This window comes from Nocardia sp. JW2 (genome assembly GCF_051843015.1).
GTDB classification, from domain to species: Bacteria; Actinomycetota; Actinomycetes; order Mycobacteriales; family Mycobacteriaceae; genus Nocardia; species Nocardia coubleae.
On record NZ_JBPXLK010000018.1, the window covers coordinates 56874 to 112668 of the forward strand.

A 55795-nucleotide genomic window follows, 5' to 3' on the forward strand; every position below is an offset into this window, starting at 1 on the left:
CTTCCTGCCGACCACGATGGCCGGGTTGCCGGTGCGGTTCCCGATCCGGTGTGTCACCGCGACGGGGGTCGTGACGTTCGGGGTACCGCTGCTGTTCGTCGCCGAGATCGACCTGGGTACCGGCACCTCGCTCACCGATCCCGGTCTCGCGCAACGGCTTCGTGACGACTACGGCACCGTCTCGGTGTCGATCGCACCGACACCGCTGGATCTGGCCGGGGCCGGTGGCCGTGGTCGCGGCGACATCCACGAGGTGCACGGCCTGACCCTCGCAGGCCTGGCCGAGCATTCCCCGGCCGCCGGGTACCGCGCCGGGCTCACCCAGCTCGACATCGCCCTACCCGCACTGCGCGTGCTGCGCGGCGACGACCGCCTCACCTCGGTGCGACTGTCGGAGAACTACTTACGCGACGGCGCGGCCGACATACTGCTGGAAATGCTGCCCGACCAGGCCCGCGATATCGACTTCGCCGGCGACGCCGCCCGGTCGGGTGGTCTGCTCACGCCGAAGTACGTCACCGACGCCATCTCGCGCACGCTCGGTCCGGTGAACCTGCGGGCCCTGCCCGATCCGGCGACCGGACTCATCGACCCCGCCACCCTGTTCCCGTCGGATCAGGCCGCGCTGCTCGGCTTTCCGCTGCGCACGCTGGTGACCCAGTTGCGGTTACCACCCGAGATCACCGCCGTACCCAGGGTCGGCGCGCCACCGGAAGTCCACATGAACTGGCGCGATATCGCCCTGCGATCGGTCGGCACGTTCGTCGCCGGACCCGGCACCAGGCTCGACCTGACTGTCGTCGCCACACCCGATCGCAACGAAACACGCTGCACAGTCAAGGAATTCGCCCTCGAACTACCACCGGGTCCCAAGCGGGTGCTGCGCCTGAGCTTCGCGGCACTGACCTTCACCCAGCGCGGCGGCGCCGCACCCGAGGTCGCCGTCGACGGCCTCCGGGTCGAGTTCGTCGGCGCCCTGAATCTGCTGAAGGAACTCCAGGATCTGGTACAGCTCGGTGACACCGGCAAGATGCTCGACGTCAGCGCTCGTGGCATCACCGTCCGCTACGCCCTGCCGTTGCCACCGGTCACCGCCGGGGCATTCGTGATGCGCAATATCGCGCTCACCTCGGCCGTCGACATCCCGTTCGACGGCAGACCGGTGGGGTTCACCTTCGGGTTCGCCAGCCGGGCGAACCCCTTCCAGCTCGCGGTGATGATGTTCGGTGGCGGCGGCTACCTCGAGATGCAGCTCGATCGCGACGGTTTGCGCCGGTTCGAGGCGGCGCTGGAATTCGGGGCGTTCGTCGCCGTCGACTTCGTCGTCGCCTCCGGTGAGGTGCACGCGATCGGCGGCGTGCGGTTCACCCTCGAGTCCGACGGCGCGGTCACTCTGTGCGGGTACCTGCGCATCGGCGGCTGTGTCGAGGTCCTCGGGCTGATCAGCGTCTCGATCGAACTGTGCCTGTCGCTGACCTACCGATCCGAACGCAACGCCCTCGTCGGCCGAGCGACCCTGGTGATCGAGGTCGACCTGACCCTCTGGTCCGACAGCGTGGAAATCGACAGCGGCGAATGGGTGCTCGCGGGCGGGGCGGCTCGCAGGCCTGCGTTGCGCGACCGTGACACCGCACTGGCTCAGTGGCTCGAATACCGGGCCGCGTTCGCAGGAGTAGGGCAATGAACGAAGCCGAACACTTCCGGATCGTCGCCGATGTGGCACTGACCCACGCGGTGAGCCGGGTCGCGGTGAGTCGCGACGGCCGGCGGGTATTCGCGGGCACCGGGTGGTCGCTGTTCGGGAACGACGGCGGCGGCACACCGGGATCGAGCATGGTCGACGGAACCACGGGGCAGGTGCTCTGGAGCAATGCCGGCGCCAGGTGCTTCGATGTGGTCTTCACCCCCGACGGCGAGTCCTTCGTGTTCACGGGCGTGAACGACGCCGAGGAGCGGTGGGTGTCGCTGTTGCGCACCGCGAGCGGCGAGGAAGTGTGGTCGCACCGCGGTGGCGGGTTCCTCGAACTCAGTCCGGACGGCACCCGGCTCGCCCTCATCGGGATACTCGACGACGGTGCGGACGGCGAGTACGCACAGAACATCGTGTTCGACGTGGCGAGCGGCGCGGTGCTGTACCGGCAGGGAGGTTCCATGACCCGGCCCCGATTCCGGTCCGATTCGACGCTGCTGTGCACGGGCTGCCCGTCGCTGGTCGATCTCGCGACGGCAACGCCGCGCTGGCAGCTGGCTGACCACACGAACATTCCGTCGGCCGCCGAATTCACCCCAGGTGGTGACGGCGTGATCTTCGCGAGCACTACCTGGGGCACCATCACCACCTACGAGCTCGACGTCGACGCGACCGGTGCGGCTGTCGCGCGCGGCGCCGTCGACGCACCGGACCTGGCGAACATCAACGCTTGGTTCGAGAGCCTGTTCTTCAGCCCCGGCCGCGAAACCCTTGTGCGCGTGGGCAACAACGACGTCGCTCTGCTGTCGGTCGTCGACGGTGGCGTGCGCAGGACACTGCCGGTTCCAGGGAACGGTCCGTTCGCCGGTGCCTTCCTGCCGCATCAGGAGCGGCTCGCGGTGAACGTCGCGATCCCACCCGAGACGGACCCGGCCGGGGTGAGCGTCATCGAGACCACCGGCCAGTCGGTCGTCTGGTCGGATCCGGGGCACACCGTATGGCACCTCGCGGTCACCGGTGACGGCGCCGGGCTGGTCACCGGCGGTGAAAACGCCCTCCGGGTCTACGAATTGGGCACCCCGGCGCGGTCACGACGTGACTGCGGCGCACGCATCGGCGCGGTCGCCGCCAGTGCGGGCGCGGCCGGGATCGTCGCCGCCGCGGCCGACGCGAAACTCGTCGTCTTCCGTGCCGCGACCGGTGAGCTGATGCTCGAACGGGTGCACCCCGGTCCGATCGGCGCCGTAGCGGTGAGCCCCGACGGACACGGCGTGGTCACCGGCAGCAGCGACGGCCGGTGCAGGCACTTCGACACGCTGACCGGTGCCCGGTGGACCGCACGCCACAACGGGGCGGTCAACGCGGTGGCCTTCAGCGACAACGGAACCCGGATCGCCACCGCGAGCGCCGACCGCACCGCCCGCTTGTTCGATCGGGTACCGGGTGCCGATCCGGAGAATGTCACCGAGCTGTGGTCGCATCAGCATCCACTCGCCGTCACCCACGTGGTGATCGGTCCGGCGGCCGCCTGGGTCGCCACGGTGGCACTGGATCGTAAAGTGCGCATCCTGGCAGGGGCGACCGGCACCGAAGCACATCCACCGTTCGAACACGACGCCAAGATCCGGGGACTGTGTGCCCGCGCGAACACGCTCGTCACCGCGAGCGAGGACGGCAGCACCCTGATGATCGATGCGTCGACCGGGGTGCGGCGCCTGCGGATCGAGCATCCGGGCCCGGTGACGGTGCTCGCGCTCGCACCCGATGCCGATCTGCTCGCCACGGCACGCGGGCAGGTCGTAGACCTGTGGCGTGTCGACGGTGAGCGGGAAGTTCTCGTGCACCGGCTCACCGCGCGGGCCACCGTCAACGACCTGGTCTTCGCGGCGAACGGGACCCTGATCGTCTCCGCCGACGACCCGGTCGTCGCGGTGCTCGACCCGGGCACCGGACGGGAGATCGACCGGTTCCTACAGCCCATGCCGATGAGCCGGCTGGCCGCGGGCGCCGACGGCCGGGTGGTCGTCGGCGCGTGCACCGACAACGTCGCGCGCGTATACGAGGTGGACGATGAGTGAAATGCTCTGGGTGGCAGTGCCGTCCGGTCGGGACGGCGCCGAACTGTCGTTGCGGGTGCTGGTCGTCCCCAGGCTCGCCGAAGGCACCCTCGTCGACTTCGGGCTCGCGGACTGGCCGTCGCTGCTGAACGACCAGACGGGTTTCGAACTGCGCGTGCGCACCGACGCGGGGGAGCGGGTCGTCGCCACGACGCCGCGCCTGGTCGCGCGGGCGCGTTCGGAGCTGTGGCACGAATTCTTCGGCGGCGACGCGGGTTTCGTGCGCCAGTGGGAGGACCGCACGGTGCGCCCGCCCCAGGTGTCCGATACGGCGGCGACCGCGACGAAGGTCGCCGCGACCTTGCGCACCGTCACCCGCACCGGCGCCGAACGCCCACCGGAGGAGACCGAGGCGGCGGTGCGCGAGCAACTCGCCACCTGGGACGGCACCGCCACCCCGCCTGTCCCCGACGACAACGAACCACCCCCGCCGGTGGTCGCCGACTTCCACCGCACGGTCGCCAATCTGCGCGAACATCCGGCGGTGCTGCTCGAACTCGGCCTCGTCTTCGAACTTCGCTGTTCCGCGACCGACCTGGTCGAGGGCACCGCGCTGTTGAGTGCGCGCTGTGTCGATCCGCCGTTCCTGCGCAACCTGGTCACCGCACCGTGGACCCGTTACGAACTCACCACGACCGGCTTCCGGCCCGCACCCGATCCCGCGGCGTCCTCCGGCATCCGCGCGGGCATGCTCGACCTGTCCGACTCGGTCTCGCTCACCGACCCCGCCGCACCCGCCGCGCAGCGTGCCTGGGTCATCGCGACTTTCGACATCGACGGTGGCGCAGACGGTTTCCGCCAGGCCGCCCACGACTTCGCCGCCAACGCCCCGGCGAATCCGGTGCTGCCCCCGATCCGCTCCTGCGGCATCACCCTGCTCCAGCCCGGCCGCGGCCGTGAGTACCGAACTCGTAGCGGCGCCGGTGCGCGACGATCACGCGAACTCGGTGACGCCGTGTTCACCGCCGAGGACCTCGTGCTCGGTTACCGCGTCGACATCCGGCGCGAGGGCGCCCCATGGCTGTCGGTGTGTGCCCGCGACGCCGACTACCGCGTGAACGGTGTCGACATCGTCGCGGGCCGGGAAGAGGGGCACGTGAAACCGTTCGCCGCCGTTCGCGGCGCCGACGGGCAGCTGCGTGCCGACGAGGTGGTGTTGCGCTGGGACGGATGGAGCCTCGCGCTGCCGTCGCCGAACCTGCGCGGCGACACGAGCGGCCCTGCGCGTAACCCCGCGCAGCCCTTGCCTTTCGACTTCACCTGGAGCTACTCGGTGCCGCCGCGCAGCATGCCCGCGCTGCGTTTCGCCGACCTGTATCAGGTGCGGGTGCGCATCGCCGATATGGCCGGTGGCGGGCTCGCTGCCGCCGAACCGGACGACGCAACCGTGGCGAGCACGGCGGTGAGCTATCTGCGGCACGACCCGGTACCGCCGCCACAGGTGCACGGTCCCGCCGCGCTCGCGCCTGGTGCGGCGGTCACCCGGCTCGTCATCCGCAGCGATGTGGACCGCGGCGTCGCCGACCTGCACGCCGAAAACCCGGACTACCCGGTTCGCGATACGCGAGTCCTGCGCGCACCCACCGCCGCGCTGTCGCTGATCGAACAGCATCGCATGCTCGACGAACGCACCGACGAGGAGTCCTTCCAGCTCGCCCAGCGGGCCATGGACACCGACGGCAGCGGCGCGGGCCTGCCTGATCCGGTCGCCAGCGGGGTGCGTGCCCAGGTGCGGGCAGGCGAGGCGGGGCTCGTCGCACCCATCGGCGACCACAGCGCCTGGTCGCCCGATTGGCCACAGTACGCGCCCAAAACCGTTGAACTGCGGGATAATCCGGGTGCCGAACCGATCACGGTCCGCTGGAACGGTGATGTGCTGAGTGTGGGTCTCGCGAAGGGCAAACAGGCCAGGATCGAGCTGAGCTCCACCCTGGACGGGGAACTGTCCAACCACTTGGCCATCAGCGACGCGCTCGCCGGCGGTGCGGGAGAATCGACGATCTCGCCCGACAGCACCAAGCTCGGGCGCAATCCCGCCGTCACGCCCCCGGTGCGGGTCGAAGTGGTCCACGCGGTGAAACATCCACTGCGCGAACCTGTCTGGGAGCTGCCGGAAGGCGCCGTCCATCGGGAACCCAACGACCCGACCGCGTTGCTCACCCCGCTGTTCACCGACGCGGGTCTCGATCCGCACAGCACCGGCCGGCTCGGGTTCTCCGCCGCCTGGACCGATGTCACCGACACCGGAACCCTCGCCACCGCCGAGCACACCCCGAGGACGCACACCGACCTGCACAGTCAGGCCATCGAGCCCGGCGAGATGCCGTCGGTGCGGTTCCGGCACGAATTCGGCGACACCCGCCACCGCACCATCACCTACACACTCGAGGCGGCGAGCCGCTACCGGCAGTACTTCGCGGCCACCGATCCCGAATCCGACTTCGCCGTCGCCCGCACGCAGGCCCCGGTCGTCATCGTCTCCAGCGCCCGACCCACGGCACCGACGGTGCTCGGGGTCGTACCCGCCTTCGCGACGCGCGTCGCCAGGACCGGAGCGGACCGACTCGAATTCAGCCGCGACAGTGGCCGCATTCGGGTCGAGGTCGCACGCCCCTGGTACGAAACGGGCGAGGGGGAGCAGTTGGCGGTGGTGCTCGCGCCGACCGCCGATCCGACCCCGACGGTGGCCGCCACCGTGAGCCGGGCCGGACGCGACCCGCTGTTCGGTACACCGGATCTCCCGTCGTTCCCGCAGACCTCTTGGTTCCCGTCGGCCGTCGAGCCGGGGGAGGTGATCGTCCCCGAGCTCGGTGAGTTCATCGCCGTCGCACCGCATTCGGTGTCACCCGGAGGCGACCGGTGGTTCGCCGACGTGGAGGTCGCTGTGCCACAGGAACATCAGTCCTATCACCCCTTCGTCCGGCTCGCGGTCGCCCGCTACCAGCGACACAGCCTCGACGGCATGAGCTTGTCGCCGATCGTGGTCGCCGACGCGGTGCCGTTGCTGCCCGACCGGCATGTGGTCGTCGATCGGTGGGGGAATGAACTGCGCGTGGGTGTCGCGGGTACGTCACCGAATCCGCTGAACCGGCTGGAGCTGCGCCTGGAGTCCTGCCCGGCAGGCCTCACACCAGAGTCCGTCGACCTCGTCGTCGATGATCCGGCCGAACAGCAGGGCCTCGCGGTATGGCGGCCGGCCGGCGCGGCGGTCGAACGGGCCGAGGACGGCGGCATCGCGCCACTGACGATGCCCGCGACCCCCGATCATCTGCGCCTCCGCCTGTGGGAAACCGAGAACCTCGCGGGACCAGAGGCTGCGGAACTGCCCGGTGAATTGCGGACGCGCACGGTCTTCGTCGCCACGATGATGATTCCCCCGGAGTGGTACCGAGTGTGAGAGGGGTGCGGGCAATACCCGCACCCCTCGATCTTCACGGTGTGAACGGACGCTGTTCGAGGAAATCGGCACCCGCGTTGAGCGGGTACAGATTCGGCACCTGATCCGGCGGCATGATGTTCATGATCTGCCGATGGAACTGGGTGTACCCGCCCGCGAAAGCACCGTTGGCCCACACCTCGAGCAGCGACCCGGTGAACTGGCCGTTGACCGGCCCGTCGTAGGACAACTGCGAATCCTGGCAGCCCGACAACAGCACCACGCTCGCGCGCAGATCCGAGCGCGACTGCGGGCCGCTCAAGCGCTGCACGAACGAGTACAGCTGTCTGCGCCGCTTGTTGTCCTCGGACTGCACCTCCCGCGGCATCGCCTTCGGGCTGCCCTGCACCACCGTTGGCGCCGCCGGTGCGTCGGCGTACGCGCTCTCGGCCACGGTCGCGATGGCCGCGCGGCTGTCACGGGTGAAGGCGTCACGCACCACGGTGCCGCTGTGACAGCTGTCCGAGCACACCACCACCCGCACGCCCGCCGCGAACTGACGCCACATCTGGAACAGTTCGTCATCGACGATCTGGCGGTCGAACGCCACCCAGGTCTCGTCCTGATTGTCGTCCTCCTCGCCGTCGACGTCCCACGCCTGACCGCCGTGCCCGGAATAGGTGATGAGCACGAGATCGCCCGGCTGCGCGTTGGTCGCGAGCTGACCGATCTCGCCGATGATCGCGAACGAGGTGGCCGCGCTGTCGAGCAAGGTCACCGAGGTGGCGAAACCTTGCGCGGCGGCCAGCGCCGCCATGGAATTCGCGTCGTTCACGCAACCCGCGAGTGCGCCGTCCCAACCGCCGTAGGCGCCGGGATCGACCCGATTCAAACCGATGTGCAACGAATATCCGCTCACTGCCGTTCCTCCATCCGAGCCGGAATTGTCGAAAGTCGCCGAATTGTTCGGCACTTCCCATCCTCGGGATGCGGCGCCGACGCCGATAGCGTGGCCGACTACCCGAATACGGCGGTGCGCAATGGGGTAGTGGATTACGCATTCGGTGGACCGGGTCCGCGCGCAACCATTGAGGGACAGAGATTCTCCCGCCGAGAAAGGGCAGAGAAATGTTGCAGGCAGACAGCAGTGACGCGGTCGTAGCGGCGAGCGCGGACACCGTGGAAGAAGCGGATTTCGATTCGACCAAAGCGGGATACTCCGCCGTCGAGGCGATGGGCACCCGCGCCATCGGGGAAACGAATATCACCTCGATCTTCTGGGCGCAGAAGGGTTTGCTCACCCACGGCACCGGCGCCTGGGTATTCGGTTTCCCGAATGCGACGGTCCGCGCCGACAGCCAGGTGTCGGTGAGCCTGACCGAGCGGGACAACAACGGCACCCCGTTTCTCGGGTTGGCGACCACACAGGTGCTCAATGTGGTCCCGCACGCCGACGGCACCATTTCAGTGCGATATCACGTCGGCTGGAGCAGCAATATCAGGGTGCTGTTCAACTTCATCATCGTGAATTGAACGCCCGGCAGTGTCGCGGTACACCGGGCCCGGCCGACAGCGTGGTCGGTTCCGGTCGCCGGTGTTCTGCGGCAGTCGCGGTAGCGCTTGGCGACGACAACGAGGTCGATCGCGAGCGGGCCACGACGTCCTGCCGGCTAGGATCCCGGTCGTGTTCGGGCCGATGCGGCGAGCACCCGCTCGGTCTTGGTGGAGCCGGCCGCGATCGCCAGGCCGAGCCCACGCACGGCGTCCTCGAGGGCCTGTTGCGCGGCGGCGGCGCGCAGATGCAGGTCGACGGGTGAATCGCCGGGTGCCGCAGCGATTTTCATCGCGAGCTCGAGCAGGTCGAGCTCGCCCGTTCGCCAACGCTCGACATCGGCGTGCAGGGCGCCGAGCGCGACACCGGTCCAGCGCAGGGCGGTCACCGGACCCCGCGCGCGCAGTCGGTCGACCGCGACGCCCGGTGGCGTGCAACTGACAAGGAACTGTCGCTGCGCGGAGGCGAGGGCCTCGGTGACATCGACGCCGCGGTCCACGAACGCCCCGAGGGAACCGGCAGGCCACCCACTGATCGCCGACGCCGACAACATGCGCCGGGAACCGCACCAATCGCGTTCGATGCGGTACCGCACCCCGTCGTCGAGGAACGGGCGTGCCCAGCGGCCGGTCAACTGGGCGGGCGTACACGGTCGCAGCTTCACGGTGAGGTCGTCGTCGGCGCCGCTGCGCAACCGGATGACCATCCGGCCCGCCAGCAGGTCCGGTGAGCCGGCCAGGGTGGGTTCGGCGAACCAGATGTCGCGGACAGCGGCCGCCGCCGGGTCGCAGCCGAGGTGCCGCAGCGCAACCGCGACGTCGGTGTCGAGGTTGACCTTGATTTCGATCGGCGTGATCACCCGGAGCCCCTTCGGTCGCTGGTAGCGGACACGGCGCGATGTCCACGGATCAGCGTCGCCCACCCCGGGCCGGTCGCGCGCGCGTAGTCCGCTACCTCATCGCGGCGCGCTCCGCTCACCCGTGGCGCTGAAGTAGTCGACTACTCGTGACAGCCGGGGACGTGCGGCGGAAACTGGGTCGATCCGGTCCCGTACGCGTGGAGTTCGTGGAGGTTCCCGATGATCGACGCCACTCACCAGACCAGCGCGCGTAACACCGCGCCCGGCCGATCTCGCATCACGAATGCCCTGGTCACGGCGGCGGAGGTCCTCGACCGCCGGATCGGTTGGTTCCGTTTGCCGACGCCACTGGGCCTGGTCGTGCTCGTCGGGTTGCGGGCGAGACTGCGGGCGCGGAACCTCTTCGACACCGGTCGGCACCCCGACGGCCCGCTCCCACCCGGCCGCCCCGGCGAGCACCGCACGCGCACTCTGGACGGCACCTACAACACTCCTGGCGACCCGCGCGCGGGTTCGATCGGCTGCCGATTCGGACGCAACATTCCCCTCGACCACACCCGCCCCGAGGACAGCACCCGCATCCTCGACCCCAATCCACGCACCGTCAGCACCACACTGCTCGCCCGCGACGAGTTCCGGCCCGCGACCACCTTGAATCTGCTTGCCGCGGCGTGGATCCAGTTCGAGGTACACGACTGGTTCAGCCACCGGCCTGCCGATGCCGAACCGTTCACGGTCACGGTGGCCGACGGCGCGTGGCCCGAACCCACGATGACGATCCCGCGCACGGCAACCGTGCCCGCACCCGATCCCGCCGACCCGCCGACGTTCGTCACCGGCGAATCGCACTGGTGGGACGCCTCCCAGATCTACGGCGGCACAGCCGAAGCGGCGGGCCGTCTGCGCTCGGGCAAACTCGGTCAGGTCGTCATCGACGAACTCGGACTGCCACCGCTGGAGGCCGAGGACCTGGTCGCCAGGTCGCCTGCCGCCGCCAACGCCTGGGTAGGGCTCGCGCTGCTGCATTCGCTGTTCCTGCGCGAGCACAACGCGATCTGTGAGCGCCTGGTCGCCCGCTATCCGGACCGCCGCGACGACCAGTGGCTCTACGACACCGCCCGCCTGATCAATGCCGCCCTGATCGCCAAGATCCACACCGTCGACTGGACACCGGCCGTGATCGCCCACCCCACCACCGTCGCCGCCCTGCGCGCCAACTGGTTCGGGTTGCTCGGTGAACGGGTGGCGCGCCGCTTCGGCAGGCTCATCGACAACGAAGTCCTCTGTGGCATACCGGGTTCCGCACGTGAGGACCATGGTGTCCCGTACTCGCTGACCGAGGAATTCGTCGCCGTGTACCGGATGCATCCGCTGATCCCCGACGAACTTGCCGTGCGCAGCCCCGCCGACGACAGGGTGCTCGCCCGCTACCCCTTCCCGGAGCTCGGGGTGCGCCACATCCGTCGGCGTCTGGCGGAAAATCCGATGGACACGCTGCTGTATTCCTTCGGCCGGGCCAACCCGGGCGCACTCACCCTGCACAACTACCCCGAACACCTGCGCCGCCTCGACCGGGGCGAGGACCAGCCACTGGACCTGGCGACCATCGACATCCTCCGCGTCCGGGAACGAGGTGTGCCGCGCTACAACGAGTTCCGGCGGCAACTGCGGCTGACGCCCGCGCGTTCGTTCGGCGATCTCACCGCCGACCCGCGCTGGGCGCGTGAACTCGCGCAGGTGTACGACACCGTCGAGGACGTCGACCTGCTGATCGGCCTCTACGCCGAGCCCAAACCACCCGGCTTCGGCTTCGGCGACACCGCTTTCCGGATCTTCGTGCTGATGGCCTCGCGCAGACTTTCGGCCGACCGGTTCTTCACCACCGACTTCCGGTCCGAGATCTACACCGAGGCGGGTATGGCCTGGGTGCGTGACAACACGATGCGCACCGTGCTGCTCCGCCATTTCCCCACCCTCGCCCCTGCCCTGACCGGCGTCGCGAACCCCTTCGCCCCGTGGAGGTCCCGATGACGACGTACCTGCGCTACCGCGACGATCTCGAACAACCACGTGCCGACGAGGAACGCGATATCGACCGGATCATCGCGGTACTGCGCACCAACAACGAACGTGCTTTCCGCAAGTACAAGCGGGGCCTGCGCGACGCACATGCGAAAAGCCACGGGATCCTGCGCGGCGAACTCACCGTCCACGCCGGCCTGCGACCCGAACTCGCCCAGGGCATGTTCGCCCGGCCCGCGACCTATCCGGTGATCGCCCGGTTGTCGAGCACCTCCGGGGCCATCCGCAGTGACCAGTTGCGCGGCGTGCGTGGGCTCGGCATCAAGGTGCTCGGTGTGCACGGCCCACGCGCGCTGCCCGACGACGACGCGACCACTCAGGACTTCATCATGGTCACCCATCGGGAGTTCCTGTTCGCCGACGCACATGCCTACCTCACCAAGGGGATGCCGACGGCCTGGGTGCTCGCCCGGCTGCCCGATACCGCTCTGCGGGTTGGTAGCGACCTGATGGCCGCGCTCGACACCCACGTCCTGCGTCGCCTCGGCAAGGGCGTGCCACCCAATCTCGCCGTCTTCGTCGCCCCGAACACCCATATCCTCGGCGAGACGTTCTACACCTCGGCGCCGCTGCGCCACGGCGACTACGTCGCCAAACTGCTCTACGCTCCGGTCTCCCCGGAAGTCGTTGCGCTGCAAGGCCGCCCGATCCCGACATCGGCGGGTGTGAATGCCCACCAGAACTCGGTGATCGACTTCTTCGCCAACCACGGCGCCACCTACGAACTACGCGCCCAGCTGTGTACGAACGTCACGAGCATGCCCATCGAAGACGCCACCGTCGACTGGCCCGAAACCGAGTCCGCGCACCAGACGGTGGCGACCCTGCGCTTCGACCGGCAGGATCCCTACACTCCGCAACGCCGCGCCTACGGCGACGAAGTGCTCTCGTTCAACTCCTGGCGCGGACTCGACGCGCACCGGCCCCTCGGCTCGATCAACCGGCTCAAGAAGCGGGTGTACGAAGCGTCGAGCAACTACCGCCACGACGTGGGCAACGCGCCACGCATCGAACCACGCGACGCCACCGAGCTGCCGCCGTGACCAGCGCCGCACCCACCCGCTCCGCGCCGCTCCCCGGCGCGTTTCGTTGTGGCGTCGTCGCAGGACAACTACACTTTTCGCCCATGGGCGGACTGTGGCAGCTGCTCGATCGCCCCACCGAGTACGAAGCTGTCCACCGCGCGCTGACGAGCGGCGAATCCGGTGGCGTGGTTCTCGTCGGCGCGGCAGGCGTCGGCAAGACCACACTCGCGCGGCTCGTCACCGCAGCCCTCCCCGATCCCGTGCGCTGGGCGGCGTGCACCGCCTCCGCGCAAGCCATCCCGCTCGGTGCCTTCGCGCCCTGGATCGCCGCCTCGGCGTCACGCGACCCGCTCGCACTCCTGCATTCCGCACGCGAGAACCTGCTGACCGTGCCCGGCACCGTGCTCGGCGTGGACGACGCCCACCTGCTCGACACCTTGTCGGCCACCCTTGTGCACCAGATCGCCGTCGACCGGGGTGCCCGCGTTGTGGCCACGGTCCGCAGCGGCGAACCGGTACCCGACGCGGTCACCTCGCTGTGGAAGGACGGCTACCTCGCACGAATCGAGCTGGCGCCGTTCACCAAACAGCAGTGCACCGCCCTCGTGCAGTCCGTACTCGGCGGAACACTCGAAGGGCTCAGCGCCGATGTGATGTGGGAGTCCTCCGGCGGTAACCCGCTGTTCCTGCGCAACATGGTCGAGGGCGCGGTCGAGGCGAGCACCCTCACCGACGTCAACGGGGTCTGGCAGCTGCGCGGGCCGACCGCGGTGCCCTCCGGGCTCGTCGCGTTGCTCGACGAACGGCTCACCAGGGCGGGCAAACCGGTGCTCGACGTGCTGGAGATGCTGGCCGTCTACGAGCCGCTCGATATCGACATCCTCAGCGAACTGGTGGGTGTGGAGGCGGTCGACGCGGCCGAATCGACCGCGTTGATCCGGGTGTGCAGGCACAACGGTGCCGTCGATGTGCGGTTCAGTCATCCGCTGCTCGGCGAGGTGGTGCGCCGCCGCGTCGGCACCGCCGCCGCACGCGCCCGGCGCGGACGCCTCGTCGATACGCTGCGCGACCGGGATCTGAGCACGCCCGCGCACCGCATCCGGTTGGCCAGGTTGTGTGTCGACAGCGACCGGCCCGTCGACGTCGACCTGCTCGTCGACGCGGCCAAAGACGCTGTGGCCCTGGCAAATCTGCCGCTCGGCGAGCAGCTCGCCCGCGCCGCCTGCGAACGCGGAGGCGGGCTGCGTGCGGCCGAACTGCACTCGCGTGCGCTGCTGTGGGAGGGCAGGCCACGCGAGGCCGACAGGATCCTGGCCCGCTTCGACCCCGACCGGCTCGACCCCCTGCAACTTGTCCAGTGGGGAGTGGTGCGGGCGAGCCTGCGCTTCTGGTCGCTCGGCGATGTCGATCACGCCCGCGAACTCGTCGACCTGCTGCGGGCTCGGGTCGAATACCCCGCGCTGCGGTTGACCGTCGATGCCGCGGCGGCGGCGATGGCCGTCCACGAGAACCACATAGCCGAAGGCATCGATGCCGCGCAGCGGGTCATCGCCGATCCCGAATCACCTCGTCAGGCAGTCGATTTCGCCGCCTTCGCGCTCGGGCTCGCCTTGCCGGTCGCCGGTCGGGGCGCCGACTTCGCGCCCATCGCGGCGCGCAGCCGTGCTCAGCAGAAGGCGACCGACGGGCTCATCCGGGTGATGGTCCGCTACGGCGACGTGCTCGCCCTCACCACCATCGGCGACCTCGACCTCGCCGAACAGCGGGCCACCGAGTACCGCGAGTTCTCCTCGGCCGGGCAGTTCGCCGGCTGGGCGGTGGCCCGGATCGCCGCCGGGGTGGTCGCCACCTACCGCGGGCGGTTCCGCGACGCGATCACCGCCTTCGAACAGGCACTGGCCGCCCTCAATGCCGAGGCCTCACTGCCGTGGAAACTGCCCGCGCGGTTGCTGCTGGCCCGCGCCTACGCGGCACTGGGGGAAGTGGAGAATGCCGAGCGCGTCCTCGGTGACGCCGAGGAGCACCGGGGCCCGCATATGGTCCTGCACGAACCGCAGCGCGTCATCGCCCGCGCCTGGCTCGCGGCGGCCGAACACCGACCGCACGCGGCGGTGGAGCTGGCTCGCACGGCAGCCGATATCGCCCATCGCGCAGGTCAATTCGCGTTGGAGGCCGAGGCACTGCACCACGCCGCGCGCTTCGGTGACCGTACCGTGGCGACCCGGCTCGCCGCTCTCGCCGCCCGCGTCCAGGGCCCGATCGCCGGGCTCTACGCCCGTCACGCGGCGGCGCTGGCCAAGGCCGACCCCGCCGCCCTCACCGAGGTGAGCGAGGATTTCGAGGCCGTCGGCTTGTTGTTGTCGGCCGCCGACGCCGCCGCGCAAGCCGTCCCCATCTACGATCACGCCGGACGACGTCACCCCAGCGCCGAGGCCGCCGCCCGCGCCTCGGCCCTCGCCGCCCGCTGCGACGACGCGGGAACCCCCGCCGTCACCGCCGCCGCCCGCCCACTTCCCATCACCGAACGTGAACGCGAAATCGCCGCCCTGATCGCCCGCGGCCTGTCCAACCGGGCCATCGCCGAACGCCTGTGCGTTTCCATCCGCACCGTCGAAGGCCACATCTACCGCGCGTGCATCAAACTCGACGTAGCCGACCGAGACCAACTCGCCCGCCTGATCCGCAGCCGCTGAAGGCGCGACGCATCGCCCAGAGTTATCGGGGCTCAGGGCATTTCGATGGTTTCGGCGCGGGCGACTTCGTTGATGGCGCGGGTGATGCCGGCTTCGGTGGGGATCCGGGTTGCTTCCGTGAGGTGGGCGATCAGGAGGATGGCGGCGGGGTGGGGGTTCGTCGGTGGGCGGTCGGGGTGTTCGTCGATGCCGAGGGCGCCGGTGAGGGCCGTGGCTACGGTGGTCGGGTCGAGAGTGGGAAGCCACGGGAGCGAGTGGCGCAGGACGTCGGTGAGGACGGCGCGGATGTCGTCGGCGTCGAGGCCGTCGGGATGGGCGGCCTCGAGGAGTTCACGGATGACGGCCGACAAGACGATGGTCACCTGATCGGCGGGCAGGTCGGCCAGATCGGCCGTGTGTTCGAAGAAGGCTGATTCGTCGCGAGTGCGCGCGGCGGCGACGGATGCCGCGACAGTGGTCGCGATGGCGCGGGCAGGCGACGGCCAATCGTACGGCCACATGGTGCTCCTCGGGGTGGATCGCGCACGGGTTTCGCGCGGGGGCGCCGCCAGCCTAGCGAGCGGGGCACCAGATTCTCGCAGTCTCAGAATCGAGTCTCAGAATATTAGTTTCTGAGAACGCGATAGACGGTTGCTCGCGACACCCCGAAACGTCGGGCGAGTTCCTCGGCGCCGACTCCGGAATCATGCGCCCGCCGCGCCTGCTCGGCCTGTTCCGCCGTGAGCGCCGCCGGGCGTCCCCCGTTGCGCCCCCGAGCCGGCCCACGCGCCCGTCGAACGGCGGATTCGCCGAGCAGTGCTCGCGCGCCGTCCAGGATCAGGGCACGCAGCCGTTCGATCGGTGCGTCACGGAAGAGCACCACCGGATCGGCCAGCCCGGCCACTACCTGACACGCCCGCACACGCTGTTCCAGCCCGGCTCCCGGCCCCGCGACGAGATCGTTGGCCAGCGCGATCGCCGCCCGGAAACGGTCGGCGATCGGCGCCTGGACGAGCAGGCTCATGTCTTTGACGAGCATGGTGAGTGTCTGCCGGTGGCGCAGATGCACATCGACATATCCCTCGATGGTCCGCCACCGCACGTCCTCGGCATCGGTGCCGGCCTCCGCCTCGGCCAGGGTCGCTTCCAGCTCGTCCAGCAGGGGGACGGTGAGCTGGTGCAGGATCGCCTCTTTGGAGTCGAAGTGGTAGTAGAGGGCGGCCTTGGTGATGCCCACCTCGTCGGCGATGGCCTGCATCGAGGTCGCCCGGTAACCGCGCGCGGCGAACAGGGAACGCGCGGCCGCCAGAATTCGCTCGGATGTCATCGCACCACTTACCTCAGGTCAGTTCGGACGCTACGATTACTTACCGAGAGTCAGTCTAGTGAGGCGGGAGCAAGTCCTGTGCGAACCCGAGTGTCCTTCCCATCCGGAAACAGCCGGTGCGTCGGCTACCTGGAGCTCCCCGAGGGCGGGAGTTCGCTGCCCTGTGTCGTCCTGTGCCACGGATTCAGTGGCACGATGGACCGCCTGTTCGACCACGCGCGGCAATTCGCCGAAGCAGGCTGGGCCACACTGGTATTCGACTACCGAAGCTTCGGTGAGAGCGAGGGAGAGCCGCGGCAGGTCCCCGACATCGGCGGACAACTCGACGATCTGCGCGCCGCGGTCGCCTTCGCCCGCGCGCACGACCGCATCGACCCCGAGCGCATCCTGCTGTGGGGCAACTCGCTCGGCGGCGCCCATGCGATCACCGTCGCCGCCACCGACCCGCGCATCGCCGCGGTCGTCGCGCAGATCCCGTTCAATGGATTTCCCGAGAAGGTCGAGGGCCGCTCGGCCGCCGACAACCTCGCACTGCTGGCCGCCATCATCTGGGACACCGTGCGCGGCAAACTCCGCATGCGGCCCTACTACATCCGGATGGTCGGCGCACCGGGCGAACTCGCCGTCACCGCCTCCGCCGACGCCGAGCGGCACATCGCCACCCTCACCGGCGGTGGCGAAACACTCTGGCGCAACAGCATCGCCCCGCGCGCACTGCTGTCGATGATGCGATACCGCCCGGCCGAATCCGCCGCACGCCTCACCTGCCCGCTGCTGGTGTGCGCCGCTGCCGACGACCGGGAGACACCCCTCGACACCAGCCGCGAGCTGGCAGAACGAGCACCCGACGGCCGATTGCGCGTCTACCCTGGTACTCACTTCACCTTCTACACCGAACCGGCGCTGCGCACCCGCGTCGTCGCCGATCAGATCGAGTTCTTCCGCCACGCCTGCGATCGGGTGTGACGTGCAGGGTTGGCGCTGATCACACCGGGTATCCGCGTGGTACCCCTGAGTGGGAAGGATGCGATGACGATGCGCGGACGACGTAACCGACGTGATCGAGAAGTACGCGAAGTACGAGAAATCCAGGCCCGACCACCTCATCAGACCATCAAGTCACTGTTCTCGCTGCTGGTGCTTGCCTGGCTGCTTGCCGGGCTGGTCGCGGCGTTCCAGCGGGACTACTTCACCGACACCCCGACCAACTGCGGTGACTGGGGGACCATCGCGCTCACCGTGGCGGCGGGTCCGCTGAACTACCTCGGCATGAACCCCAAGGTCGGCGAATGCCAACTGCCCGAACCGAGCCAATGACCTGACTACTTGGCATCCCCGTAGCACTGCACCACCGCCGTGGTGAAGGGGAACCGCACCGGAGTCTCCCCGAACGTGAGCCTGCCCGCCAGGTCGGCCGCCGCCGCGATCGCCTCGGCAACCACCGGCGCCTCCTCGGCCGGGCAGTGCACGATCACCTCGTCGTGCTGGAAGAACACCAGCTCGGCGCGCATCTGCGCGATCGCCTGCCGTAACGCGGCCAGCACGAGCAGGGCCCAGTCGGCCGCGCTGCCCTGCACCACGAAATTGCGGGTGAAACGGCCCCTGGCGCGCGCCGCCGAACCGCTGCGCTCGGCAGGTGGCACATCGACCTCTTCCGGAGTGGCCGACACCGGCGGGCAGGTCCGGCCCAACCAGGTACGCACCAGCCGACCCTCCTCCCCGGCGTATGCCGCATCGTCCACATACGCCACCGCGGCCGGATATCGGCGCCGCAGACCGGCGAGATGGGTGAGCGCGTCGCCGGAGGTCTGGCCGTAGATGGCGCCGAGCAGCGCGAGCTTGGCCTGGGCCCGGTCGCCACCGAAACCACGCGCCGCCAGATCCGCGTACAGGTCCTCGCCGCGACCGGCCACCTCCATCAGACCGCGATCACGGGAGATGGCGGCCAGCACGCGCGGCTCCATCTGATCGGCATCGGCCACGACCAGACACCAACCGGGATCGGCGCGGATCGCCTGCCGGATCACCTTCGGAATCTGCAGGGCGCCACCACCATTGGTGGTCCACCGCCCCGACACCGTTCCACCCGGCAGATACTCGGGCCGGAACCGGCCACCGTGCACCCACTGCTCGAGCCAGGCCCAACCGTGCGCGGTGTGCAGGCGGTAGAGCGTCTTGTACGCCAACAGCGGCGCGACGGCCGGATGATCGACGCGCTGCAGTTCCCATTTGCGCGTGGACGACAGCGCGACTCCCGCCCGCGCGAACGCCCGGATGATGTCCTGAGGGAGATCGGGCCGCACACGGGTGCCGAAGGCGCGCGACACCTCGTCGGCGAGTTCTGCCATCCGCCGTGGTTCCGCCCCACCGGGAAATCGTTCACCGAGCATGGTGTCGAGCAGTTCGCGGTGCACGTCGGCCCGCCAGGGAATGCCGGCGCGCGACATCTCGGTGGCCACCAGCATGCCCGCCGATTCGGCCGCGATCAGCAAGCGCATCCGATCGGGATGTTCAGTCCGCCCGGTCCGTGCGAGCTGCCCCGCGTACACCTCGACCAGCGCGGTGAGCTCATCGGTGCCGGGCGGCAACGGCACCGGACCCGAATCGAACAGCGAGGGTTGCGTCTCGGCGCTGCGCGCGGGCGCGTCCGGTGGGACGGGCAGGTTGCGCAGCCGCGCCCAAGCCGCCGCCAACGACCGAGGCTGACCGGATTGCCCCTGCTCGTAGCCGATCAGCAACGCCTCGGCCGCTTGCACGTCGTAGCAGCGTTCCACGCGCACACCCGCCGCGAGCAGCGGCCGGTAGATCTCGGCGGTGGACCGCCACACCCACCGCCCCACGTACGGACGTGCGCGGATCGCCTCGACCAGCGACGGCTCCGTGACAACCGGACCGGCCGGACGCCCGTCCTGGTCGAGCGGGCACAGGCGAGCGCCACCGTCACCCGTCTCCGCCACCGCCCACCGCATGCGCAGAGTCTGTCAGCAGGGTCCGACAACCACTGTTTACCGGCCCGGGTGCCGGGTAAGCGGCCCACGATCGGGAGAACCCGGACAGGAGGTAACGCGATGGCGCACACGCAGACCGGCCCGCCCACGCAGCACACCCGGTCGGTCACCGAACTCGTCGACGACGCCACCAAACAGATCACCCGCCTGGTGCGCGACGAATTGCAGCTGGCACGCGTCGAAATGCAGGACCGCACAAAAGGAATCGCCCGCGGAGCGGGCATCGCCGGAGCGGGCGGACTCGTCGCGTTCTACGGCGGCATCGCGCTGACCGTCGCGGCGATCTTCGCGCTGGCGCTGGTCCTGCCCGAATGGGCGGCCGCGCTGATCGTCGGCGCCGCCCTGCTCGTGATCGGCGCGATCCTGGCGCTCGTCGGGAAGAAGAACGTCAGTTCGGCCGCACCGCCCGTACCGCAGGAAGCCGTGCACGGCATCAAGGACGACATCGACATCATCAAGGACGGGAGCAGACGATGACCGACGACCCGGAGGCACTGCGCCGGGACCGTGACCAGGCCCGCCGGGAACTCGGCGAGACCGTCGCCGAGCTGACCGACAAATTCGACGTACCCGCCCGCACCAAGGACAAGGTCCACGAGACCACCGAAGCGGCCAAGCACCGCGTCACCGACGCCAAGTACCAGGCGCTCTACACCGCCGACAAGGCACGGGACAAAGCCGGACAGGTGGTCGGCAAGGTCGAGTCCACGGTCCCCGACCCCGTGGTCGACCGAGGCAGGCAGGCCGCGGACCTGGCCGCCCGCAAACCCCAGGTTCCGGTCGCGGCGGCCGCGGTGTTCGCCGCGCTGCTGGTCTGGTTCCTCGCCCGGCGGCGGCGCGCATGAAGACGCTGTACAAACCGCTCGGCATGGTCGTCGGCGTGCTCGGCGGCATCGCCGCGAGCGCGGTGTTCAACCGGGTCTGGGGCGCGGTGGCCGACGGTGGCGACCCGCCGACCTCGACCACCCGCAACGCGACCTGGCGGGAAGTGCTGCTGGCCGCCGCTCTCCAGGGCGCCATCTTCGGCCTCGTGAAAGCCGCCGTCGACCGGGCCGGCGCCACGGGCTACAAGTCGCTCACCGGAACGTGGCCCGACTGACGAGGACAGGAGAACCATGTCGGAACAGGTAGGCGATTACTTGCTGCGCCGGTTGCGGGAATGGGGTGTCGAACAGGTCTTCGGATACCCCGGCGACGGCATCAACGGCCTGATCGCCGCCTTCGGACGGGCCGACAACACACCGCGTTTCGTGCAGAGCAGGCACGAGGAGATGTCGGCGTTCCAGGCGGTGGGTTATGCCAAGTTCAGCGGCCGGGTCGGCGTATGCGCGGCGACGTCGGGCCCCGGCGCCATCCATCTGCTCAACGGTCTCTACGACGCCAAGCTCGACCACGTGCCGGTGGTGGCGATCGTCGGGCAGACCGCGCGCAGCGCCATGGGCGGCAACTATCAGCAGGAAGTGGATCTGCAGGCGCTGTTCAAGGACGTGGCATCCGAATACCTGGTCGAGGTCAATGTCGCCGACCAGCTGCCCAACGCCCTGGATCGAGCATTTCGCACTGCCCTCGCCCGCCGCGCGCCGACAGCGGTCATCATTCCGGCCGATCTGCAGGAGGAACCCTACGAACCACCCGCGCATGCCTTCAAGGAAGTGCCGTCCAGCCCACCGAGCGCACCGCTGACCAGCTCGGTACCGGTGCGATCCGAGCTGGAACGGGCGGCGGCCGTGCTCGACGCGGGCACCAAGGTGGCCATGCTGATCGGGCAGGGTGCGCGCGACGCGGCGGACGAGGTGCTCGAGATCGCGGAACTGACCGGTGCGGGCATCGCCAAAGCGCTGCTCGGCAAAGACGTACTCAGCGACGAACTGCCGTTCGTCACCGGCTCGATCGGCTTGCTCGGCACCCGCCCCAGCTACGAGCTGATGCGCGACTGCGACACCCTGCTCATCGTCGGCTCCAACTTCCCCTACAGCCAGTTCCTGCCCGAATACGATCAGGCCCGCGCGGTGCAGATCGACCTCGACGGTGCCCTGATCGGCATGCGGTACCCGACCGAGGTGAACCTGGTCGGCGACGCGAAAGCCACACTGCGCCAGCTCATTCCACTGCTACATCGCAAGGACGACCGCTCCTGGCGCGAGACGGTCGAAGCGAATGTGGCGCAGTGGTGGCAGACCGTCGAGAACCAGTCGATGCTCGATGCCGAACCGGCCAATCCCATGCGGATCGTGTGGGAACTCTCGCAGCGCATCCCCGACGACGCGATCGTCACCGCCGACTCGGGTTCCTCCACCACCTGGTACGCCCGTTGCCTTCGCATGCGCGGCACCATGCGGGGATCGCTGTCGGGCACATTGGCGAGCATGGGCGCGGGCGTGCCGTACGCGATCGGCGCCAAATTCGCGCACCCGGGACGGCCGGTGATCGCCATCGTCGGTGACGGTGCCATGCAGATGAACGGGCTGAACGAACTGCTCACCATCCAGCGCTACCAGGACCTGTGGCCCGATCAGCGGCTGATCGTGTGCGTGTTCCACAACAACGACCTCAATATGGTCACCTGGGAACTGCGCGCCATGGGTGGCGCGCCGAAATTCGAGGAATCGCAAACACTTCCGGACGTCTCCTACGCCGATATCGCCCGCTGCGCGGGCATGGTCGGCATCAGCGTGGACAGGTCCGAGGACATCGGCCCGGCCTGGGACCGTGCGCTGGCGGCGGATCGCCCGGTGCTGCTCGACATCCGCTGCGATCCCGAGGTGCCGCCGCTGCCGCCGCACGCGACCGCCGACCAGGTCAAGGACCTGGGACGGGCTGTGCTGCAAGGTGATCCGGGCGCGTGGCGGCTGTTCGTGCAGGGAGTGAAGTCGAAGGCGCAGGAACTGCGCCGCTGAGCGTGGTGGCCGACCCGACGGCCGGCCACCACCGCCTCGCTACGGCGTCGAGTAGCCGATCAGCGCGCCGATGCCCGCGCCGATCGGGATGGTCACCAGCGCGCCGACACCGCCGAGGAAGAAGCCGAGAACAGCACCGATTCCGGCGCCGATGAGCGCGCCGATCCCCGCATTGTGCTGCTTACGGGCCTGGGTCTCGGCGGCCTCGTCGATGAACTCGGCTGTATTGGCCGTGACGGCGGCCGGTGCGCCCACCGGAGTGAGGGTGAGCGAGCGGCCGTCGGCCGCGATGGCCGCTGCCAGGTCGAAGGTGCCCGCGGTCGATACGATTCGGGTCGGAATGGACGCGACCGCACGGCCCTCGCGATCGGTGAGGGTCACGCTGCCGCCCGTGAGGGTGAAGGTGCCGTCGACCACCGAGGTGGTGAGCCCTGCACCGTCGGCCGAGGGGCCCGCGGTGAACGCCACCCCGTTTTCGGTGCCCTGGACAACCGGGGCCGCCGTCGGTGCGGCGTGAGCGTTGGTGGTGGCGGTGAGGCCGACAGCCCCGACCGCGAGGACAGCGACCGCGCAGAATTTCTTCATCTTGCCCCTCCAGTCTGCCCGCCGGAGTCCGGCGGAACATCCTCTGCCGGACCGGATCTCGGCCCGAGATCATCTTCACACTGTCCCCACCGGATGTGAACCCACCAGCGGTCATACCGGAAAAACATCACCGAATGGGCGCATCCACCGAATGAGATTGCCACACCGTAGGTTTCGCTATGCCGCCGAAATTCGTATATGCCGGATCCAAATTTTCTCGGCAGGATGAGTATTCAGGGAATCGAGCGGAAGGAACGTCATGACGATCCTGGTGACAGGAGCAACGGGCAGTGTCGGACGCAAGGTCGTAGACCAACTGATCGCGCGAGGGGTCTCCGATATCCGGGCGTTGACGGTGAATCCAGACCGGGCGGCGCTGCCCGCCGGGGTGGTGCCGGTGCGCGGCAATCTGCGTAAGCCCGACAGCCTGGACGGGGTATTCGACGGCGTGGACCGGATCTATCTCGCCCCGGCACCCGAAGTCGTCGGTGCGGTGCTCGAGCGAGCGGCAGCGGCCGGCGTCCGCCACGTCGTCGATCTGTCCGGCGAACCCGACAGCTGGTGGGGGACCGTGAGCAATGCCGTCGAGGACAGTGGGCTGGCGTGGACGCACCTGTGGCCCGCCGACTTCATGGAGAACAGCGTCAGCTGGTCGCAGCAGATCCGCGCTACGGGTACGGTTCGCGAACCGCGCCCCGAGACGGCCACCGCACCCGTCGCGATGGACGATATCGCCGCGGTAGCCGCGACCGCTCTGCTCGACGACGACCACCTCGGGCGTGCCTACCCGCTGGCAGGACCGGAAGTCCTCACCCGCGCCGAGCAGCTCGCCCAGATCGCCGCCACCATCGGCCGCGAGCTCACCTTCCTCCGATCCGATCGGGCCGAAACCATTGCCGCCCTGGCGCCGAGTATGGGCGACAACACCGAGTGGTACGTCGACAACGTCCTGCTCGGCTACAGCCCGCCGATCGACACGCTGCCGATCACCAGCGTCCAGGACATCACCGGCCGCCCGGCGACCACCTTCCGCGACTGGGCGAAAGCCAACGCCGATCAGTTCCTCGACGGCTGATCCACATGCCTACGGCACCTGCGGGGCTCGTGGCGGTCGAGCTTCATCCGAGCGCGCGGACCCGCAGTGCGCGGGCGAGATGATCGCGTTGCTCGACGACCAGGCGGCGCAGGGCCGCGGGGGCGTCGGTGTTCGTCGCGAGCCAGTTGCCCACGGCTGCCAGGGAGTCGGCGGCGGGAAAGAGGCCGATGACGATGCGGCGGGCGATCTCGATGCTGCGCTGCTCCCAGGTCGGACGCAGTCGGGTGAAGTACTCGTCGTCGTAGGAGCCGATCAGGTCGCGGCGGTCGCCTGCGCGGAAACCGTCGATCACGGCGTCGAGGTGGTCGTTGGTGAGCGCGGTGTCGTCGAAGATGCGCGTCCACGCGGCGGCTTTCACGTCCCGATCCGGGCGGGCGGCCAGGGCATGCAGGTGAGCGGTGCGGCCCGAGGCGGTGTCGTCGCGGGTGAGTTCGATGTCCAGCTCGTCGGCGGTCGCGGCGCCGGTCGCGGCCAGTGCCGTCCAGAGGGCCCACCGCAGGTCAGGGTCCAGGGCCAGCCCCTTCGGAGCGGGAGTTTCACCGAGCAACATGGCGCGGATATCGGCGGCCCGCCCCGCGTCGACGGTGGCGGCGGCCGCGGTCGCGCGGGCGAACGCCAGCTGCTCGCCGGAACCGGGCGCAGCGGAATATAGTGCGGTCCAGCATGATTCGAGCCATTCTTGGCGCCACCTGTCGCGCTCGGCGGTCGGCAGGTAGTGGCCGATGGCGAAGGAGGCGTTCGAAAGCGCCGCCGTGAGCAGGGCCGTATTGGACTCGGCGGGAGCGAAGTCGCGGGCCATCGTCAGATACCGGCCGACGGCGAGCTCGCCGTCGCGCGTGGCATTCCACAGCGCCGACCAGATCAGCCCGCGGGCCAGCGGGTCGACCACGCGGTCGAGTGAGCGCTCCACGGTCGCCAGGGAATCGGCGTCGAGACGAACCTTCGCGTAGGTGAGATCGCCGTCGTTGAGCAGCCGCAGGGGAGCGGGGGAGAGGGTGATCGGGGTGCGCTCCTCGACGATGTCGACCTCCACGCGGTCACGGCGGACGAGGGCGCCGTCGGCGTCGAAGTCGTAGAGACCGACCGCGAGCCGGTGCGGGCGTGGATCGGTCTGCACGATGTGGTCGTCCTCGAGGGTCACGGTGGAGACGCCGGTGGTCTGCAACCAGGCGCGTGCCCACGCGTCGAGGTCGCGGCCGGACTCGGCGGACAACTCCCTCAGCAGATCGCCGAGGGTCGTGTTGCCGAACGCGTGGGCCCGGAAGTAGCGGCGGGCGCCCGCGAAGAACGCCTCCCGGCCGACATAGGCGACGAGCTGCTTGAGCACGCTCGCGCCCTTGGCGTAGGTGATGCCGTCGAAATTGAGCTTGGCCGCCTCGAGATCGGTGATGTCGGCGACGATCGGATGCGTCGTCGGCAACTGATCCTGCAGGTACGCCCACGCCTTACGGCGGTTGGCGAACGCCACCCAGGCGTCGGTCCACTCGGTGGCCTCCGCACTGGCCAGCGCGCCCATGTAGTCGGCGAAGGACTCCTTGAGCCACAGGTCGTCCCACCACACCATGGTGACGAGATCGCCGAACCACATGTGCGCCATCTCGTGCAGGATCGTGTTCGCACGGCCCTCGTACTGCGCCGCCGTCGCCGCACCACGGAACACGTAGGCCTCGGTGAAGGTGACCAGGCCCGGGTTCTCCATGGCGCCGAGGTTGTATTCGGGCACGAACACCTGGTCGTACTTGCCCCAGGGGTACGGGTAGGCGAAATGCTCGGCGAAGAACTCGAGGCCTTGGCGGGTCACCTCGAGAATCGTGTCCGCGTCCAGATGGTCGGCCAGCGAGGCGCGGCACAGCACGCCGAGCGGGATCGTCAGTTCCCCACGGCTCCACGAGGATTCGACGCGGTGATACGGACCGGCCGCGACCGCGGTGATGTAGGTGGAAATCGGCAGGGTCGGTGAGAACTCCACCGTCTGATTCGGGCCGTCGACGGTCACGGTATCGGCGGGCCGATTCGACATGACCTCCCAGCCGTCGGGCGCCGTGACGACAAAGGTGAACGGCGCCTTCATATCGGGCTGCTCGAAGCAGGCGAATACCCGGCGCGCGTCCGCCGGCTCGTACTGGGTGTAGAGGTAGGTGCTGCCGTCGGCCGGATCGAGGAACCGGTGCAAACCCTCACCCGAGCGGCTGTACTCGCCGACCGCCCGCACAACGATGACGTTCGATGCCGACAGGCCGGTCACGGTAATCCGAGCGCCGTCATAGTCGACCGCCACTTCCCGTCCGTTCACGGTGACCGATTCGACTGCGAGACCGAGGAAATCGAGCCACGTCTCGGTCGCCGTGGCGTCGAAGGCGACCGTCGTCGTGGTGGTGAACCCCGGGCGAGCGTGCTCGGGTGCGCCGGACAGATCGAGTTCGACGCGGTAGTCACGCACGGTGACCGTGGCGGATCGCGCGGCGGTCTCGGAGCGGGTCAGGTTGGCGGTAGTCACGTCCCGATCCTGCCAGTCATGAGGTGGGGGAGGGGAGTGGTTATCGCGCCCCCGATCTATTCGACTGGGAGGCAAGGTAATTCGGGCGGCCGAGGCCGACTGTCGATCTGCTTGCCGGGGCGGTGTACGCCTCGGGCAGGCTCAGGCCGGTGAATAACATGCCGATAGCGCGATATGCGCATCTACTTATGAATCACTCTCGATCTCAAACAAAACAACCGGCTACGCCGGCCTTCTTAGGACCCCGAAGGGCAGAAGCCGCCTTCGGCTCAGCGTGAACAGAATGCTGTTCGCTGTATCCGCCGACTGGTTTCGTAGGTCCTGTTCGCGCAGGTTCGATCGAAAGGCCCTCGAATGTCCGTTCCAGCCGACGCCGTGCGTGTGGTGAAGCTCGGCGCCCACATCGGTGCCCGCATCGACGGCATCCGCCTCGGTGGTGACCTCGATGTGCGTTCGGTCGACACCATTCGCGCCGCGCTCGCCGAACACAAGGTGATCTTCTTCCGCGGTCAGGAGCATCTGAGCGAGGACGGGCAGTACGAATTCGCCGAGCTCCTCGGTGCACCGACCACCCCGCACCCCACGGTGACCTCGGCGGGGGCCAAGAGTCTGGCGATCGACTCGCATCAGACCAGGTCGAATGTGTGGCACACCGATGTCACGTTCGTCGACCGGGTGCCCAAGGCCTCGATCCTGCGGGCGGTGACGCTGCCCGAGTACGGCGGTACGACCACCTGGGCGTCCACCGTCGCGGCGTACGACTCGCTGCCTGCCTCACTGAAACTGCTCGCGGGGAATCTGCGCGCCAGGCACACCAATCGTTACGACTACGCGGCCGACGTCGTGGACCGGACCGATGATTTCGAACGCGCGTATCGGCGCGAATTCGAGTCGACATATTTCGAGACCGAGCACCCGGTGGTGGAAGTGCACCCGGAAACCGGTGAGCGTGCCCTGCTGCTCGGTTGCTTCGTGAAGGAGATCGTCGGCGTCTCCAGTAGCGAATCACGGGCGTTGTTCCGGCTTTTCCAGGATCGGGTGACGCGCCTCGAGCACACCACCCGCTGGAATTGGTCGCTCGGTGATGTCGCGATCTGGGACAACCGGGCCACCCAGCACTACGCCGTGGACGATTACGACGGCGCGCATCGCAGGCTCACCCGGATCACGCTCGGCGGACCGGTCCCGGTCGGTGTCGACGGGCGGCCGAGCACGGTGATCGCGGGCGACGCGCGCGACTATGTCACTGCGCCCCACCGTGCGGCCTGACGCGAATCCACCGTCGAGCGAGCGGTATCGGTTAGTCTGCGACCGCAGGTATATCCGGCGATCGCGCGCGAATCGGTCCAGCCCGACGATGGGAATGCCGTGAATTTGTGGAGCTATATCCAGGGTCGGGGCGAGGTGCTGACCTTCCTCACCTATCAGCACGCGTCGCTGGCTTTCCAGACCGTGCTGGTGGGAACTGTTGTCGCGGTGCTGATCGCGGTGGCGGTGTACCGGCTGCCGCTGGCGTCGGCATTGACGCTCACGTCGAGCCGGGTGGCGTTGACGATTCCGTCGCTGGCGCTGTTGGCCCTGCTGCTCGTGCCGTTCGGGCTCGGTGTCGTTCCGTCGTTTCTGATGCTGGCGTTCTTCGCGGCGCTGCCGGTGATCGGTAATGCGATCGTCGGCCTGCGCTCGGTACCCGCCTCGGTGGTGGAGTCGGCGCGGGGGATCGGGTTGTCGCGGTGGCGGATTCTGCTCACCGTCGAGCTGCCGATCGCCTGGCCGGTGATCCTCACCGGCATCAGGGTGTCCACGCAGATGATCGTGGGCGTCGCCGCCATCGTCGCCTATGTGCTCGGCCCGGGACTCGGATCGCTCATCTTCAACGGGCTGTCGCGGCTCGGCGGGGCTAACGCGCTCGAAATGGCGCTCACCGGAACCATTCTCATCGTTGTCGTCGCGTTGGTGTTCGACGCGCTCCTCGTCCTGCTCGGACGACTCACCATTGCCAAGGGGCTCTCATGACCACGGTGACCACCCCGTCCGAACGCGACGTGACCGGCGCGTCCATCGTCCTCGACTCCGTCGTGAAGCGGTACAAGGGGCAGGAAAAGCCGGCCGTCGAGCGGTTGGACCTCGAGATCGAGGCGGGTGAGATCGTCGCCTTCGTCGGGCCGTCGGGCTGCGGGAAGACGACGACCCTGAAGATGATCAACCGGTTGATCGAGCCGACGGAGGGCCGGATCTTCATCGGTGGACGCGATGTGACCAGGGAGGATCCGGACAAGCTCCGTCAGTCCATCGGTTATGTCATCCAGTCGGGTGGGTTGTTCCCGCACTGGTCGGTGGCCAAGAACATCGGGGCAATACCCCGGGTGCTCGGCTGGGACAAGAAGCGCATCGCCGAGCGCACCGAATATCTGCTGGATCTGGTGGGTCTTGACTCGGCGACCTTCGCCGACCGGCTGCCCAAGGACATGTCCGGCGGCCAGCAGCAGCGCGTGGGTGTTGCGCGGGCACTCGCCGCGGATCCGCCGGTGCTGCTGATGGACGAACCGTTCGGCGCCGTCGATCCGATCACCCGAGTTCGCCTGCAGGACAGCCTGATCGCGATCCAGCACGAGCTGGGTAAGACCATCGTCGTCGTCACCCACGATTTCGAGGAGGCGACCAAGCTCGGCGACCGGGTGCTCATCCTGTCCGAGGGTGGGCATGTGGAGCAGTACGCGCGGCCCGAGGAGATCCTCACCGATCCGGCCACACCGTTCGTGGAGGAGTTCGTGGGATCGGGGGCGAAACTGGCGTATCTGACGGTGTCCCGGGTGGGTGATGTGGAGGTCGATCCGGTGACGACCGCGCGGATCGGTGAGCCCGCCAAGGAAGTGATCGCCCGGGCGACCCGCGCCGGCCACACCTGGGTGGTCGTGGTCGACTCGGCGGGGCGGCCCCGTTCGTGGCCGTCGCTGCGTGAGGTGTCGAGCAAGCCGGAGGTTTCGGACTATCTGGATCGGCGGCTGCCGGTGGTCGCGCAGTCCTCCACGCTCAACGACGCCCTCGATGCGATGCTCGCGGCGAGCCAGGGCGCCACGCTGGTGACCGACGGGCGGGGCAGGGTGGTCGGTTCGCTCAGTATCGGTGCGGTGACCGACGTGATCCAGACCAAGCTGGCCGAGGCGCACAACGCCGAGGGCGAGACGTCCTACGAGACCTATGTCGATGGTTCGGATCCGACGCCGACCCCGGTGGTCGCCGCCGAGCCGGGGCCGGGTGATCCGGCGTGAAGCGGCTGCGCGCGTTGCCGATCGACGTGTGGTTCGAACCGTTGATCATCGCGGTGATCGGTATCGGGTACCTGCTGTGGTACCGGGCGTCGACGTTCACCGCGACCGAGCAGGCGTCGCTGGGCTGGGCGAATCTGCGGACGACGATCGTCGAGCACGTGCGGCTCACCGTGGTGGCGACGCTGATCGTGGTCGTGGTCGCGATTCCGCTCGGCATCGCGCTGACCCGGCCCGCGCTGCGCAGGCTCGAACCGCTGGCGGTGAACATCGCCAATATCGGGCAGGCGGCGCCGGCGGTGGGTCTGCTCGTGCTCTTCACGTTCTGGTTGGGGACCGGGTTCCGCACAGCGGTGGTCGGTTTGGTGGTCTATGCGATCCTGCCGATTCTGCAGAACACGATCGTCGGGTTGCGGCAGGTGGATCAGCGCACGATCGAGGCGTCGCGCGGGATCGGGTTCTCCGGGCTGCGGACGCTGGTGCAGGTGGAGTTGCCACTCGCGGTGCCGGTGATCCTGAACGGTGTGCGCACGGCGCTGGTGATCCTGGTCGGTACCGCGACCTTGAGCACGTTCATCGGTGCGACCAGTCTCGGGACGCTCATCACGACCGGTGTCACCTTGTTCCTGCCGAAGTTGCTCATCTCCGGTGCGGTGCTCGTCGGCCTGCTCGCCTTGATCATCGACTGGCTCGGTCGGCTCGTGGAGCTGGCCGCGACCCCGCGAGGTATCTCATGAGACGGCTGGTGTGCGCGCTGGTGGCGAGTGTTTCGCTGCTCGCCGGGTGTGGGCTGGTGAGCTCGTCGGGGACCTTCCACGACGCGAGCCTGCCCGGTGGGGATCGGCCGCTCGAGGGCGCGAAGCTGACGGTGACGTCGAAGAGTTTCACCGAGGGCGTGCTGCTGGGCAAGATCACCGCCACGTATCTGGCCGCGGCGGGCGCGTCGATCACGGATCTGACGGGTGCGCCGGGGTCGGCGTCGTCGCGGCAGGCGCAGCTCAACGGTGACGCGGATGTGCTGTGGGAGTACACGGGTACGGGGTGGGTGAACTACCACAACGAGACCGAGACGATCGTCGACCCGCAGGAGTTGTGGCAGCGGGTGCACGAGGTGGAGAAGCGTGACCACGATCTGGAGTGGTTGGCGCCCGCGAATTTCAACGACACCTATGCTTTCGCGGCCTCGACGCCGACCGCCGAACGGCTGGGGGTGCGGTCGTTGTCGGACGTCGCGCAGCTGCCGGTGGCGGAGCGCACGTTCTGTGTCGACGACGAATTCTTCAGTCGCTCGGACGGTTTCATTCCGATGCTGGCGAAGTACGGCATTCCCTACAACGATCCCAACGGGGTGCCCGCGGGCAATGTCACCAGGATGGACGCGGGGGTCGTCTACACCGCGACCGCCAAGGGTGAGCCGTGCCGGTTCGGCATGGTCTACACCACCGACGGCCGGGTGAAGAACCTGAACCTGGTTGTGCTGGAAGACGACAAGAAGTTCTTTCTGCCCTACAGCGGGACCGCTGTGGTGCGTGGTGCGGTGATCGAGGCGCATCCGCAGCTGCGTCCGCTGCTCGGCGCCATCTCCGAGCGGCTCACCGACGATCTGATGCGTGAGCTCAACGGTCGCGTGGACATCGACGGGGAGGACCCGGCCGATGTCGCCTACGAGTGGTTGAAGAGCGCGAACCTGATCGAGTAGGCGCGCGGGTCAGAGATGGTTGAGGCCGACCATCTTGGTCGCGGTGGCCATGGCGGCGGCCAGGCCGAGCGCGCCGAGAGCGGCGACGGCCAGGGATCCGGTGAGGGTCGTGAGACCGAACAAGAAGAACACGCAGGTGGCCAACATGATGGCGGTGCTGGTCAGATCCGTACTCGTCGTATTCGGTGTCCGATTACGTGAGTGGGTCATATCTTCATAGTTGCCAGGAACCGGGGTTACTAAACCGTTATTTTCGGTTCGATGTGCGGGTTTCGGCTGCTCCGGCCTGGGTAGCGCCACAGTGACCGCGAGAGAAAGGCTGTCGAGATGCCGAAGACCACGAGCTCGGGCCGGGCGCGGACATCGGAGCTGCCGAGTACGTTGCAGCGTTCCAGCGCCAAGGCACAGCGGACGTTCGCCAAGGCGCACGACGCGGCGCTGGACGAGTACGGCACCGAGGAACGCGCCAACCGGGTCGCCTACAGCGCGTTGAAGCACAGTTTCGAGAAGGTGGGGGATCACTGGGAGCCGAAAGGCACCAGGGGGCCGTCGGATTCGCGGGCCGCTTCCGGCGGGCGGACGCCGCGCGGTGAGAGCGCCGAAGGGGTGAACGCGAACGCGACCAAGAGTCACCTCATCGATGTCGCCGGGCGGTTGTCGATCACCGGCAGGTGGCGGATGACCAAGGAGGAACTGGTCGAGGCGATCGAGAAGGCCAACCGGCGCGCGACCGCGCGGGCGCGGTCCTGAGATGACCGCCCGCGGCGGTGGTGACGATCAGGCATACGGCCGCGCCGTGCTCTACGGCGTGTGCGTGATCGGCTTGGCGGCGATCGTCTTCGCCGTGGTGAACTTCTGGGCCGCGACACGCACGAATTGTGCGGGCGCGCAGACTCACCTGTGCGATACCCCGGCGCAGGCCGCCGTGATGATCGGTCCGTCGCTGGTGTTGCTGGCCGGTGGGATCGGTGCTTTCGTGCACACCTATCAGCGTTATCGCGACGGGCGGTCGTGGCGGGTGTGGCAGGGGGCAGGATGGTTCCTGTTCATCCTGATGACCGCGTATCTGATGATTTCCGCCGGTACCACGGTGACCGGGTGACCAGTCCGGACGGCACCGCAGGGCGGACGGCCCTGCGGCACCGATCGGGCTAGTTCTGCGGCAGACGTGAGGACTTCTGGCCGCCGGTTCGGGTGCGCGGCGGCTTCACGCCCTGCATGATGTCGTTCCACCACGACTGCAGTGGGCTCGGTTCGGGCCAGCTGACAACGGTGGCGTCCGGCTCGGTCGCCGGTTCGGTGGTGTCGAAGACAGGATGATCGGAATAGCGCATTGCACAACTTCCTCGAGAGAACTGAACTGCTTCTTCACTGATGTGTTGGGGTGCCCCGGCCGGGTTCGCGGTGTGTCCACACACGCAGGCTCGGTCGGGGCGGATCGGTCGACGTCGAGATGACGTCGGCCAGGTCTGTGTGCAGGGTCAGCCACTGGGCGAGTCCGGCGGCGGTGATGATGCGGTCGACGACCGAAGGCGCGGCCTTGACCACGCTGACCCGGACGGTGTCGTGGTGCTGCTGGGCACGAAAGGCCAGATCGAGGATCGACCGGCAGGACATGAAGGTGACTTCGTCGAGATCGACGACCAACTGCCCGCCACCCGAAGCTCGCTGGAAGGCGTCGTCGAGGACGCGCCGCCAGCGCGTGAGGGTGTAGGCGTCGATATCGCCGCGCACGTACAGGACGGTCGCGTTCGATCGGGTCTCCAGGTCGGCGCTCACGCGGGCCGATACATCTGCTGATTCGCCGTCGAAGGCCGGTAGTTCGTATCGTCCTACGTGGCTGGAATGGGTGTTCACGAGTACTCGATTTCCTCGGCACCGGCAGGCCTCACGCTGCGCCACCGGTCCTGGATCCTCAAGATCGGCTGGTACTACCCATTTGAGCACGCCGGTACGCCGCTGTCATGGACTGTGACCGACTCGATGCCGAAATTCGGGACGCAGCGTCGACCGGGATGGAGCCGTGCACGAGCCGTGACCCGGCACGCGACGACGGGTCGGCACAAGCAGTGAATACTGAGGACTATGAGCGATCGGGAGGATGTGTCCGCCGACGAGCGTTTCCTGGTGGAACGGGTCGTCGGCGTGGGCGATCCCCTGCGGGTGGGCTCGTTTCGCTACCGGTTCGGCACGCATCGGTGGGAGTGGTCCGACGAGGTCGCCGCGATGCACGGTTATCCGCCGGGAACCCAGCCGACGACGGAATTGCTCCTGTCGCACAAACATCCGCGTGACCGCGACCGGCTCGAGGCGATGATCACCTCGGTGGAGGACGGTGGCGCGTTCTCGAGTCATCACCGCATCGTCGACACCAACGGCCAGGTCAGGGACGTCCTCGTGGTGTCGGAACCGTGGCGCGACGAGAGCGGTGCGGTGATCGGCACCGCAGGGTATTACATCGATGTCACCGAGACCGCCGAGGAGTTCCGGCGGGAGGCGCTCGACACCACGTTGCCGGGCGTGCTCGAGGCGCGCACAGTGATCGAGCAGGCCAAGGGCGCGTTGATGCTGGTGTATGCGATCAGCGCCGAGCAGGCGTTCCGGGTGTTGCGGTGGCGGTCGCAGGAGACCAATGTCAAGTTGCGCACGATCGCGGAGCGGGTGGTCGCGGAGCTGCCGAAAGTGGCGGGTGACGAGGTGAAGTTGCGCACCAGGCTGGATCATGTGCTGCTCACCGCGCACATGCCCGACTCTGTGAAGGAGTAGGGCGCCGGGACTTATCGGTCGATGTGTGGGGGTGCTACGGGTTCGTCGGGGATGTGCAGGGCAGGCACGGCGCCCGGGTCGGTGGGGTTGGTGTTCTGGGCGTCGACGATGGCCGCCGCCTGTGCGGTGGGGGTGCTCTGGTGCGCGCGGGCGAGTTTGCGGAGCCGGGCGCGGGCGGCATCGAGGTCGAGGTCGAAGTATTCGGCGAGGATACCGACAGCGGTGGCGATGACGCTGGTGCCGTCGAGGACCGCTGCGACTGTGTCGGCGGTGGTGCTCACCCGGCCGTGTTCGGTTCCCATGGACAGGGCGATCGCGGTGAGGTCGGCCAGGATCTGCCCGAAGTCGTTGGGACGCTCATTGCCCCACGGTTCGTCGGCGTGGACGACGACCGAGCCGAGCGGCACGGTCATGGCTTTGACGGGGAACGCGCGCACCGATCGCATACCGGCCGCGCGGGCGCGGTGACGGTAGTCGGGCCAGCGGGCGCCTTCGTCGGGCTGGTCGATATCGGTGATGATGGCGACGGCACCGTCGCGTGCGCTTGCCAGACCTGGGCCGCTGATGTGCAGGCGCGGGTCGGCGACGGTGTCTTCACGGGATGCTTCGGCCACGATCTGGATGCCGCTGCCGTGGGTGCGGTTGTCGAGCAGGATCACTGCGGCCGAGACAGCCTCGAAGCACTGGCAGGCGTGTTCGGCGACGGCGTGCAGGAGGGCGGGTACGTCGAAGTCGGTGGCCAGTGTCGCGGTCAGATCCGCGACGGCGAGGCGGGTCTGCGCGGTGTTCATCGTCCCTGCCCTTCACTGGAGTCACGCTCGTCGCGCAGCGACAGTCTGCGAGCCACGATATCGGCGGCGACCGCGCTGATCGAGCGGCCGTTGGCATAACAGTACGCACGCAGCCGGGCCAGGGCTTCGTCCGCCGAAACCGCCAGTTGCACCGCGACCATGCCCGCGGCGTTGAAGATCACCGCGCGCGAGAATTCCTCTCCCGCGGGGTCGACCGCGAGGGGATCGGTGTTCGCGAGCCGGTCCAGATCGGTGCCGAGCATGTGGCCGATGGCGGCCGCGCACGCGATGCCCGATTCCTGTTCGGCGGCGGTGAGGCGGCCGCTGTTCGCCCGATACAGTTCCAGCACGCCGAGGGTGGTGCCGTCGCTCGGGACCGGGAAGGCGAACAGGGCCCGCACGCCGAGCGAGAGGAGCTCGGTGGTGAACACGGGCCAGCGGGTGGTCGCCGGGGTGGCGGTCAGGTCCGGCCACAGCTGGCGTTCGCCGCCGCGGTAGGTGTCGATGCAGGGACCCTCGCCGACGACGAATTGGAGTTCGTCGAGGTGCTGGGCGGTGGCATCGGTGGCGTAGACGAGTTCTCGCGCTTGGGAGGTGTGGCTGAGCAGGGCGACGGCGGCCCCGTCGACGCCGGTGAGCCGGACCGCGGCGGTGCAGAGCGCACCGATGCCGCCGAACAGCGAACCTTCGCCGCCGGCGGGTCGCCGATCGGGTGATTCTCCGGGCCGGTCCCGGAACGCGTCCTCCACCGAGCCCTCCGATCTCCGATGTCCACGCTACCGCGCGGTGACCGGTCGGGTGGGGATCGGCCCGGCGGCCTGGGTCAGTGTCGGCCTTCGGCGAATTCCTCGACGATCTTGGCGCAGAAGGCGGGCAGATCGTCGGGGTTGCGGCTGGAGACGAGCCCGTTGTCGGTGACGACCTCCTCGTCGACGACGGTGCCGCCCGCGTTGCGGATGTCGGTGCGCACACTGGGGTAGCCGGTGAGGGTGCGGCCGCGCACCGCGTCGGCCTCGACGAGGGTCCAGGGGCCGTGGCAGATGACGCCGATCGGTTTGCCGGTCGCGGCGAACTGTTTCACGAAGCCGACGGCCGAGGAGTCCTGGCGGAGTTTGTCGGGGTTGGTGGTGCCGCCGGGCAGGATGAGGGCGTCGTAGTCGTCGGGGCTGGCCTGGCTGACGACCTGGTCCACGGTGAAGGTGTCGCCCTTCTCCACGTCGTGGTTCATGGCCTGGATGCTGCCCGATTCCAGGGAGAGCAGGGTGGTGGTCGCGCCCGCGTCTTCGACGGCGGCGCGGGGTTGCACGAGTTCGACCTGTTCGACGCCGTCGGTGGCCAGGATGGCGACGCGCTTACCGGTCAGTGGCTGCTGGGGCATGGTGCACTCCTCACGTGGACGACTTTCACGGTGGTCATTTCGTCGAGCAGTTCGGGGCCGTAGCCGAAGCCGTTGCCGGAACGGCCGCGGGGTTGGGCGGCTCCGCCGGGGGCGCCACCGAAGACGGCGTTGATCTTCACGGTCGCGACAGGCAGAGTGCGCCAGGCCCTTTGGGCGTGGTCCATGGAACCTGTCAGGACGGTGGCGGCGAGGCCGTATTCACCGGTGGCGGCTTCGTCGAGCCCGGTGTCGAAGTCGGGGACCACCCGGACCGGGGCGACCGGGCCGAAGGTTTCCTCGCGCAGCACCCGCATCTGGGGCAGGCAGTCGGTGAGGACGGTGGCCGGGTAGGTCGCGCCGGGCCCGTCGGGGATGTGGCCGCCGACGAGGACGCGGGCGCCGTGGTCGACGGCGTCGGCGACGTGATCGTGGACGTGGGCCCGTTGGCGGGCGTCGACGAGTGGTTGCGGGTGTTCGTTCCATGCGGCGGCGCGGGCGCACAGTGCCGCGAGGAAGCGGGGGGCGACGGCGGTGTGGACGTAGATGCGTTCGACCGAGGTGCAGATCTGGCCCGCGTTGGCGAACGCGCCGAGCGCGGCCTGTTCGGCGGCCCATTCGGGGTCGACGTCGGCGTCGATGAGCAGTGGGTCGTTGCCGCCGTTCTCGAGCAGCACCTTGGCGCCGGTGCGGGCGGCCGCGGCGGCGATGCGCTGCCCTGTCTCACTGCTGCCGACATGCGCGATCACGTCGACCTCGGGGGAGGACGCGAGCAGGGCGCCGATGTCGCCACCGCCGGTGACGGTGGCGAGGACCGCGTCGGGGAAGTGGGGCGACATGATCTGTCCGAGGAGTTCACCGGTGCGCGGACAACGTTCGCTCGGCTTGTGCAGCACCGTGTTTCCGGTGACGACGGCGGCGCCGAGCAGCCCGCAGGCGATGGCGACCGGGTCGTTCCACGGGGTGAGAGCGACGACCACACCGCGTGGCTCCGGGATCATGAAGTCGGTGGCCTCGGGGGAGCCCTGCAGCGATTTGCCGCGATGCAGGGGGCCCAGTTCGGCGTACTGGTCGAGGGTGGACGCACCCGCGAGGACTCCCTCGCGTCCGGAGGCGGCGGGGCGCCCGGTTTCGGATTCGAGAGTGGTGGCGAGGTCGTCGGCGTTGGCACGCACGGCCGCCGCGGCGGCGCGGAGCATCCCGGCGCGGTCGGCGGGTGGGACGCTTGCCCAGCCGAGTTGGGCGGCGCGCGCGCAGCGCACCGCGTCGGCGATCTCCTCGGGGGAGGTGGTGGGGGGTGCGGTGGTTGTGGTCATGTGGTCGGCATACCCGGTAGGCGGCGGGGAAACAGGAATCATGTTGGGGGATGGTCGGTTTCGTCTGTCCGGCCGCGCCTGCTTCCGGTGTAGGCGCTTTCGCGGAACCGGTCGAGCGCGTGCGGGACCAGGGCGACACCGGCCGGGCGGTTGAGGATCGGGTCGAAGAAGTCGGTGCGGTATTCGCCGGGTTCGGCGCGGCGCAGGTCGAGTTCGCCGACGGGGATCGGTTCTCCGCCGAGGGGTTCGGCGGTGAGGGAGAACCGCAGGAGGTGATCGTTGTCGAGGTGGTCGCGCAGTGCTTGCAGGGAGGCGGTGCCGGGCAGGTCGTCGAGGGGTTCGGCGAACAACCAGACCGGTGAGTCGTCGCCGAAGCGGTAGGGCATCAGCGAACCGAAGCAGGCGCGGTCCCAGCCACGTGCGGCGGTGATGACGAACCGGCCGAGTGTGCCGCGTCCGGTGGTGGCGAGGGCGAAGTCCCAGGGGTGGTCGTCGCGGTCGAGGACACGGAAGGCCAGGCCGAGTACGTCGGGGATGCCGGTCGGGGTGCCGATGCCTTTGGACAGTCTGCCGATGACGGCGCGTTCGCCCGGCCCGAACCAGGGCACGAAGTCGGCGGCGGCGTGGAAGCGTCCGGCCAGGCGCAGGCCGCGCGGATGGAACACCCGCGCGTGCCTGACCTTGGCGCCGGCCTGGAAAGCGGTGCGTACCACGGTGTTCGGGATGTCGGTGAGGGTCGCTTTGTCGATCATCGGCGGCGGTCCACGGTGGTCGCGACGGTGCGGGGCAGCAGGGCGCCCAGGGCGATCATGCCGAGCCCGAGGCCCAGGTGCAGCCAGTTGTCGGCGTCGTTGAGCGGGACGAAGTTGGCGTCGCTGTGCTCGTCGACCAGCAATCCGTAGAGCCACAGGACCAGGTAGACGACACCGCCGCCGATCAGGAACGTTCGCGCTGTCGCGGCGCTCGCGGCGGCGAGCAGGCCGAGGATGCCGAAGACGAGGTGCACGATGTTGTGCAGCACCGACACGGCGAACACGCCGAACAGCTTCGCGTGCGATTCGTGTCCTGCCCACTGCAGGTGGTCGTAGTCGGTGGTGATGCCGGGGATGAATCCGAGGACACCGACCAGCAGGAAGACCGCGCCGACGGCCAGCGAGGCCAGCTGGATCGGTGAGCGGGCCGAACCCGTTCTGCCTACACGTGTGGACACGGCGTGCTCCTTTCGGATGGGCCGGGTGTGCCCGGCCCGCTTGCCTGGACGACGGGCGCATGCCCGCTGAGCTGGGTGGTAAACCCGCGTTCGGTCGCGCGCGGTGGCAGGATCACCGCCACCCGACCACCTCTGCCATCGCGTCGGTCACGGCCGGTTCGGGCTCGGCGAGCGAGGAGGCCGCACCGTTGCACACGAATTCGGCGGCCGCGCTCACGGCGTGGCGGACCGCGGGTTCGGTCGACTCGCCTTCGGCCAGCACCACGGTGACGGCCGCGGCGAATCGGTCACCGGCCCCGCAGATATCGACGCCCTCGGGGGCACGGCGCCCCGGTGGTACCTGGATACGCATCCCGGCCGGGAATTCCGCACCGCACAGATAGGCGCCCTCGGCCCCGAGGGTGACCGCGACCGCGCGCGCCGACCACAGGCGGGCCAGGGTGCTCGTGTCGCGGATCGAGGAGGCCGAATCGAGCAACCGCAATGCCTCGCTGCGGTTGGGGGTGACGATGGCGGTGTCGGGAATCGGTAGCGAGCCCAGTGGGTGCGGGTCCCACACCACCGGGATGCGTGGGGCGAGGGTGCGCAGCAGACCACGGATCTGCGGGTGCGAGGTCATGCCGCGGCCGTAGTCGGACACCAGCACACCCGAGGCGCGGGCCAGGACGCTGTCGATATCGGTGGGGATCGGCCCCGGTGCCACCTTGCCGGTGCCCGAATCGCAGCGGGCGATCACCACGGGATCCTCACCGTCGGTGCAGCGCCCGTCGGCGCGCACCCGCTGCTTGCACACCGTCGAACCGTGCAACGGCACACCGATGACCTGCACGTACGGTTCGAGCAGGGCGCGCAACTGGTGTCCGGCGTGGTCGTTGGCGAAACCGCCGACGAGGACGACCTCGTCGGCGTCGCCCGCGGCGAGGCGGGCGGCCAGACCTGCCCCGCCGGGGCGGTAGCGGGTGGTGGTGACGTCGACGATCGGGGCGTCGTCCTGGCTGTAGCGTTCGCAGTGACCGTCGACGTCGATGTCGAGGAAGACGTCACCGAGCACGACGATCGGTCCTGGATGGGCGGTCACAGTGCCTCCAATGCGGCATCGAGGGCGGTGCACAGGGCGTGGACGAGCACGAGGTGCATTTCCTGCACGGTGGCGACGCTGTCGGCTTCGACGGCGATCGCGTCGTCGCAGACCGAGGCGAGGGTGTTCGGTGGTGGGCCGGTCAGCGCCCAGGTGGTGATGCCCATTTCGTGGGCGGCTTTGGCGGTGGCGACGACGTTGGGGCTGCTGCCGCTGGTGGAGAGCACGACGAGGGCGTCGCCGGGGCGGCCGTGGGCGCGCAGCTGGCGGGCGAACATCTCCTCGATGCCGTAGTCGTTGACGATGGCGGTGGTCGCGGAGGTGTCGCAGTGCAGGGCGATCGCGGCCAACGGCTGGCGTTCGGTGCGGAACCGGCCGGTGAGTTCGGCGCTGAGGTGCTGGGCTTCGGCGGCGCTGCCACCGTTTCCGCAGGTGAACAGTCGGCCGTTGCGTTGGTAGATGTCGGCGAGTTGTTCGCCCCAGGACCAGATGCGGCGGATCGAGGCGGTCCGGTTGCGTTCCAGGGCGGCGCCGAGCGCACCGAAGTGGTGTTCGAGGTTCGCACCGGTCGCGGCGACCAGGTGGCGGGTGCCGGGTGGATTGTTCATGGCGCGAGTTCCTTTCGTGCGGCGCCCGTCATGGCGAGGGCGACGGCGGTCGGCAGGTCCTGGGCGACGAGGGCGGTGGCGCGCGCGTGGTCGATCTCCGCACGCCGGGTGATGGGGGTGGGCACCAGGATCGCGGCGCATCCGGCGGCCTGAGCGGCCTCGATATCGGCGCCGATGTCACCGATCAGGACACAGTCGGCGGGCGCGACGCCGAGCTCTTCGGTGGCGCGAAAGACCATGCCCGGGGCGGGTTTGCGGCATGCGCAGCCGTCGTCGGGACCGTGCGGGCAGATCTGCCAGGTGCCGAACGGGCCGAGTAGCTGTTCGACGGCGGCGTTGACCGCACGGGCCTGGGCGTGGGTGATGAGGCCACGGGCGATGCCGGACTGGTTGCTCACCACACCGATCGGGATCCCTTCGGCGCGCAGCCGGGCCAATGCGTCGGCGGCACCGGGCACGGGACGCACCAGTGCCGGGTCGCCGAGGTAGGGGACGTCCTCGATGAGCGTCGCATCGCGGTCGAAGAGCACCGCTGCGGGAGCGGCGGAACGCGATCGACCGTGTGGGCCGGATCCGTTCGTTCGGGTGGTGGGCAGTGACCGAATGTTCATGCGGGCCGCCTCGTGTCGGCGGGTCGGGCGCACAGTGTGTCCACCGCGTCGACGATCTCCGCGGAGGTGATGGTGTCGAGGCACGGGTGTCCCGGTACCGGGCAGGTGCGGGCTCTGGTGCCCTCGCACGCCGCGGACCGGCCGAGCACCACGACCGGCACACCGTAGGGCGCCCACCGCGCGGCCGGGACGACCGGTGCGAACAGCGAGACCACGGGTGTGCCGACCGCGACGGCCAGGTGGGCGGGCCCGGTGTTGGGGGCGACGACGACATCGGCGTCGCGCAGTATCGCCGCCAGCGTGGCGAGGTCGGTGCGGCCGCCGAGGTCGGTGGCCAGCCCGTCGGCGACGAAGGCGGTGTGCTCGTCGACACCACCGGTGACCAGTACCCGGTACCCGGCCCGGACCAGGGCTGCCACATGGGTTCTCATCCGTTCCGGTGCCGGGCGGCGGGCCGGTACGGCGGCGCCGGGATGGACGACGATGTAGCCGGGTCCGCCGGTACGGGTACCGACATCGGGCAGCAGGTCCTCGCGGATCCGGAGCCGATCGGAATCACCGGGGAACCCGGCGGCTTCGGCCAGGGCCAGATTGCGGATCTGTTCGGGCCGGTCCTCGTCGCGGGTGTCGCGCAGATCGAGCAGTGATCCTGGGTAGTCGACGCTGATGCCCGCGATACGACCGACCCCGGCCATGCGCAGCACCAGCGCCAACGGCAGGGGTGACTGGTGGAACGAGGTGAAGATGACGGCCTCGGTCGGTGCGACGGCGCGCAGGGTGTCGAGCAGCGCGTCGATGGCGTTCTGGGTGACCGGTGGCGCGTCGAAATCGACCCACCCGGCGTGGAATTCGACGACTTCGTCCACCCCTGGCAGTAGGCGGGCCGCTGCCGCACCGCGTGGCCCGGCGAGGAAGGTGACCTTGTCGGACCCCGCCGCGACCGCCCGGACGGCGGGCCCGGTGAGCAGCACGTCGCCCGCGCTGTCGAGCCGGGCCACCAGCACATGCCTCATCGCCGCCCACCCTCCACGGTGTCGGCGAGCAGGTCGTTCCAGCGTTCGACGAACTGGTCGATGCCGAAATTGGTCTGCGCCCACTGCCGTGCGGCTTTGCCGGCGAGCTGGGCCAGATCGGGTTCGGCCACGAACCGCTGCAGTGCTCGGCCCAGAACCGACACATCGGTGGACACCACTCCGGCCTCGGGCGGGACCGCGGCCGCCGCCTCGGTGGTGGCGACGGCGACGACCGGCATCCCGATATGCATGGCCTCGAGCACCGACAGGCCCAGCGAGGTCCAGCGCGGGGTGTGCACGAACACGCGGCGGCGCGCGACTTCGGCGTGCAGGTGGTCCTGGCGCAGGTCGCCGTGCCCGCACACACGCTCTTTCGGCCGGTCGACGGCGGTGTGGACGTGGTCGGTTTCCATCCCGAACACATCGATCGGGGTGGTATCGGAGAGTTCGGCGAGCAGATCGGTGCCGGTCACGCGCCAGCGGCGCACCGGTTCGTTGACGATGGTGGCGGCCCGCTCGAGTTCGCCGGTGTAGAGGGGGCCTGGATCGAGGACGCCGTGGGGGATGACGCGCACCCTGGTGTGCCCGTTGTCCCACATCAACCGGTTGAACTCGGTGACGTGGACCAGGGTGAGGTCGTCGCGGTCGGCCATGGGGTGCCGGGTGGTCGCGGCGTGCCCGGACGGGGTGTTGTGTTCGACGTAGATCAGGGGGACGTCGACACCGGGGGTGCGGCCGAGCCAGCGTTGGGCCAGTTCCAGTTCGCGGGGGCGTTGGGCTACAACGACATCCACGTGTTCGTCGGCGAGCGCCTCGGGGGCGATCTCCTCGGCGCCTGCCGGCCACGGTCGCCCGCACCGGCCGAGCGCCCACCCGCCCCAGCGTGGGTCGTGCGGGATCAGGTAGCGGTGGGGTCCCTGGACGAACGAACTCATCCAGGACCCGTGCACATGCCAGGCGAGGATCGTCGTCATGGCCACGACGGCTCCGTCGACGGGCACACCATCAGTTCGCGCACCTGACAGCCCGGTGGTTGGGAGAGCGCGAAAACGACCGCGGCGGCGACGTCTTCGGGCCGGTTGAGTTTCGCGTCGGCCGGTGGCTGGTACTGCGGGGTCCGGTCGTCGAAGAACGCGGTGTCCATGCCGCCGGGCACCAGCAGGGTCACGCCGACCTCGCCCGCGGTCTCGGCGGCCAGGGCGCGGGTGAAGCCGACGACGCCGAATTTCGACGCGCAGTAGGCGGTGGCGTCGGGCAGCGCGCGCATGCCGAGGGTGGAGGCGCAGGTGACGACGGTGCCCTTGCTCGCGCGCAGGGCGGGCAGTGCCGCGCGGACGACGGCGGCGGTGCCGAACAGATTCACCTTGATCACGTTTTCCCACTTCTGCGCCGACACGCTGTCGAGCGGGCCGCAGGCGTCGGTGCCCGCGGCGGTGAACACCGCGTCGAGGTGACCACCGGTGCGGTCGAGTACCCGTTCGACGGCGGCGGTCGCGGCGGCGGTGTCGGCGAGATCTGTTTGCTCCCAGTCGATTCCGTCGGCGGGGGCGTTGCGGTCGAGTACCACGGGTGTGCCGCCCGCGGCGCGGATCGCGGCGACGGTCGCGGCGCCGAGACCTGAGGATCCGCCGGTGACGAGGACGGTGCCGAGCGGGCGTGTTGACGGGTTCACGAGGATGGAACTCCTTTCAGCGGGGTCATGCCGACATCGCGGCCCGGTCGACGCGGCGCGCGCATACTTTGCGGTAGGCGGTGAGGGTTCGGGTACCGACCCGCTCCCAGGAGTAGGAGTTCTCGGCTCGACGTCGCCCGGCCGCGCCTCGGGAGGCGGCCAGGTGCGGGTTGTCGAGCAGCGGGCGGATCGCGGCGGCCAGGGCCTCGGGGGAGTTCGGTGCCACCAGGGCGCCGGTGACACCGTCGACGACGGTGTCGAGCATGCCGCCGACAGCGGTGGCGACCACGGGCCGCGCGCAGCCCATCGCCTCGAGCGGCACGATGCCGAACGGCTCGTACCACGGTGTGCAGGCCACGACATCGGCGGAGCGGATCAATTCCGGCATGGCGGTGTGTTCGACCGACCCGAGCAGGTGCACCCGGTCGCCGACGCCGATGCGGTGCGCACAACCGCGCAGTCGTCGCGCCTCGGCGTGGGTTTTGCCCTTGTCGTCGGCGCCGCCCGCGATGACCAGTTCGGTGTCGGGTAACTCGCGCAGTGCGGCGATGGCCAGGTCGTAGCCTTTGCGTGGCACCATCCGCCCGACCGACAGGATGCGGTGCGGTGCGCCGCGTTCGGCGACCGGGCCGTCGGGGGTGAACAGGTCGAGGTCCACACCGCACGGAACCACCGACACGTGATGCGGTGGCACACCCATCTTGGTGAGTTCGCCGACCTCGTCGGAACAGGTGGCGATGACCCGCGCCGACCGCGACGCGACGAGACGTTCGATGCGGATACGCGCGGGTGGGCTGGTGTCGGCGCGGCCCTGGTACCGGTGTTTGACGGTGCCGAGCGCGTGGAAGGTGACCAGGCCGGGGATACCGGTGCCGTGGGCGGCCAGCTCGGCGGCCATGCCCGACATCCAGAAGTGCGCGTGTACCACGTCGGGGTGCTCGCGGGCCCAGTCGTCGCGCAGAAACGCGGCGAATTCACCCAGGTGAGGGAGGATTTCGTCCTTGGGGATGGGGCGCGGCGGACCGGCGGGGACGTGCACGACGCGGTAGCCGTCGTCGGTGTGGATCGTGCGTTCGCAGTGGGTTCCGTCGTGTCTGGTGTAGACGATCACCTCGTGCCCGCGCTGGGCGAGGGTGGCCGAGAGGGCGGCGACGTGGACGTTCTGACCCCCGGCATCGGTGCCGCCGAGCGGCGCCAGCGGACTCGCGTGTTCGGAAACCATGGCGATCTTCAACGCGGACTCCGTTCGTCGGGCGAGCGGCGGCCGGGGAACGCACCGCTTGCGGGGTGACCGGTTCTCGCTGGGCGCTATGCCCGGGGAGAAGTGGGTCAAACAGCGGCGTGCCGGTTTCGCCCGACTGTTTCGGTGCGCGCCGGTGGGGTACTGCGGCCGGTGCCGATCACCGCCACCACAGAAAATCGGGTAAGGAGTGCCGAGATGACGACCGCGTCCGGCGACAGTGTTCTCGGGCCCATCTCGCGGCCGCTCCCGGATGTCGAACGCATCGTGGTGTTGCGCGGTGGTGGTCTGGGCGACGTGTTGCTCGCCCTGCCCGCGATCGAGGCGCTGGCCGCGACCTACCCGTCGGCGCGGATCACCCTGTTCGGTTCGGCCCTGCATGCCGCGCTGCTGCGCTCACGGCCGGGGCCGGTGCACGACGTGCGGGTGCTCCCACCGCAGGACTCACCCGCCGAGGGCGCGCTGCTCTCCGAAACCGCAAGGGAGCGGGTCGATCTGGGGGTTCAGCTGCACGGCGGCGGTGCCTGGTCGAACCGGTTCCTGCGCCGCACGGGAGCTCGGTGGACGGTCGGTTCGCGCGCCGACGGCGCCATCGAACTGACCAGGACCACCCCGTTCCGGTACTACCAGCACGAGATGATCCGTGCGCTCGAGGTGGTCGGGTTGGCCGGGGCCGCACCGGTCACTCTCGAACCGAGGATCAGCGTCACCCCCGACGACGAGGCCGCCGCCGAACGGCTCGTCGGGCAGGCGACGGGCCCCGTTGTCACGGTTCACCCCTCGGCGACCGATCCCCGAAGGCGGTGGCCCGTACGCAAATTCGCGGAGGTCATCGAGCATTGTGTGCGCGGCGGGGCCACCGTTCATGTGATCGGCACCCACGACGACCGTCCGCTGCTGCGCGAAATCCTGGACCGGGTCGGCGGCTGCGACACCCGCCACGTGCACTGCCTCGTCGATGCCGACATGACCGAGCTGTGTGGGCTGCTCACGCGGACAACGGTTTTCGTCGGCAACGACAGCGGGCCACGGCATCTGGCCAAAGCGCTCGGCATCCCGACGGTCGGGATCTTCTGGATCGGCAACCTCGTCAACGCCGGACCACTCAACCGCGCCAACGACCGGGTGCTGACCGCGTGGACCACGCGCTGCCAGCTCTGCGGTGCCACCCTCACCGACGAGGGCGCCCCACGCTGCGAACACGACAACTCGATCGTCGCCTCGGTCACCGTCGAGGAGGTGTGCCGTGAGATCGACGAATTCCTCGGCCCCGCAGGCGTTGTCACCGCACTGCGGCCGGAACCGCGGTGGCACGACACCGTAGGCCTCGACGCCACGGTCGGGGACCGTCGTCGATGACTCCAGGTGTACCGCGCGCCGGGTGTGGATCCGTACCGGCGTCGGCGTCGCTCATCGTTCGCCCACGCGGCCGCGGATGCGGTCGATCATCGTCGTCGTGGAGTGGTCGGCGAGGTAGTTCAGGACCCGGACCTGGCCGCCGTATCCGGTGACGACCGGGGTCTCGGGCAGCATGTCGGGGCTGTAGTCGCCGCCTTTGACATACAGCTGGGGCTCGGTGGCGCGCAGCAGCTCGGCGGGGGTGTCCTCGTCGAAGACGGTCACATGGTCCACACAGCTCAGGGCGGCCAGCACCGCGCACCGGTCACCCGCGGTGTTCACGGGCCGCTCGGGGCCCTTGAGGCGGCGCACACTGCTGTCGGAGTTCACGGCGACCACCAGGATGTCGCCCAGGCTCTTGGCCTCGTTGAGGCAGGCGATGTGACCGGCGTGCAGCACGTCGAAGCAGCCGTTGGTGAACACCACCCGGGCGCCCTCGGCGCGCTCGCGGCGCACGGTCGCGATGAACTGGTCGCGCGAGAGGACCCCGGAGCCCTCGCCGCCGAGGCGGGCACGCAGATCGGGACACCGGCACACCGAGGTACCGGGGCTGCGCAACACCACATCGGCCGCCGCTTGGGCGAATTCGACCGCCCCGGTCAGCGGCATCGCGTCGAGCACCGCGGCGGTGAGGGCGGCGACGAAGGTGTCACCGGCACCGGCCGACCGGTTCTCCGGCACCGCCACCGCCCAGGTCCGGTGCGCGGGCTTGCCGTCCACCAGCAGGACGGTGCCGTCCTTGTCGAGGGTGACCACCACCGCGGCCGCTCCGGTGCGGGCCATCAGTTCGTCGCGGTGGTCGATGAACAGTTGGGCGTGGTCGGTGTGCGCCGTCGTGTCGAGCAGGGCCGCGGCCTCCTCGGCGTTGGGTGTCACCAGGTCGGGCCGCAGCGCCTGCCAGCGGGCCGGTGCGTGCGCGTCGAGAACCAGCAGCGGGAGGCTGTCGCGGCGCGCGCACAGGGCGTCGCGGATCGTGTCGTCGAGGGTGACGCCGTAATCGCAGATCAGCAGCGCGTCGGCATCGGTGAGGGCGGTGTCGAGCGCGGCGAGCAGGGCGGTGGTGTCGGTGGGCGCCGGGGCACAGTCCTCGTCGTAGCGCAGCAGGATCTGCTCGTCGGCCATCACCCGCACCTTCACCTCGGTGGGCCGGGCCGGATCGGCGACCACGGTGTCGGTCCCCACTCCCGCGCGGCGCAATGCGTCGCGAAGGTCGTGGCCGGCGTCGTCGTCGCCGACCGTGGCGACCATCTGCACCTGCGCGCCGAGCGCGGCGAGATTGGCCGCTGTATTCGCCGCCGCCCCAGGCACTTTAGCGGTCTCGGCGACATCGACCACCGGCACCGGGCCCTCCCGGCACAGCCGGTGGCAGCGTCCCCATTTCCACACGTCGAGCACGGCATCACCCAGGACGACGACACGCGGGCGGCGCGCGGCGACGTGATCGACGGATTCGGGGCCTGGTCCGCGAAAGCCTGGATCGGTCTGGTCGAACGGCATGGGCGTCCTCCCTCGGGCGGTGGTCGTCGTCGAAGCGATTCCACCTGCGCGGCGGGTCAAACAGATCCGGGCGGATCGGTGTCGGCGGCACCGGCGCGGGTATGGCGAGGGTGCGAACCGAGCCGAGGAGGTGTGCGATGCGTGTGGTCGTGACGGGAGCGACAGGCAATGTCGGCACGGCGGTGGTCGACGCACTGACCACCACACCGGCGGTGACGTCGGTGCTGGGAGTGGCGCGGCGCAAACCCGACCGTGGGCTCGCCGGGGTCGACTGGGTCGGCGCCGACCTGCGCGACGCCGATCTGGTCTCGTTGTTCCGTGGCGCCGACGCGGTGGTGCACCTGGCCTGGGTGTTCCAGCCGACGCACCGGCCGCTCGACACCTGGCACACCAATGTCGACGGCACCGAACGGGTGCTGGCCGCTGTCGCCGAGGCGGAGGTACCCGCGCTGATCTACGCGTCCTCGGTCGGAGCGTACGCACCGCGCGAGGACGACGAACCCGTCACCGAGAGCTGGCCGACCGAAGGCTGGCCCGCCGCCGCCTATATGGCCGAGAAGTCCTATGTGGAGCGGCTTCTCGACATCTTCGAACGCGACAACCCCGACCTCCGGGTGGTGCGGATGCGTCCGGCGTTCACCTTCCAGTACGACTCGGCCAGCGAACAACGCCGCCTGTTCGCCGGACCGCTGCTGCCCAACCGGTTGATCCGGCCCGGGGTGCTGCCCGTGCTGCCGTATCCGTGGGGGATGCGGTTCCAGGCGTTGCACAGCAGCGATGTGGGACGCGCCTACGCGCTGGCGGTGACGAAACAGGTGCGCGGTGCGTTCAATCTGGCCGCCGACGACGTCATCGACCGCGACGCCATCACCCGCGTCCTGCGCACCAGGACGTTTCCCGTCCCGCCCCGCGCGGTGAAAGTCGCGCTCACGGTGGGCTGGTGGTTGCGGCTGGTCCCGGCCACTCCGGAACTGTTCGACGCGATGATGCATCTACCGCTGCTCGACACCACCCGCGCCCGTACCGAACTCGGCTGGACACCGAGGATCAGCGCCGCCGACGCGCTCACCGAGGTGCTGCACGGATTCGGCGACGGCGCGGGCGGTGACACCCCACCGCTGGCCGCCGACGCCGGTGGCACGTTGCGCTACCGCGAGTTCGCCTCCGGCGTCGGCGGCCACGACCCGGTCGACCAGCTCACCCGCCACGCCCACCGCTGAACGTCACGGCCGGAAGACCGCGCGCACGCATTCGCTCTTGTCGTTCTTGAAGATGTCGTAGCCGGCGACCGCGTCCGACAGCGGCAGATCATGGGTGATCAGATACGACGGGTCGAGCTGACCGCTGGTGATGAACTCGAACATGCGTGAGACGTCGCGCTGACCGGACTGCTGGGCGGTGCGCAGGGTAAGCCCCTTGTTGGTGAGCACACCCATCGGGAATTTGTCGGTCACGCCGTACACACCGAGCACCGACACCACCCCGGTCTTGCGGCACGACATGATCGCCTCGCGCAAGGCGGTGGCCCGGTCGGTTTCCAGTCGCAGCAACTGTTTGGCCCGGTCGTAGAGGTGCTGCACGCCGGTGCCGTGCGCTTCCATTCCGACCGCGTCGATGCAGGCGTCGGGCCCGCGCCCGCCGGTCATCTCGCGCAGGGTCGCGGGCACGCTGTCGACACTGGTGTAGTCGATGGTGTCGGCGCCCGCGTGCCGGCGCGCCAGCTCGAGGCGTTCGGGGACGCGGTCGATCACGATGACCCGGCCCGCGCCGAGCAGGCGGCTGGTGTGGGCGGCCATCAAACCGACGCCGCCGCTGCCCCAGATCGCGACGGTGTCGCCGGGGGAGATGTCGCAGAAGTCGGCGCCCATCAGCCCGGTCGGCAGCGCGTCGGAACAGAACAGGGCCTGCTCGTCGGTGATCGACTCCGGAATCGGGAAACAGTTCACATCGCCGAAAGGTACCCGGATGTACTCGGCGTGCGAGCCCTGATAGCCGCCGAAGGGATGGGTGTAGCCGTAGATCCCGCCGGACGGGAAACCCAGGATCGGTTGTTGCACCGCGGCATTCGGGTTGGTGGTGTCACAGGCCGAATACCGTTGCGCCCCGCAGTACCAGCACGCGCCGCACCCGATGAACGACGGCACGACCACTCGGTCACCGACGGCGATCCGCTCCACCGCGCCGCCGACCTCGAGTACCTCGCCCATGAATTCGTGTCCGATCACGTCACCTTCGCGCATACCGGGCAGGTAGCCGTCGATGAAATGCAGATCCGAACCGCAGGTGGTGCTCAACCGGACCGCGACGATCACGTCGTGCGGGTTGACCAGGCGGGGATCGGGCACCGTCTCCACGGCCAGATCGTTCACGCCGTTCCAGCACAGTGCTCGCATCAGTCCTCCTGCTCGCGTCCGCTCGGATTGTGGGTCAGGGTCGGTGCCTCCCCGGTCTGCAGGATCGCGCGCGCCCGGTAGAGGGCGGTGAACGCGGCATGCCCGGTGAGCTGTTCGGGCAGCGGGCTGGTGACCCGGATCGTCACCTCCGTACCCAGATCGCCCGGGGCGTCGGCGAAGGTCAGCCGGATCTGGGACCGGCCGGCCGGGTCGCGGCCGCCGACGAAGCGGATCTCGCCGGGGGCGCGCACGGTGCGGCTCACCCACTGCGCGGCGGCGGCGGTGTTTTCGACGAACGACCACGTCAACCGGTCCGGGGCGGTCGATTCCACCTGGGCGATACCGTCCAGCGCCGCGGACAGGTTCGCCGGATCGAGCCAGAACTGTTCGACGTCCGCGCGGGGGCGCCCGATCGTCACCGCGTGCACGCTGGCCCCCGCCGTTGGCGCGACCTTGTACAGCAGCTGCCCGATCCGGTCCTCGACCCAGGTCACCGGTTTCGGGTGTCGGGGCGGATGCCGGTTTCCGGGTCGTCGTCGGCGGGTGGCTCCGGATCGTGCCACTCCTCGGCCCGGCTCGACCGGTTGCCCTTGATAGTGCCGTCCAGCTCGTGCGCGAGTTCCTCGTCGTGGGCCGGACCGTGCTTGGTGTTGCCTCGTTCGATGACCATCGTGCCTCCTTGTGGGTTTCAGCGGTGCCGGACCAGGGCGGCGACACCGTCCTCGGACGGCACACCGCCGGTGACGATGACCTCGGCACCGGTCAGGATCGCCGCGACGGGCAGTGCCTCGTCGGCGCGGCAGGACTGTCGTGGGGCGGTGCTGCCGGTCCAGCCGGCCGGGGCGTGCAGGTCGACGCTCACCTGTGCCCGGTCGGCGCCGACCAGCACGGTGCGGTCACCGAGCCGGTCCGGGTCGATGAGCAACCGGTCCACGCGCGCCATCCGCAACGCCTCGGCGGTCGCGTCGAGACCGGACACCGCCAGCCCTTCGGGGCGGGCGATCTCGGCGGCGACGGTGTCGAGGACCTCCTCGATGTCGTGGCGGGCCTGTTCGGCGACCACCCGGTGGACGGCGGCGTCGAGCTCACCCGGGTCGCCGCCCGCGGCGCGCGCTCCCGCTTCGACCTCGACCACCGTCGGCCCGTGTTCGGGCAGCGCGTGGTGCAGGGCATTGCGGGCGCTGACCTCACCGGCGACCACGATCACCTCGGCATGCACCTGCTCGGCCTCGGTGCGCACCTGCTCGGCGAGGTCGTCGATGGTCCGCCGGGTCGTTTCCTCGACGCGTTGCTGCATGGAACGGTGCGCCCATGCCCCGCCGCCGGTTTTGTGCACCGGATACGGGTCCTGATCGACGCTGCGTTCGGTGACCGACCCGTTCTCGTCCACGACGGTCAGGTCGCAGCCGACCTTGTCGACCACGGCGACCACATGCGGGATCAGTTCCTCGTGGTGGCGCAGCAACGGCAGCAGATAGGGCAGCGGTGACACCCGCACCACCTCTCGAGCCGGTGGTTCGGGCAGCAGCTCGTCGGCATGGACGGTGTGATCGTCGATGATCAACACCCGTCCGGCCCGCCCACGCCCGGGCGGACCCTCGGCGACGGCCCGGTCGAACAGCGCGATCATCTCCGCGCTCGCTCCAGCTTCCCGCAGGCGACCGCTGATGGACCGTCGTCGCAGCTCCAGTTGATGCGCGGCGTCCTCGGTGTCGTGTGAGGCATCCATGTACACGACAGCGAAGGGCCCGCGCCTTTCCGCGATCTCTCGAATGCTGTTCACACCGCGCGCATACCCGGCCTTCCCCACCCGAACCACCCCGACGGGATTTCGTGCTGTGGCCGGTCAGGAGCAGGCGATCGCCTTGGCCTGCCGCAGCACGTCGCGCACCATGGCGGGGGTCAGCATGCCGGTGAAGGTGTTGCGCTGGCTGACGTGGTAGCAGCCGAGTACTGTCACCGTTCGCCCGTCCGGATGGGTGAGGACCACCTGGGCGCCGTGGCCGAAACGGGGGCGGGGGCGGGGGATGGTCCAGCCGCCTTCGGCGAGGACGGTGAACAGCGCCTGCCAGCCGAAGGCGCCGAGGACGACGATCACCTTCAAGGTGGTGGCGAGCAATTCCATCTCCCGGCTCAGGTACGGTGCGCAGCGCAGCGCTTCTTCGCGGGTGGGTTTGTTCTGTGGCGGTGCGCAGTGCACGGGAGCGGTGACGCGCAGGTCGATCAGTTCGATGCCGTCGTCGGCGCGGACCGGGTGCGAACCGGTCGACAGGCCGACCGCATGTAGGGCCGCGAACAGGACATTGCCGCTCTCGTCGCCGGTGAACATGCGCCCGGTGCGGTTGCCGCCGTGCGCGGCCGGTGCCAACCCGACCACCAGGATCCGGGCATCGGCGGGGCCGAACCCGGGCACCGGCCTGCCCCAGTAGTCCTCGTCGCGGAACGCGGCTCGTTTCTCCCGCGCCACCTGCTCACGCCAGGCGACCAGACGGGGGCAAGCCCGGCACGAGGACACCAGCGCATCGAGTTCGGCGAGGGTGCCCGCATTGCCCGCCGCGAGCGGCGCCTGCTCCGGGTCGCTCGGTTCGGCGGCCATCGTCCCATCCTAGGTCGGGGAAATCCGGTAACCCGTCGTACCGAACCACCCACGTGGTACCGGCGGTACCACGTACTGTGAAGGGATGATGCCCATCGAGATCGTGACCGCCGACGGAGTCGTGCGCGGTCGAGCGGGCCGCAGTGTCGTGCGCTGGCGCGCCCTACCGTACGCGGCCCCTCCTGTCGGCGACCTGCGCCTGCGCGCACCCCAGCCGGTGCGTCCCTGGACCGGCGTGCGCGCGGCCGACCGCTTCCGTTTCGCGGCGACCCAGCACCCCAGCGGTGCCCGCATCGGCCCGCGCACCTGGCAACCGGTGGGCGAGGACTGCCTCACCCTGAACGTCACCGCCCCGGCGGCATCGTCGGATACACCGCGTCCGGTGATGGTGTTCATCCACGGTGGCGGATATGTCATCGGCACCTCGAGCATGTACTCCGGCGCCCGCCTCGCGGTCCGTGGCGACGTGATCGTGGTGTCGGTGAACTACCGGCTCGGCGGTCTCGGCTATGTCGACTTCAGCGAATTCTCCACGCCGGAGCGGCCTTTCGACGCGAACCTCGGACTCCGCGACCAGGTGGCCGCGCTGGAGTGGGTGCAGCGCAATATCGCCGCCTTCGGTGGCGACCCCGGCAATGTGACGATCTTCGGCGAATCGGCGGGCGCGCACGCCGTGGTGAGCTTGATGGCCACCCCCGCCGCGCGCGGCCTGTTCCACCGCGCCATCGCCCAGAGCGCCCCCGCCGACTGGACGATGACCCGCGAGGACGCGCACCGTTACGCCCGCCGCTGCCTCGAGCGACTGGGTGCCGACCCGGCCGACGCCGTCACCGCCCTCACCACCACCTCGGCGAGCGCGCTGTGCCGGGCCACCGACCGCGCCCTCGGCCGGGCCATGCGCGAGGAACCCGGCAGCTTCGCCTACGCCCCCGTCGCCGACGGCGAGTTCCTGCCCGAGGCGCCGCTGGACGCGATCGTCGCGGGCCGCGCCCACCGGGTGCCGCTGATCGTCGGCACCAACCGCGACGAGGCGACCCTGTTCCAGCGTTTCGTGAAAGCGGTACCGCACACCGAGGACCAGCTCACCACGACCTTCGCCCGCTGCGAAGCCGGTGCCCTCGAACGTGTCGCCGCCTGCTACCCCGGCTACCCGAGCCCGGCGACCGCCGTCCGCATCGGCGGCGACTTCATGTTCCTGCGCCCCACCCTCGAGGTCCTCGAAGGACACAGCCCCCATGCGCCCACCTACGCCTACCGTTTCGACTTCGCCCCGCGCGCACTGCGATTGGCCGGTTTCGGTGCCACCCACGCTCTCGACCTGATCCCCGTCTTCGGCTGGGTGAACACCCCGGTCGGGCGCATGATGACCGCGGCGGGCGGCTACCGGGCGTTCCTCGCCGTCCAGCGCGCCATGCAGGACAACTGGCTCAGCTTCGCCCGCACCGGCAGCCCCCTGCCCGCCTGGCCCGCCTACACCGCCGACCACCGCGCCACCCAGATCTTCGACCACCCGACCCGCGTCCTCATCGATCCCGACCCGGCCATCCGCCGTGCGTGGCAAGGCGTGCGCATCGCCGGCCCGACCGACGGGCAGACCCGGACGGAGAACGCCGGATGACCCTCGACCAGGACACCGGTGCGCGGCGCCTCACCGCACTGCTCACCGAAGACCCACAGGTCAGGGCCGCGCGGCCCTCGGACGAGGTGCACGCCACCGTCACCACACCCGGATTGCCGCTCGGTGAGATCGTCGAGGCGGCGATGACCGGGTACGCCGACCGGCCCGCGCTCGGGTTCCGGCGCACCGAACTCGTGCCCGACGCGGGGGGAGCGGTGCGGCGGATCGTCCCCGACTTCGAGACGATCACCTATCGCACACTGTGGGACCGGGCGCGGGCGGTGGCGGCGGCCTGGTACGCCGACGGGGTGCGCGCCGGGGACTTCGTGGCGATGCTCGGATTCACCGGGGTCGACTACACGGTGCTCGACCTGGCCGTGATACACCTCGGAGCGGTGGCCGTGCCACTGCAGTCGGGGGCGAGTTCGACCCAGTTGCGTTCGATTCTCGACGAGACCACACCGAAGATCCTCGCGGTCGACATCGCGTATCTCGGCACAGCTGTCGAGGTGATTTCCCCGGGTGCCACGACACTCGTGGTGTTCGACTTCTTCGCCGACGACCACCGGCATCGCGAACTACTCGACGCAGCGCGCCACGACTTCCCCGGAATACGCACTCTCGCCGACACTGTCGAACAGGGACTGACCGCCGAGCCCGCCCCCCGCGTGGAACCCGACGACGACGCGCTGGCCCTGCTGATCTACACCTCCGGCAGCACCGGAACACCCAAGGGCGCGATGTACACCCGCCGCCTCGTCGCCGCGGGGTGGCAGCCGGTGCGTCCGTACGCGGTCATCAACCTGAACTTCCTGCCGATGAGCCACATCGCGGCCAGGCTCACCCTCAACGCCGCCCTCGCCCG

General features: G+C 69.3%; 55 protein-coding genes (2 of these 55 only partly in view). 26 read left to right on the forward strand and 29 right to left on the reverse strand.

All coding sequences use genetic code 11. The annotated features are described in order from the left end of the window. The 3 genes in view from ACSVDM_RS22535 to ACSVDM_RS22545 are tightly spaced (each overlapping or abutting the next) and all read left to right on the forward strand, a layout consistent with a single transcriptional unit that may run on beyond the window. A protein-coding gene (locus ACSVDM_RS22535; RefSeq protein WP_439267599.1) for a hypothetical protein crosses the window boundary here: on the forward strand, positions 1 to 1684 show its 3' portion. It extends 1187 nt beyond the left edge of the window; 1684 of the gene's 2871 nt are visible here — the last part of the coding sequence; its start codon lies off the left edge, out of view; it ends in the stop codon at positions 1682 to 1684. Continuing rightward, entirely contained in the window at positions 1681 to 3768 is a 2088-nt protein-coding gene (locus ACSVDM_RS22540; protein ID WP_439267601.1) for a hypothetical protein, read from the forward strand. Before ACSVDM_RS22535 ends, ACSVDM_RS22540 begins: the two co-directional genes overlap by 4 nt. Next, the gene (locus ACSVDM_RS22545) at positions 3761 to 7204 is read left to right on the forward strand and encodes a hypothetical protein (protein ID WP_439267603.1); all 3444 of its coding nucleotides are present in this window, start codon (positions 3761 to 3763) and stop codon (positions 7202 to 7204) included. The genes ACSVDM_RS22540 and ACSVDM_RS22545 overlap by 8 nt, the downstream gene beginning before the upstream one ends. A gap of 34 nt (positions 7205 to 7238) precedes the next feature. Here ACSVDM_RS22545 and ACSVDM_RS22550 read toward each other — a convergent pair whose 3' ends face one another. Beyond that, positions 7239 to 8102, reverse strand: coding sequence for a caspase family protein (locus ACSVDM_RS22550; RefSeq protein WP_439267605.1), 864 nt, complete (start codon positions 8100 to 8102; stop codon positions 7239 to 7241). A 209-nt stretch (positions 8103 to 8311) separates the two neighbouring features. Between ACSVDM_RS22550 and ACSVDM_RS22555 the strand changes: the two genes are divergently transcribed. Continuing rightward, positions 8312 to 8716 (forward strand): hypothetical protein, encoded by a 405-nt coding sequence (locus ACSVDM_RS22555; protein WP_439267607.1) that lies wholly within the window; start codon positions 8312 to 8314, stop codon positions 8714 to 8716. 137 nt (positions 8717 to 8853) lie between these two features. Here ACSVDM_RS22555 and ACSVDM_RS22560 read toward each other — a convergent pair whose 3' ends face one another. Continuing rightward, positions 8854 to 9594 carry a hypothetical protein gene (locus tag ACSVDM_RS22560; RefSeq protein WP_439267609.1) on the reverse strand — a complete coding sequence of 247 codons (741 nt, stop codon included), beginning with the start codon at positions 9592 to 9594 and terminating at the stop codon, positions 8854 to 8856. Between the two features lie 219 nt (positions 9595 to 9813). Here ACSVDM_RS22560 and ACSVDM_RS22565 point away from each other — a divergent pair, with 219 nt between their 5' ends. The 3 genes from ACSVDM_RS22565 to ACSVDM_RS22575 all read left to right on the forward strand — a co-directional run bounded on the left by ACSVDM_RS22565 (position 9814) and on the right by ACSVDM_RS22575 (position 15394). After that, positions 9814 to 11625 carry a peroxidase family protein gene (locus ACSVDM_RS22565; protein ID WP_439267611.1) on the forward strand — a complete coding sequence of 604 codons (1812 nt, stop codon included), beginning with the start codon at positions 9814 to 9816 and terminating at the stop codon, positions 11623 to 11625. Further along, positions 11622 to 12719 (forward strand): catalase family protein, encoded by a 1098-nt coding sequence (locus ACSVDM_RS22570; RefSeq protein WP_439267613.1) that lies wholly within the window; start codon positions 11622 to 11624, stop codon positions 12717 to 12719. Before ACSVDM_RS22565 ends, ACSVDM_RS22570 begins: the two co-directional genes overlap by 4 nt. Positions 12720 to 12802: 83 nt before the next feature. Next, a complete protein-coding gene (locus ACSVDM_RS22575) occupies positions 12803 to 15394 on the forward strand; it encodes a LuxR C-terminal-related transcriptional regulator (protein ID WP_439267615.1) in 2592 nt (863 codons plus the stop codon). Positions 15395 to 15426: 32 nt separating this feature from the next. Here the strand turns inward: ACSVDM_RS22575 and ACSVDM_RS22580 are convergent, their stop codons facing one another. Both ACSVDM_RS22580 and ACSVDM_RS22585 read right to left on the reverse strand, forming a co-directional pair. Further along, positions 15427 to 15894 carry a hypothetical protein gene (locus ACSVDM_RS22580; protein WP_439267617.1) on the reverse strand — a complete coding sequence of 156 codons (468 nt, stop codon included), beginning with the start codon at positions 15892 to 15894 and terminating at the stop codon, positions 15427 to 15429. A 104-nt stretch (positions 15895 to 15998) separates the two neighbouring features. Continuing rightward, positions 15999 to 16700, reverse strand: coding sequence for a TetR family transcriptional regulator (locus ACSVDM_RS22585; RefSeq protein WP_439267618.1), 702 nt, complete (start codon positions 16698 to 16700; stop codon positions 15999 to 16001). Between the two features lie 90 nt (positions 16701 to 16790). On the opposite strand from ACSVDM_RS22585, the gene ACSVDM_RS22590 reads away from it, so the two are divergent. Then, complete coding sequence (locus ACSVDM_RS22590; RefSeq protein WP_439267711.1) at positions 16791 to 17666, forward strand: alpha/beta hydrolase; 876 nt, start codon at positions 16791 to 16793, stop codon at positions 17664 to 17666. Positions 17667 to 17813: 147 nt separating this feature from the next. Further along, a complete protein-coding gene (locus tag ACSVDM_RS22595) occupies positions 17814 to 18017 on the forward strand; it encodes a hypothetical protein (protein WP_357145110.1) in 204 nt (67 codons plus the stop codon). A gap of 5 nt (positions 18018 to 18022) precedes the next feature. Here the strand turns inward: ACSVDM_RS22595 and ACSVDM_RS22600 are convergent, their stop codons facing one another. Then, positions 18023 to 19669 carry a bifunctional 3'-5' exonuclease/DNA polymerase gene (locus ACSVDM_RS22600; RefSeq protein WP_439267620.1) on the reverse strand — a complete coding sequence of 549 codons (1647 nt, stop codon included), beginning with the start codon at positions 19667 to 19669 and terminating at the stop codon, positions 18023 to 18025. Between the two features lie 99 nt (positions 19670 to 19768). On the opposite strand from ACSVDM_RS22600, the gene ACSVDM_RS22605 reads away from it, so the two are divergent. From ACSVDM_RS22605 to ACSVDM_RS22620, 4 genes are read left to right on the forward strand one after another with little or no spacing between them, the layout of a single operon-like run. Continuing rightward, positions 19769 to 20185, forward strand: a complete 417-nt coding sequence (locus tag ACSVDM_RS22605; protein WP_439267622.1) for a phage holin family protein — start codon at positions 19769 to 19771, stop codon at positions 20183 to 20185. After that, on the forward strand, positions 20182 to 20553 hold the full coding sequence (locus ACSVDM_RS22610) for a DUF3618 domain-containing protein (protein ID WP_439267624.1): 372 nt from the start codon (positions 20182 to 20184) through the stop codon (positions 20551 to 20553). The genes ACSVDM_RS22605 and ACSVDM_RS22610 overlap by 4 nt, the downstream gene beginning before the upstream one ends. Continuing rightward, a complete protein-coding gene (locus ACSVDM_RS22615; protein ID WP_067489661.1) occupies positions 20550 to 20807 on the forward strand; it encodes a DUF4235 domain-containing protein in 258 nt (85 codons plus the stop codon). The genes ACSVDM_RS22610 and ACSVDM_RS22615 overlap by 4 nt, the downstream gene beginning before the upstream one ends. Positions 20808 to 20823: 16 nt before the next feature. Next, complete coding sequence (locus tag ACSVDM_RS22620) at positions 20824 to 22605, forward strand: thiamine pyrophosphate-requiring protein (protein ID WP_439267626.1); 1782 nt, start codon at positions 20824 to 20826, stop codon at positions 22603 to 22605. A gap of 39 nt (positions 22606 to 22644) precedes the next feature. On the opposite strand, the gene ACSVDM_RS22625 is transcribed toward ACSVDM_RS22620, so the two are convergent. Beyond that, positions 22645 to 23190, reverse strand: a complete 546-nt coding sequence (locus tag ACSVDM_RS22625; protein ID WP_439267628.1) for a hypothetical protein — start codon at positions 23188 to 23190, stop codon at positions 22645 to 22647. Positions 23191 to 23449: 259 nt separating this feature from the next. Here ACSVDM_RS22625 and ACSVDM_RS22630 point away from each other — a divergent pair, with 259 nt between their 5' ends. Then, the gene (locus ACSVDM_RS22630; RefSeq protein ID WP_439267630.1) at positions 23450 to 24265 is read left to right on the forward strand and encodes an SDR family oxidoreductase; all 816 of its coding nucleotides are present in this window, start codon (positions 23450 to 23452) and stop codon (positions 24263 to 24265) included. Positions 24266 to 24308: 43 nt separating this feature from the next. On the opposite strand, the gene pepN is transcribed toward ACSVDM_RS22630, so the two are convergent. After that, positions 24309 to 26783: an aminopeptidase N gene (pepN, locus tag ACSVDM_RS22635; protein ID WP_439267632.1), complete on the reverse strand. Its 2475-nt coding sequence runs from the start codon at positions 26781 to 26783 to the stop codon at positions 24309 to 24311. 354 nt (positions 26784 to 27137) lie between these two features. Between pepN and ACSVDM_RS22640 the strand changes: the two genes are divergently transcribed. The 5 genes from ACSVDM_RS22640 to ACSVDM_RS22660 all read left to right on the forward strand — a co-directional run bounded on the left by ACSVDM_RS22640 (position 27138) and on the right by ACSVDM_RS22660 (position 31748). Next, positions 27138 to 28052, forward strand: coding sequence for a TauD/TfdA dioxygenase family protein (locus ACSVDM_RS22640; RefSeq protein WP_439267634.1), 915 nt, complete (start codon positions 27138 to 27140; stop codon positions 28050 to 28052). A gap of 99 nt (positions 28053 to 28151) precedes the next feature. Further along, complete coding sequence (locus ACSVDM_RS22645; protein WP_067489676.1) at positions 28152 to 28796, forward strand: ABC transporter permease; 645 nt, start codon at positions 28152 to 28154, stop codon at positions 28794 to 28796. After that, positions 28793 to 30052: an ATP-binding cassette domain-containing protein gene (locus tag ACSVDM_RS22650; protein ID WP_439267637.1), complete on the forward strand. Its 1260-nt coding sequence runs from the start codon at positions 28793 to 28795 to the stop codon at positions 30050 to 30052. Before ACSVDM_RS22645 ends, ACSVDM_RS22650 begins: the two co-directional genes overlap by 4 nt. After that, entirely contained in the window at positions 30049 to 30786 is a 738-nt protein-coding gene (locus tag ACSVDM_RS22655) for an ABC transporter permease (protein WP_181697148.1), read from the forward strand. Before ACSVDM_RS22650 ends, ACSVDM_RS22655 begins: the two co-directional genes overlap by 4 nt. After that, positions 30783 to 31748 (forward strand): glycine betaine ABC transporter substrate-binding protein, encoded by a 966-nt coding sequence (locus tag ACSVDM_RS22660; protein WP_439267639.1) that lies wholly within the window; start codon positions 30783 to 30785, stop codon positions 31746 to 31748. The genes ACSVDM_RS22655 and ACSVDM_RS22660 overlap by 4 nt, the downstream gene beginning before the upstream one ends. Before the next feature lie 9 nt (positions 31749 to 31757). Here the strand turns inward: ACSVDM_RS22660 and ACSVDM_RS22665 are convergent, their stop codons facing one another. After that, positions 31758 to 31958, reverse strand: coding sequence for a hypothetical protein (locus ACSVDM_RS22665; RefSeq protein WP_133734118.1), 201 nt, complete (start codon positions 31956 to 31958; stop codon positions 31758 to 31760). A gap of 117 nt (positions 31959 to 32075) precedes the next feature. Here ACSVDM_RS22665 and ACSVDM_RS22670 point away from each other — a divergent pair, with 117 nt between their 5' ends. Then, positions 32076 to 32498: a ChaB family protein gene (locus ACSVDM_RS22670; protein ID WP_067489684.1), complete on the forward strand. Its 423-nt coding sequence runs from the start codon at positions 32076 to 32078 to the stop codon at positions 32496 to 32498. A 1-nt stretch (position 32499) separates the two neighbouring features. After that, positions 32500 to 32850 (forward strand): hypothetical protein, encoded by a 351-nt coding sequence (locus tag ACSVDM_RS22675; RefSeq protein ID WP_439267642.1) that lies wholly within the window; start codon positions 32500 to 32502, stop codon positions 32848 to 32850. A gap of 49 nt (positions 32851 to 32899) precedes the next feature. Here the strand turns inward: ACSVDM_RS22675 and ACSVDM_RS22680 are convergent, their stop codons facing one another. After that, on the reverse strand, positions 32900 to 33082 hold the full coding sequence (locus ACSVDM_RS22680; RefSeq protein WP_067489689.1) for a hypothetical protein: 183 nt from the start codon (positions 33080 to 33082) through the stop codon (positions 32900 to 32902). 34 nt (positions 33083 to 33116) lie between these two features. Continuing rightward, positions 33117 to 33527, reverse strand: coding sequence for an anti-sigma factor antagonist (locus ACSVDM_RS22685; protein ID WP_439267644.1), 411 nt, complete (start codon positions 33525 to 33527; stop codon positions 33117 to 33119). A 306-nt stretch (positions 33528 to 33833) separates the two neighbouring features. Between ACSVDM_RS22685 and ACSVDM_RS22690 the strand changes: the two genes are divergently transcribed. Beyond that, complete coding sequence (locus ACSVDM_RS22690) at positions 33834 to 34514, forward strand: PAS and ANTAR domain-containing protein (protein WP_439267646.1); 681 nt, start codon at positions 33834 to 33836, stop codon at positions 34512 to 34514. 11 nt (positions 34515 to 34525) lie between these two features. Here the strand turns inward: ACSVDM_RS22690 and ACSVDM_RS22695 are convergent, their stop codons facing one another. From ACSVDM_RS22695 to ACSVDM_RS22755, 13 genes are all read right to left on the reverse strand, one after another. Further along, a complete protein-coding gene (locus ACSVDM_RS22695; protein WP_439267648.1) occupies positions 34526 to 35305 on the reverse strand; it encodes a GAF and ANTAR domain-containing protein in 780 nt (259 codons plus the stop codon). Continuing rightward, the gene (locus tag ACSVDM_RS22700) at positions 35302 to 36054 is read right to left on the reverse strand and encodes a GAF and ANTAR domain-containing protein (RefSeq protein WP_439267650.1); all 753 of its coding nucleotides are present in this window, start codon (positions 36052 to 36054) and stop codon (positions 35302 to 35304) included. Before ACSVDM_RS22700 ends, ACSVDM_RS22695 begins: the two co-directional genes overlap by 4 nt. Before the next feature lie 74 nt (positions 36055 to 36128). After that, complete coding sequence (locus ACSVDM_RS22705; RefSeq protein WP_067638597.1) at positions 36129 to 36683, reverse strand: type 1 glutamine amidotransferase domain-containing protein; 555 nt, start codon at positions 36681 to 36683, stop codon at positions 36129 to 36131. Next, positions 36665 to 37996 (reverse strand): aldehyde dehydrogenase family protein, encoded by a 1332-nt coding sequence (locus tag ACSVDM_RS22710; protein WP_439267653.1) that lies wholly within the window; start codon positions 37994 to 37996, stop codon positions 36665 to 36667. The genes ACSVDM_RS22705 and ACSVDM_RS22710 overlap by 19 nt, the downstream gene beginning before the upstream one ends. Positions 37997 to 38034: 38 nt before the next feature. After that, entirely contained in the window at positions 38035 to 38748 is a 714-nt protein-coding gene (locus ACSVDM_RS22715) for a phosphodiesterase (RefSeq protein ID WP_439267655.1), read from the reverse strand. Continuing rightward, complete coding sequence (locus tag ACSVDM_RS22720; protein ID WP_067638591.1) at positions 38745 to 39206, reverse strand: DUF4383 domain-containing protein; 462 nt, start codon at positions 39204 to 39206, stop codon at positions 38745 to 38747. The genes ACSVDM_RS22715 and ACSVDM_RS22720 overlap by 4 nt, the downstream gene beginning before the upstream one ends. A 112-nt stretch (positions 39207 to 39318) precedes the next feature. After that, positions 39319 to 40284 carry a PfkB family carbohydrate kinase gene (locus tag ACSVDM_RS22725; RefSeq protein WP_067638589.1) on the reverse strand — a complete coding sequence of 322 codons (966 nt, stop codon included), beginning with the start codon at positions 40282 to 40284 and terminating at the stop codon, positions 39319 to 39321. Continuing rightward, a complete protein-coding gene (locus tag ACSVDM_RS22730) occupies positions 40281 to 40892 on the reverse strand; it encodes a D-sedoheptulose-7-phosphate isomerase (RefSeq protein WP_439267658.1) in 612 nt (203 codons plus the stop codon). Before ACSVDM_RS22730 ends, ACSVDM_RS22725 begins: the two co-directional genes overlap by 4 nt. After that, a complete protein-coding gene (locus tag ACSVDM_RS22735; RefSeq protein ID WP_439267660.1) occupies positions 40889 to 41503 on the reverse strand; it encodes a D-glycero-alpha-D-manno-heptose-1,7-bisphosphate 7-phosphatase in 615 nt (204 codons plus the stop codon). Before ACSVDM_RS22735 ends, ACSVDM_RS22730 begins: the two co-directional genes overlap by 4 nt. Further along, positions 41500 to 42516 (reverse strand): glycosyltransferase family 9 protein, encoded by a 1017-nt coding sequence (locus ACSVDM_RS22740; RefSeq protein WP_439267662.1) that lies wholly within the window; start codon positions 42514 to 42516, stop codon positions 41500 to 41502. The genes ACSVDM_RS22735 and ACSVDM_RS22740 overlap by 4 nt, the downstream gene beginning before the upstream one ends. Continuing rightward, the gene (locus ACSVDM_RS22745) at positions 42513 to 43490 is read right to left on the reverse strand and encodes a glycosyltransferase (protein ID WP_439267713.1); all 978 of its coding nucleotides are present in this window, start codon (positions 43488 to 43490) and stop codon (positions 42513 to 42515) included. Before ACSVDM_RS22745 ends, ACSVDM_RS22740 begins: the two co-directional genes overlap by 4 nt. Continuing rightward, complete coding sequence (locus ACSVDM_RS22750) at positions 43487 to 44194, reverse strand: SDR family oxidoreductase (RefSeq protein WP_439267715.1); 708 nt, start codon at positions 44192 to 44194, stop codon at positions 43487 to 43489. The genes ACSVDM_RS22745 and ACSVDM_RS22750 overlap by 4 nt, the downstream gene beginning before the upstream one ends. 19 nt (positions 44195 to 44213) lie before the next feature. After that, entirely contained in the window at positions 44214 to 45422 is a 1209-nt protein-coding gene (locus ACSVDM_RS22755) for a glycosyltransferase (RefSeq protein WP_439267664.1), read from the reverse strand. A gap of 204 nt (positions 45423 to 45626) precedes the next feature. On the opposite strand from ACSVDM_RS22755, the gene ACSVDM_RS22760 reads away from it, so the two are divergent. Next, positions 45627 to 46787 carry a glycosyltransferase family 9 protein gene (locus tag ACSVDM_RS22760; RefSeq protein WP_439267666.1) on the forward strand — a complete coding sequence of 387 codons (1161 nt, stop codon included), beginning with the start codon at positions 45627 to 45629 and terminating at the stop codon, positions 46785 to 46787. A gap of 51 nt (positions 46788 to 46838) precedes the next feature. Here the strand turns inward: ACSVDM_RS22760 and rfaE2 are convergent, their stop codons facing one another. Further along, positions 46839 to 48323, reverse strand: a complete 1485-nt coding sequence (gene rfaE2 / locus ACSVDM_RS22765; protein ID WP_439267668.1) for a D-glycero-beta-D-manno-heptose 1-phosphate adenylyltransferase — start codon at positions 48321 to 48323, stop codon at positions 46839 to 46841. 137 nt (positions 48324 to 48460) lie between these two features. Between rfaE2 and ACSVDM_RS22770 the strand changes: the two genes are divergently transcribed. Beyond that, the gene (locus ACSVDM_RS22770; protein ID WP_439267670.1) at positions 48461 to 49543 is read left to right on the forward strand and encodes an NAD-dependent epimerase/dehydratase family protein; all 1083 of its coding nucleotides are present in this window, start codon (positions 48461 to 48463) and stop codon (positions 49541 to 49543) included. A 3-nt stretch (positions 49544 to 49546) separates the two neighbouring features. Here ACSVDM_RS22770 and ACSVDM_RS22775 read toward each other — a convergent pair whose 3' ends face one another. From ACSVDM_RS22775 to ACSVDM_RS22795, 5 genes are all read right to left on the reverse strand, one after another. Then, entirely contained in the window at positions 49547 to 50716 is a 1170-nt protein-coding gene (locus tag ACSVDM_RS22775) for a zinc-dependent alcohol dehydrogenase (protein ID WP_439267672.1), read from the reverse strand. Continuing rightward, on the reverse strand, positions 50716 to 51210 hold the full coding sequence (locus ACSVDM_RS22780; RefSeq protein ID WP_439267674.1) for a hypothetical protein: 495 nt from the start codon (positions 51208 to 51210) through the stop codon (positions 50716 to 50718). Before ACSVDM_RS22780 ends, ACSVDM_RS22775 begins: the two co-directional genes overlap by 1 nt. Next, positions 51207 to 51386, reverse strand: a complete 180-nt coding sequence (locus ACSVDM_RS22785) for a hypothetical protein (protein ID WP_067489744.1) — start codon at positions 51384 to 51386, stop codon at positions 51207 to 51209. Before ACSVDM_RS22785 ends, ACSVDM_RS22780 begins: the two co-directional genes overlap by 4 nt. An 18-nt stretch (positions 51387 to 51404) precedes the next feature. After that, positions 51405 to 52499 (reverse strand): baeRF2 domain-containing protein, encoded by a 1095-nt coding sequence (locus ACSVDM_RS22790; protein ID WP_439267676.1) that lies wholly within the window; start codon positions 52497 to 52499, stop codon positions 51405 to 51407. A 63-nt stretch (positions 52500 to 52562) separates the two neighbouring features. Further along, positions 52563 to 53312, reverse strand: coding sequence for a uracil-DNA glycosylase (locus ACSVDM_RS22795; protein WP_439267678.1), 750 nt, complete (start codon positions 53310 to 53312; stop codon positions 52563 to 52565). Positions 53313 to 53397: 85 nt separating this feature from the next. Between ACSVDM_RS22795 and ACSVDM_RS22800 the strand changes: the two genes are divergently transcribed. Then, positions 53398 to 54930, forward strand: a complete 1533-nt coding sequence (locus tag ACSVDM_RS22800; RefSeq protein ID WP_439267680.1) for a carboxylesterase/lipase family protein — start codon at positions 53398 to 53400, stop codon at positions 54928 to 54930. Next, a protein-coding gene (gene car / locus ACSVDM_RS22805) for a carboxylic acid reductase (RefSeq protein ID WP_439267682.1) crosses the window boundary here: on the forward strand, positions 54927 to 55795 show its start. It continues 2554 nt past the right edge of the window; only the first 869 of its 3423 coding nucleotides appear in the window; its start codon is at positions 54927 to 54929; its stop codon lies beyond the right edge, outside the window. The genes ACSVDM_RS22800 and car overlap by 4 nt, the downstream gene beginning before the upstream one ends.

What these genes read in the sequence shown, in the direction of transcription:
- ACSVDM_RS22540 (WP_439267601.1), top strand. Translation starts at nt 1,681, where the DNA reads ATGAACGAAGCCGAACACTTCCGGATCGTCGCCGATGTGGCACTGACC.
- ACSVDM_RS22545 (WP_439267603.1), top strand. Translation starts at nt 3,761, where the DNA reads ATGAGTGAAATGCTCTGGGTGGCAGTGCCGTCCGGTCGGGACGGCGCC.
- ACSVDM_RS22555 (WP_439267607.1), top strand. Translation starts at nt 8,312, where the DNA reads ATGTTGCAGGCAGACAGCAGTGACGCGGTCGTAGCGGCGAGCGCGGAC.
- ACSVDM_RS22565 (WP_439267611.1), top strand. Translation starts at nt 9,814, where the DNA reads ATGATCGACGCCACTCACCAGACCAGCGCGCGTAACACCGCGCCCGGC.
- ACSVDM_RS22570 (WP_439267613.1), top strand. Translation starts at nt 11,622, where the DNA reads ATGACGACGTACCTGCGCTACCGCGACGATCTCGAACAACCACGTGCC.
- ACSVDM_RS22575 (WP_439267615.1), top strand. Translation starts at nt 12,803, where the DNA reads ATGGGCGGACTGTGGCAGCTGCTCGATCGCCCCACCGAGTACGAAGCT.
- ACSVDM_RS22580 (WP_439267617.1), bottom strand. Translation starts at nt 15,894, where the DNA reads ATGTGGCCGTACGATTGGCCGTCGCCTGCCCGCGCCATCGCGACCACT.
- ACSVDM_RS22585 (WP_439267618.1), bottom strand. Translation starts at nt 16,700, where the DNA reads ATGACATCCGAGCGAATTCTGGCGGCCGCGCGTTCCCTGTTCGCCGCG.
- ACSVDM_RS22600 (WP_439267620.1), bottom strand. Translation starts at nt 19,669, where the DNA reads ATGCGGTGGGCGGTGGCGGAGACGGGTGACGGTGGCGCTCGCCTGTGC.
- ACSVDM_RS22605 (WP_439267622.1), top strand. Translation starts at nt 19,769, where the DNA reads ATGGCGCACACGCAGACCGGCCCGCCCACGCAGCACACCCGGTCGGTC.
- ACSVDM_RS22610 (WP_439267624.1), top strand. Translation starts at nt 20,182, where the DNA reads ATGACCGACGACCCGGAGGCACTGCGCCGGGACCGTGACCAGGCCCGC.
- ACSVDM_RS22615 (WP_067489661.1), top strand. Translation starts at nt 20,550, where the DNA reads ATGAAGACGCTGTACAAACCGCTCGGCATGGTCGTCGGCGTGCTCGGC.
- ACSVDM_RS22620 (WP_439267626.1), top strand. Translation starts at nt 20,824, where the DNA reads ATGTCGGAACAGGTAGGCGATTACTTGCTGCGCCGGTTGCGGGAATGG.
- ACSVDM_RS22625 (WP_439267628.1), bottom strand. Translation starts at nt 23,190, where the DNA reads ATGAAGAAATTCTGCGCGGTCGCTGTCCTCGCGGTCGGGGCTGTCGGC.
- ACSVDM_RS22630 (WP_439267630.1), top strand. Translation starts at nt 23,450, where the DNA reads ATGACGATCCTGGTGACAGGAGCAACGGGCAGTGTCGGACGCAAGGTC.
- ACSVDM_RS22640 (WP_439267634.1), top strand. Translation starts at nt 27,138, where the DNA reads ATGTCCGTTCCAGCCGACGCCGTGCGTGTGGTGAAGCTCGGCGCCCAC.
- ACSVDM_RS22650 (WP_439267637.1), top strand. Translation starts at nt 28,793, where the DNA reads ATGACCACGGTGACCACCCCGTCCGAACGCGACGTGACCGGCGCGTCC.
- ACSVDM_RS22660 (WP_439267639.1), top strand. Translation starts at nt 30,783, where the DNA reads ATGAGACGGCTGGTGTGCGCGCTGGTGGCGAGTGTTTCGCTGCTCGCC.
- ACSVDM_RS22665 (WP_133734118.1), bottom strand. Translation starts at nt 31,958, where the DNA reads ATGACCCACTCACGTAATCGGACACCGAATACGACGAGTACGGATCTG.
- ACSVDM_RS22670 (WP_067489684.1), top strand. Translation starts at nt 32,076, where the DNA reads ATGCCGAAGACCACGAGCTCGGGCCGGGCGCGGACATCGGAGCTGCCG.
- ACSVDM_RS22675 (WP_439267642.1), top strand. Translation starts at nt 32,500, where the DNA reads ATGACCGCCCGCGGCGGTGGTGACGATCAGGCATACGGCCGCGCCGTG.
- ACSVDM_RS22680 (WP_067489689.1), bottom strand. Translation starts at nt 33,082, where the DNA reads ATGCGCTATTCCGATCATCCTGTCTTCGACACCACCGAACCGGCGACC.
- ACSVDM_RS22690 (WP_439267646.1), top strand. Translation starts at nt 33,834, where the DNA reads ATGAGCGATCGGGAGGATGTGTCCGCCGACGAGCGTTTCCTGGTGGAA.
- ACSVDM_RS22695 (WP_439267648.1), bottom strand. Translation starts at nt 35,305, where the DNA reads ATGAACACCGCGCAGACCCGCCTCGCCGTCGCGGATCTGACCGCGACA.
- ACSVDM_RS22705 (WP_067638597.1), bottom strand. Translation starts at nt 36,683, where the DNA reads ATGCCCCAGCAGCCACTGACCGGTAAGCGCGTCGCCATCCTGGCCACC.
- ACSVDM_RS22710 (WP_439267653.1), bottom strand. Translation starts at nt 37,996, where the DNA reads ATGACCACAACCACCGCACCCCCCACCACCTCCCCCGAGGAGATCGCC.
- ACSVDM_RS22715 (WP_439267655.1), bottom strand. Translation starts at nt 38,748, where the DNA reads ATGATCGACAAAGCGACCCTCACCGACATCCCGAACACCGTGGTACGC.
- ACSVDM_RS22730 (WP_439267658.1), bottom strand. Translation starts at nt 40,892, where the DNA reads ATGAACAATCCACCCGGCACCCGCCACCTGGTCGCCGCGACCGGTGCG.
- ACSVDM_RS22735 (WP_439267660.1), bottom strand. Translation starts at nt 41,503, where the DNA reads ATGAACATTCGGTCACTGCCCACCACCCGAACGAACGGATCCGGCCCA.
- ACSVDM_RS22740 (WP_439267662.1), bottom strand. Translation starts at nt 42,516, where the DNA reads ATGAGGCATGTGCTGGTGGCCCGGCTCGACAGCGCGGGCGACGTGCTG.
- ACSVDM_RS22745 (WP_439267713.1), bottom strand. Translation starts at nt 43,490, where the DNA reads ATGACGACGATCCTCGCCTGGCATGTGCACGGGTCCTGGATGAGTTCG.
- ACSVDM_RS22760 (WP_439267666.1), top strand. Translation starts at nt 45,627, where the DNA reads ATGACGACCGCGTCCGGCGACAGTGTTCTCGGGCCCATCTCGCGGCCG.
- rfaE2 (WP_439267668.1), bottom strand. Translation starts at nt 48,323, where the DNA reads ATGCCGTTCGACCAGACCGATCCAGGCTTTCGCGGACCAGGCCCCGAA.
- ACSVDM_RS22770 (WP_439267670.1), top strand. Translation starts at nt 48,461, where the DNA reads ATGCGTGTGGTCGTGACGGGAGCGACAGGCAATGTCGGCACGGCGGTG.
- ACSVDM_RS22775 (WP_439267672.1), bottom strand. Translation starts at nt 50,716, where the DNA reads ATGCGAGCACTGTGCTGGAACGGCGTGAACGATCTGGCCGTGGAGACG.
- ACSVDM_RS22785 (WP_067489744.1), bottom strand. Translation starts at nt 51,386, where the DNA reads ATGGTCATCGAACGAGGCAACACCAAGCACGGTCCGGCCCACGACGAG.
- ACSVDM_RS22795 (WP_439267678.1), bottom strand. Translation starts at nt 53,312, where the DNA reads ATGGCCGCCGAACCGAGCGACCCGGAGCAGGCGCCGCTCGCGGCGGGC.
- ACSVDM_RS22800 (WP_439267680.1), top strand. Translation starts at nt 53,398, where the DNA reads ATGATGCCCATCGAGATCGTGACCGCCGACGGAGTCGTGCGCGGTCGA.